This window comes from Kocuria sp. CH-021, from assembly GCF_049716185.1.
GTDB classification, from domain to species: Bacteria; Actinomycetota; Actinomycetes; order Actinomycetales; family Micrococcaceae; genus Kocuria; species Kocuria cellulosilytica.
In genome coordinates this window covers 96,365-152,552 of record NZ_JBNAFK010000011.1, presented here as the reverse complement: position 1 = coordinate 152,552, position 56,188 = coordinate 96,365, and the positions used below count along the sequence as shown (strand labels likewise).

Annotated in this window: 50 protein-coding genes and 2 pseudogenes (2 of these 52 cut by a window edge); 31 read left to right on the top strand and 21 right to left on the bottom strand. The window is 75.1% G+C overall.

All coding sequences use genetic code 11. From position 1 onward, the window contains the following. Positions 1-199 carry the start of a cation:proton antiporter gene (locus ACPYN7_RS10635; RefSeq protein WP_424347612.1) on the bottom strand. It extends 1,385 nt beyond the left edge of the window, so the window shows 199 of its 1,584 coding nt (coding positions 1-199); its start codon is at positions 197-199; the stop codon falls past the left edge of the window. Between the two features lie 164 nt (positions 200-363). On the opposite strand from ACPYN7_RS10635, the gene ACPYN7_RS10630 reads away from it, so the two are divergent. The 6 genes from ACPYN7_RS10630 to ACPYN7_RS10605 all read left to right on the top strand — a co-directional run bounded on the left by ACPYN7_RS10630 (position 364) and on the right by ACPYN7_RS10605 (position 7,597). After that, positions 364-1,755 (top strand): MFS transporter, encoded by a 1,392-nt coding sequence (locus tag ACPYN7_RS10630; protein ID WP_197412608.1) that lies wholly within the window; start codon positions 364-366, stop codon positions 1,753-1,755. Next, complete coding sequence (locus ACPYN7_RS10625) at positions 1,752-2,873, top strand: winged helix DNA-binding domain-containing protein (protein WP_424347611.1); 1,122 nt, start codon at positions 1,752-1,754, stop codon at positions 2,871-2,873. The genes ACPYN7_RS10630 and ACPYN7_RS10625 overlap by 4 nt, the downstream gene beginning before the upstream one ends. Before the next feature lie 75 nt (positions 2,874-2,948). Beyond that, positions 2,949-3,647, top strand: a complete 699-nt coding sequence (locus ACPYN7_RS10620; RefSeq protein WP_058872609.1) for a maleylpyruvate isomerase family mycothiol-dependent enzyme — start codon at positions 2,949-2,951, stop codon at positions 3,645-3,647. Continuing rightward, the gene (locus tag ACPYN7_RS10615; protein ID WP_058872610.1) at positions 3,644-4,066 is read left to right on the top strand and encodes a glutaredoxin domain-containing protein; all 423 of its coding nucleotides are present in this window, start codon (positions 3,644-3,646) and stop codon (positions 4,064-4,066) included. The genes ACPYN7_RS10620 and ACPYN7_RS10615 overlap by 4 nt, the downstream gene beginning before the upstream one ends. A 221-nt stretch (positions 4,067-4,287) precedes the next feature. Beyond that, positions 4,288-6,201 carry a translational GTPase TypA gene (typA, locus tag ACPYN7_RS10610; RefSeq protein WP_058872611.1) on the top strand — a complete coding sequence of 638 codons (1,914 nt, stop codon included), beginning with the start codon at positions 4,288-4,290 and terminating at the stop codon, positions 6,199-6,201. Between the two features lie 37 nt (positions 6,202-6,238). Beyond that, positions 6,239-7,597, top strand: a complete 1,359-nt coding sequence (locus ACPYN7_RS10605; protein WP_231738236.1) for a PIG-L family deacetylase — start codon at positions 6,239-6,241, stop codon at positions 7,595-7,597. 13 nt (positions 7,598-7,610) lie between these two features. Here ACPYN7_RS10605 and ACPYN7_RS10600 read toward each other — a convergent pair whose 3' ends face one another. Beyond that, a complete protein-coding gene (locus ACPYN7_RS10600; protein WP_231738237.1) occupies positions 7,611-7,901 on the bottom strand; it encodes a hypothetical protein in 291 nt (96 codons plus the stop codon). 70 nt (positions 7,902-7,971) lie between these two features. Here ACPYN7_RS10600 and fdxA point away from each other — a divergent pair, with 70 nt between their 5' ends. The 4 genes from fdxA (at position 7,972) to ACPYN7_RS10580 (ending at position 11,371) form a co-directional block, all read left to right on the top strand. Then, the gene (fdxA, locus tag ACPYN7_RS10595; RefSeq protein ID WP_058872613.1) at positions 7,972-8,304 is read left to right on the top strand and encodes a ferredoxin; all 333 of its coding nucleotides are present in this window, start codon (positions 7,972-7,974) and stop codon (positions 8,302-8,304) included. Beyond that, entirely contained in the window at positions 8,301-9,446 is a 1,146-nt protein-coding gene (gene dapC, locus ACPYN7_RS10590) for a succinyldiaminopimelate transaminase (RefSeq protein WP_082696883.1), read from the top strand. Before fdxA ends, dapC begins: the two co-directional genes overlap by 4 nt. A 164-nt stretch (positions 9,447-9,610) precedes the next feature. After that, positions 9,611-10,909, top strand: a complete 1,299-nt coding sequence (locus tag ACPYN7_RS10585) for a citrate synthase (RefSeq protein ID WP_058872614.1) — start codon at positions 9,611-9,613, stop codon at positions 10,907-10,909. A gap of 96 nt (positions 10,910-11,005) precedes the next feature. Further along, on the top strand, positions 11,006-11,371 hold the full coding sequence (locus ACPYN7_RS10580) for an A1S_2505 family phage non-structural protein (protein ID WP_058872615.1): 366 nt from the start codon (positions 11,006-11,008) through the stop codon (positions 11,369-11,371). A gap of 25 nt (positions 11,372-11,396) precedes the next feature. Here ACPYN7_RS10580 and galE read toward each other — a convergent pair whose 3' ends face one another. The 3 genes from galE to dapD form a co-directional block, all read right to left on the bottom strand. Continuing rightward, positions 11,397-12,419 (bottom strand): UDP-glucose 4-epimerase GalE, encoded by a 1,023-nt coding sequence (gene galE / locus ACPYN7_RS10575; RefSeq protein ID WP_058872616.1) that lies wholly within the window; start codon positions 12,417-12,419, stop codon positions 11,397-11,399. 35 nt (positions 12,420-12,454) lie between these two features. Next, positions 12,455-13,378, bottom strand: coding sequence for a hypothetical protein (locus tag ACPYN7_RS10570; protein WP_058872617.1), 924 nt, complete (start codon positions 13,376-13,378; stop codon positions 12,455-12,457). A 111-nt stretch (positions 13,379-13,489) separates the two neighbouring features. Beyond that, positions 13,490-14,455 (bottom strand): 2,3,4,5-tetrahydropyridine-2,6-dicarboxylate N-succinyltransferase, encoded by a 966-nt coding sequence (gene dapD, locus ACPYN7_RS10565; RefSeq protein ID WP_058874568.1) that lies wholly within the window; start codon positions 14,453-14,455, stop codon positions 13,490-13,492. Between the two features lie 51 nt (positions 14,456-14,506). Between dapD and dapE the strand changes: the two genes are divergently transcribed. After that, positions 14,507-15,616 (top strand): succinyl-diaminopimelate desuccinylase, encoded by a 1,110-nt coding sequence (dapE, locus tag ACPYN7_RS10560; RefSeq protein WP_424347610.1) that lies wholly within the window; start codon positions 14,507-14,509, stop codon positions 15,614-15,616. 6 nt (positions 15,617-15,622) lie between these two features. Here dapE and ACPYN7_RS10555 read toward each other — a convergent pair whose 3' ends face one another. The 4 genes from ACPYN7_RS10555 to ACPYN7_RS10540 all read right to left on the bottom strand — a co-directional run bounded on the left by ACPYN7_RS10555 (position 15,623) and on the right by ACPYN7_RS10540 (position 18,945). Continuing rightward, positions 15,623-16,495 (bottom strand): amino acid ABC transporter permease, encoded by an 873-nt coding sequence (locus ACPYN7_RS10555; protein ID WP_058874570.1) that lies wholly within the window; start codon positions 16,493-16,495, stop codon positions 15,623-15,625. Beyond that, positions 16,495-17,181, bottom strand: coding sequence for an amino acid ABC transporter permease (locus ACPYN7_RS10550; protein WP_058874571.1), 687 nt, complete (start codon positions 17,179-17,181; stop codon positions 16,495-16,497). The genes ACPYN7_RS10555 and ACPYN7_RS10550 overlap by 1 nt, the downstream gene beginning before the upstream one ends. A 134-nt stretch (positions 17,182-17,315) precedes the next feature. Next, complete coding sequence (locus tag ACPYN7_RS10545; RefSeq protein WP_424347609.1) at positions 17,316-18,170, bottom strand: glutamate ABC transporter substrate-binding protein; 855 nt, start codon at positions 18,168-18,170, stop codon at positions 17,316-17,318. Positions 18,171-18,225: 55 nt separating this feature from the next. Further along, positions 18,226-18,945 (bottom strand): amino acid ABC transporter ATP-binding protein, encoded by a 720-nt coding sequence (locus ACPYN7_RS10540; protein ID WP_157571409.1) that lies wholly within the window; start codon positions 18,943-18,945, stop codon positions 18,226-18,228. Between the two features lie 218 nt (positions 18,946-19,163). Between ACPYN7_RS10540 and ACPYN7_RS10535 the strand changes: the two genes are divergently transcribed. The 3 genes from ACPYN7_RS10535 (at position 19,164) to ACPYN7_RS10525 (ending at position 20,929) form a co-directional block, all read left to right on the top strand. Next, entirely contained in the window at positions 19,164-19,469 is a 306-nt protein-coding gene (locus ACPYN7_RS10535) for a DivIVA domain-containing protein (RefSeq protein ID WP_082697124.1), read from the top strand. Further along, the gene (locus tag ACPYN7_RS10530; protein ID WP_424347608.1) at positions 19,466-20,650 is read left to right on the top strand and encodes a hypothetical protein; all 1,185 of its coding nucleotides are present in this window, start codon (positions 19,466-19,468) and stop codon (positions 20,648-20,650) included. Before ACPYN7_RS10535 ends, ACPYN7_RS10530 begins: the two co-directional genes overlap by 4 nt. A 111-nt stretch (positions 20,651-20,761) precedes the next feature. Then, positions 20,762-20,929 (top strand): DUF3117 domain-containing protein, encoded by a 168-nt coding sequence (locus ACPYN7_RS10525; protein WP_075872508.1) that lies wholly within the window; start codon positions 20,762-20,764, stop codon positions 20,927-20,929. 11 nt (positions 20,930-20,940) lie between these two features. On the opposite strand, the pseudogene ACPYN7_RS10520 reads toward ACPYN7_RS10525, so the two are convergent. Then, positions 20,941-21,564: pseudogene (locus ACPYN7_RS10520) on the bottom strand (O-methyltransferase); the annotation flags it as partial. Positions 21,565-21,789: 225 nt separating this feature from the next. On the opposite strand from ACPYN7_RS10520, the gene ACPYN7_RS10515 reads away from it, so the two are divergent. Next, the gene (locus ACPYN7_RS10515) at positions 21,790-22,461 is read left to right on the top strand and encodes a hypothetical protein (RefSeq protein ID WP_424347607.1); all 672 of its coding nucleotides are present in this window, start codon (positions 21,790-21,792) and stop codon (positions 22,459-22,461) included. A 37-nt stretch (positions 22,462-22,498) separates the two neighbouring features. Further along, positions 22,499-22,852: a Sec-independent protein translocase TatB gene (locus ACPYN7_RS10510; RefSeq protein ID WP_368825633.1), complete on the top strand. Its 354-nt coding sequence runs from the start codon at positions 22,499-22,501 to the stop codon at positions 22,850-22,852. A 91-nt stretch (positions 22,853-22,943) separates the two neighbouring features. Here ACPYN7_RS10510 and ACPYN7_RS10505 read toward each other — a convergent pair whose 3' ends face one another. Genes ACPYN7_RS10505 through ACPYN7_RS10495 form a run of 3 tightly spaced genes read right to left on the bottom strand, consistent with a single transcriptional unit; the run spans position 22,944 to position 26,059 of the window. Then, positions 22,944-24,131 (bottom strand): Mrp/NBP35 family ATP-binding protein, encoded by a 1,188-nt coding sequence (locus tag ACPYN7_RS10505; RefSeq protein WP_058874817.1) that lies wholly within the window; start codon positions 24,129-24,131, stop codon positions 22,944-22,946. Further along, positions 24,124-24,765 carry a DUF1003 domain-containing protein gene (locus tag ACPYN7_RS10500; protein WP_424347606.1) on the bottom strand — a complete coding sequence of 214 codons (642 nt, stop codon included), beginning with the start codon at positions 24,763-24,765 and terminating at the stop codon, positions 24,124-24,126. Before ACPYN7_RS10500 ends, ACPYN7_RS10505 begins: the two co-directional genes overlap by 8 nt. Next, entirely contained in the window at positions 24,758-26,059 is a 1,302-nt protein-coding gene (locus tag ACPYN7_RS10495; RefSeq protein ID WP_058874815.1) for a magnesium transporter MgtE N-terminal domain-containing protein, read from the bottom strand. Before ACPYN7_RS10495 ends, ACPYN7_RS10500 begins: the two co-directional genes overlap by 8 nt. A 111-nt stretch (positions 26,060-26,170) precedes the next feature. Here ACPYN7_RS10495 and ACPYN7_RS10490 point away from each other — a divergent pair, with 111 nt between their 5' ends. After that, positions 26,171-27,160, top strand: coding sequence for a general stress protein (locus tag ACPYN7_RS10490; RefSeq protein WP_424347605.1), 990 nt, complete (start codon positions 26,171-26,173; stop codon positions 27,158-27,160). A gap of 18 nt (positions 27,161-27,178) precedes the next feature. Here the strand turns inward: ACPYN7_RS10490 and ACPYN7_RS10485 are convergent, their stop codons facing one another. Then, positions 27,179-28,753: an aminopeptidase P family protein gene (locus tag ACPYN7_RS10485; protein WP_424347604.1), complete on the bottom strand. Its 1,575-nt coding sequence runs from the start codon at positions 28,751-28,753 to the stop codon at positions 27,179-27,181. Between the two features lie 82 nt (positions 28,754-28,835). Between ACPYN7_RS10485 and ACPYN7_RS10480 the strand changes: the two genes are divergently transcribed. From ACPYN7_RS10480 to ACPYN7_RS10470, 3 genes are all read left to right on the top strand, one after another. Beyond that, entirely contained in the window at positions 28,836-29,687 is an 852-nt protein-coding gene (locus ACPYN7_RS10480) for a PHP domain-containing protein (RefSeq protein WP_058874812.1), read from the top strand. Positions 29,688-29,991: 304 nt separating this feature from the next. Continuing rightward, positions 29,992-31,695, top strand: coding sequence for a sodium:solute symporter family protein (locus ACPYN7_RS10475; protein ID WP_424347603.1), 1,704 nt, complete (start codon positions 29,992-29,994; stop codon positions 31,693-31,695). 27 nt (positions 31,696-31,722) lie between these two features. After that, complete coding sequence (locus ACPYN7_RS10470) at positions 31,723-31,854, top strand: putative transporter small subunit (RefSeq protein WP_231738415.1); 132 nt, start codon at positions 31,723-31,725, stop codon at positions 31,852-31,854. A gap of 82 nt (positions 31,855-31,936) precedes the next feature. Here ACPYN7_RS10470 and ACPYN7_RS10465 read toward each other — a convergent pair whose 3' ends face one another. From ACPYN7_RS10465 to ACPYN7_RS10445, 5 genes are all read right to left on the bottom strand, one after another. Beyond that, the gene (locus ACPYN7_RS10465; RefSeq protein ID WP_424347602.1) at positions 31,937-32,794 is read right to left on the bottom strand and encodes a DNA-methyltransferase; all 858 of its coding nucleotides are present in this window, start codon (positions 32,792-32,794) and stop codon (positions 31,937-31,939) included. Next, complete coding sequence (locus tag ACPYN7_RS10460; RefSeq protein WP_424347601.1) at positions 32,791-34,482, bottom strand: DEAD/DEAH box helicase; 1,692 nt, start codon at positions 34,480-34,482, stop codon at positions 32,791-32,793. Before ACPYN7_RS10460 ends, ACPYN7_RS10465 begins: the two co-directional genes overlap by 4 nt. A gap of 344 nt (positions 34,483-34,826) precedes the next feature. Continuing rightward, positions 34,827-35,063, bottom strand: coding sequence for a DUF3107 domain-containing protein (locus tag ACPYN7_RS10455; RefSeq protein ID WP_058874809.1), 237 nt, complete (start codon positions 35,061-35,063; stop codon positions 34,827-34,829). A 52-nt stretch (positions 35,064-35,115) separates the two neighbouring features. After that, positions 35,116-35,733, bottom strand: a complete 618-nt coding sequence (locus ACPYN7_RS10450) for a TetR/AcrR family transcriptional regulator (protein ID WP_058874808.1) — start codon at positions 35,731-35,733, stop codon at positions 35,116-35,118. 50 nt (positions 35,734-35,783) lie between these two features. Continuing rightward, the gene (locus ACPYN7_RS10445) at positions 35,784-37,109 is read right to left on the bottom strand and encodes a glutamyl-tRNA reductase (RefSeq protein WP_058874807.1); all 1,326 of its coding nucleotides are present in this window, start codon (positions 37,107-37,109) and stop codon (positions 35,784-35,786) included. Between the two features lie 147 nt (positions 37,110-37,256). On the opposite strand from ACPYN7_RS10445, the gene hemE reads away from it, so the two are divergent. The 8 genes and pseudogenes from hemE to hemL all read left to right on the top strand — a co-directional run bounded on the left by hemE (position 37,257) and on the right by hemL (position 46,314). Beyond that, positions 37,257-38,462 carry a uroporphyrinogen decarboxylase gene (gene hemE / locus ACPYN7_RS10440; RefSeq protein ID WP_082697155.1) on the top strand — a complete coding sequence of 402 codons (1,206 nt, stop codon included), beginning with the start codon at positions 37,257-37,259 and terminating at the stop codon, positions 38,460-38,462. Beyond that, on the top strand, positions 38,459-39,997 hold the full coding sequence (hemG, locus tag ACPYN7_RS10435; protein WP_424347600.1) for a protoporphyrinogen oxidase: 1,539 nt from the start codon (positions 38,459-38,461) through the stop codon (positions 39,995-39,997). Before hemE ends, hemG begins: the two co-directional genes overlap by 4 nt. A gap of 3 nt (positions 39,998-40,000) precedes the next feature. Next, positions 40,001-40,753: a hydrogen peroxide-dependent heme synthase gene (hemQ, locus tag ACPYN7_RS10430; protein ID WP_058874806.1), complete on the top strand. Its 753-nt coding sequence runs from the start codon at positions 40,001-40,003 to the stop codon at positions 40,751-40,753. Then, positions 40,750-41,958 carry a ferrochelatase gene (locus ACPYN7_RS10425; RefSeq protein WP_058874805.1) on the top strand — a complete coding sequence of 403 codons (1,209 nt, stop codon included), beginning with the start codon at positions 40,750-40,752 and terminating at the stop codon, positions 41,956-41,958. Before hemQ ends, ACPYN7_RS10425 begins: the two co-directional genes overlap by 4 nt. Continuing rightward, positions 41,955-42,908 carry a hydroxymethylbilane synthase gene (gene hemC / locus ACPYN7_RS10420; protein WP_424347599.1) on the top strand — a complete coding sequence of 318 codons (954 nt, stop codon included), beginning with the start codon at positions 41,955-41,957 and terminating at the stop codon, positions 42,906-42,908. The genes ACPYN7_RS10425 and hemC overlap by 4 nt, the downstream gene beginning before the upstream one ends. A gap of 5 nt (positions 42,909-42,913) precedes the next feature. After that, positions 42,914-43,747, top strand: a pseudogene (locus ACPYN7_RS10415) (uroporphyrinogen-III synthase); the annotation flags it as partial. 186 nt (positions 43,748-43,933) lie between these two features. After that, a complete protein-coding gene (gene hemB, locus ACPYN7_RS10410; protein ID WP_058874843.1) occupies positions 43,934-44,944 on the top strand; it encodes a porphobilinogen synthase in 1,011 nt (336 codons plus the stop codon). Between the two features lie 53 nt (positions 44,945-44,997). Beyond that, positions 44,998-46,314 carry a glutamate-1-semialdehyde 2,1-aminomutase gene (gene hemL, locus ACPYN7_RS10405; protein WP_424347598.1) on the top strand — a complete coding sequence of 439 codons (1,317 nt, stop codon included), beginning with the start codon at positions 44,998-45,000 and terminating at the stop codon, positions 46,312-46,314. A gap of 50 nt (positions 46,315-46,364) precedes the next feature. On the opposite strand, the gene ACPYN7_RS10400 is transcribed toward hemL, so the two are convergent. Then, on the bottom strand, positions 46,365-47,219 hold the full coding sequence (locus tag ACPYN7_RS10400) for a 3'-5' exonuclease (RefSeq protein WP_082697153.1): 855 nt from the start codon (positions 47,217-47,219) through the stop codon (positions 46,365-46,367). 142 nt (positions 47,220-47,361) lie between these two features. On the opposite strand from ACPYN7_RS10400, the gene ACPYN7_RS10395 reads away from it, so the two are divergent. Together ACPYN7_RS10395 and ACPYN7_RS10390 are read left to right on the top strand one after the other, a co-directional pair. Beyond that, positions 47,362-50,823, top strand: coding sequence for an ATP-dependent helicase (locus ACPYN7_RS10395; protein WP_424347597.1), 3,462 nt, complete (start codon positions 47,362-47,364; stop codon positions 50,821-50,823). Between the two features lie 50 nt (positions 50,824-50,873). Beyond that, a complete protein-coding gene (locus ACPYN7_RS10390) occupies positions 50,874-54,362 on the top strand; it encodes an ATP-dependent helicase (protein ID WP_424347596.1) in 3,489 nt (1,162 codons plus the stop codon). Here ACPYN7_RS10390 and ACPYN7_RS10385 read toward each other — a convergent pair. Further along, positions 54,338-55,624, bottom strand: coding sequence for a phosphotransferase (locus ACPYN7_RS10385; RefSeq protein ID WP_424347595.1), 1,287 nt, complete (start codon positions 55,622-55,624; stop codon positions 54,338-54,340). The genes ACPYN7_RS10390 and ACPYN7_RS10385 overlap by 25 nt on opposite strands. A 105-nt stretch (positions 55,625-55,729) precedes the next feature. Here ACPYN7_RS10385 and nudC point away from each other — a divergent pair, with 105 nt between their 5' ends. Further along, positions 55,730-56,188, top strand: partial view of an NAD(+) diphosphatase gene (nudC, locus tag ACPYN7_RS10380; protein WP_231738413.1) — the 5' end (the start) only. It continues 627 nt past the right edge of the window; only the first 459 of its 1,086 coding nucleotides appear in the window; the start codon lies at positions 55,730-55,732; the stop codon falls past the right edge of the window.

The window sequence follows — 56,188 nt, the reverse complement described above, 5'->3', positions numbered from 1 at the left end:
CGAGCTTGAGGCCGATGCCGAACAGCATCAGGGTCACCCCGACGTCGGCCAGCTGGTCGAGCTCGGGGAGCCGCTCCACGCCCAGGCCGTTGAGCACGAAGCCCGCGGCCAGGAAGCCCACCAGGGGCGGCAGCCGGAGCAGGACCGCGAGGGCGCCGGCGCCGAAGGCGACGACCAGGTACACGGCGACCGTTGTCACAGCAGGCTCCCTCGCCGGGCCGGTGGGTGGGGACCCCTCCAGTCTAGGGGCGCGGCGGAGCCCGGGCGGGGCCGGGACGGCATGCGCCGGTCCGCCCGGCGGCGCCCGGTCCGCCGAGCGCCTACAGTGGTCGCAGCACGGGGCGGCGAGGGAAGGACCGGAGCATGCAGGAGAGCGAGCGGCCCGGCGGCGCCGGGTCCGTGCTGACGCGGTCCCAGCGGCTGGACCGGCTGCCCTTCACCACCGAGCACCGGAAGCTGCTCGTGGGCTCCGGCGTCGGCTGGGCCCTGGACGCCATGGACGTGGGCCTCATCTCGTTCGTGATGGCCGCGCTCGCCCAGGAGTGGGGCCTGGGCTCCGGGGAGCTGTCCCTGCTCGCCTCGATCGGCTTCGTGGGCATGGCCGTGGGCGCCAGCCTCGGCGGGCTCCTGGCCGACCGGCTCGGCCGGCGCCAGGTCTTCGCCCTGACCCTGCTGGTCTACGGCCTGGCCACCGGCGCGTCCGCGCTCGCCGGCTCCCTCGCCGCGCTCGTGGTCCTGCGCTTCGTGGTGGGCCTCGGCCTCGGCGCCGAGCTGCCCGTGGCCTCGACCCTCGTCTCCGAGTACGCCCCCCGCCGGATCCGCGGGCGCGTGGTGGTGGTCCTCGAGTCCTTCTGGGCCGTCGGCTGGGTCCTCGCCGCGCTCGTGGGCTACTTCGTGGTGCCCTCCTCCCCGGACGGCTGGCGCTGGGCGCTGGTCGTGGGTCTCGTCCCGGCCCTCTACGCCGTGGTGGTGCGCCGGGCCCTGCCGGAGTCCGTGCGCTTCCTCGAGCACCGGGGCCGGACGGACGAGGCGGAGGCCGCGGTGCGCGCGTTCGAGGGCGCCCGGCCCCTGGGCCGCTCCCGGGCCGAGACCACGGAGCAGGCCCGGGCCGCCGAGCAGTCCCCGCCGGTCCGCGTCACGGGGCGGGCCGGGATCTGGAGCCGGGCGCTGCGGAGGCGCACGGCGGCGCTGTGGACCGTCTGGTTCTGCATCAACTTCGCCTACTACGGGGCGTTCACCTGGTTGCCCACGCTCCTGCTCCAGCAGGGCCTCACCTTGACGACGTCCTTCGGCTACGTCCTGGTCATCACCCTCGCCCAGCTCCCCGGCTACGCCGCGGCCGCCTGGCTCATCGAGGTCTGGGGCCGGCGGATCACCCTGGCCGTGTTCCTCGGGGGCTCCGCGCTGAGCGCCGTGCTGTTCGGGATCGTGTCGATGGGCAGCATCGTGCTCCCGTGGCAGGTGATCGGCTCCGGCATGGCTCTGTCCTTCTTCAACCTGGGCGCGTGGGGCGCGCTCTACGCGATCGGCCCGGAGCTCTATCCCACCGCGCTGCGCGGGACCGGGACCGGGGCGGCGGCCGCCTTCGGCCGGATCGCCTCGATCCTGGCGCCCCTCGCCGTGCCGGTGCTGCTCGCGCTCGGCGGGGAGGACTACGACGTGGTGACCGTCTTCGCCGTGTTCGGCGCGGCCTTCCTCGTGGCGGCGCTCTCCGCGTTCGCGCTGCCCGAGCAGCGGGGACGGGCCCTGCAGTGACCGCCCCGGCCGTCCTGACCGACCGCGAGATCGGTCTCGCGCGGCTCGTCGCCCACGGGCTCGTGCGGCCCGAGGACGTGGCGCCCGAGGACGTGGTGCGCGCTCTCGGGGCCGTCCAGGCGCAGGACCTGCCCGGCGCCCTGGTCTCGGTCGGCCTGCGGCGGGCCGGCGGGTCCGCCGGCCTGCGGCAGGCCTTCGACGACGGCCGGATCGTGCGCACCTGGCCGATGCGCGGGACCCTGCACCTGGTGCCCGCCGAGGAGCTGCGGGACTGGCTGGCGGTGCTGGGTCCCCGCACCGTCGCCTCGACGGCGGCCCGCCGCCGCGCTCTGGGCATCGACGAGCGGCTGGACGCGGCGCGGGAGGCCGCGCTCGCCGCGCTGCGCCACGGCCCGCAGCCCCGCGAGCGCCTGCACGCCGCGTGGGAGGAGGCCGGGCTGCTGGGGGAGCCGGGCCGGGGCTACCACCTGATGCTCGCCCTGCACCTGGACGCGACCCTGTGCATGGGCCCGCTGAGCGCGGACGCGCGGGACCAGCTCGTGGTCCCCGTGGCGGACTGGATCCCGGCGGCGGGGGAGGGAGCGGCCGGGGAGGGGGCGGCCGGGCCCGGGGCGGGCGCCGGCGGCGCCCCGCCCGTCGTCGCGCGCTGGGTCCGCCGGTACCTGCGCGGCCACGGCCCGGCCTCCGTGGCGGACGCCGCCCGGTGGGCGGCCCTGCCGCGCTCCGCGGTGCGCGAGGCCCTGGCCGGCCTGGACGGTGTCGTGGCCGTGCACGACCGCGCCGGGCGCGAGCTGTGGTGCGCCCCCGAGGTGCTGGACGGCCCCGCCCCCGGCGACCGGCGGGCCGCCGGGGTCTTCCTGCTGCCGCCCTTCGACGAGTTCGTCCTGGGCTACGGGGACCGGTCCCACGTGCTGGCCCCGGAGCGGGCGAGCAGCATCGTCCCCGGCGGCAACGGCGTCTTCAAGCCCACCGTCGTGGCCGGCGGGCGGATCGTGGGGACCTGGGGGCGCGCCCGCCGCGCCGGGGGGCCCGCGCTCGTGCTCGACCCGTTCGAGGAGCTCTCGCCCGCGCGCCGCCGGGCCGCCGAACGGGCCTTCGCGCGGCTGCCGGCGCTCTGAGCCGAGACGAACCCGGTATGGGTCCGGAGGCCCGGGAGGTGGTCCGGCTCACCCGGCCCTCGGTAGGGTGAGGCCATGATCAATCCCGCCCGCCTGCACTCGGACCTCTCCCGCCTCGGCCGCGAGACCGAGATGTTCCTGGCCACCGCCGCGTCCCTGTCCGACGACGAGCTGGCCGCCCCCTCGCTGTGCGACGGGTGGCGCCGCGCCGACGTCGTCGCCCACCTCGCGTCCAACGGGCGCGCGCTCGTCAACCTCATCGACTGGGCCGTCACCGGAGAGGAGCAGGCCCCCTACGCGTCCCCCGAGGCCCGCAACCAGGAGATCGCCGAGCTGGCGGACCTGCCCCGGGAGGAGCTGCTCGAGCGGGCGCGCGAGTCCGCGGCCTACTTCGCCGAGCAGTCCCAGCGGCTGGCGGGGGAGCTCGCGGTCGAGGAGGTGCACCTGCACGGCAAGCAGATCCCCGCGACCTCCATCGTGGCGCTGCGCATCGCCGAGGTCGTCGTCCACCACCACGACCTCGACACCGCCTGGACCATCGAGGAGGCCGATCCCGACTCGCTGCTCAACGCCCTCGAGGCGGCCGTGCGCACCATGCGGGCCAAGGGGGCCCCCGGCATGACGCTGGTGACCGAGGAGCGCGACGAGTGGGTGATCGGCGACGGCGCCCTGCGCGTGGAGTCCGACCGGGAGGGCCTGCTCGGGTGGCTGGCCCGCGGCGACGACGAGAACGTCGAGGCCGACGGCCCGCTGCCGGTGCTGCCCTCCTGGTGAGCCGGGGCTCCGTGCGCAGCTGGTGGCTCGCGGTGCTGGTCCTGCTCGTAACCGGCGCCGCCGTGGCCGTCCGGCTCGGGCGCGGAGAGCCGGGCGAGGCGGGGATCGTCCTGCTCGCCGGGGCCGCGGGCGTGGCGGTGTGCTCCCCGCTGGTGTTCCCGCGCCGGGGTGCGGCCCCGGACGCCGTGACCGTGTACTACCGTCCCGGCTGCGGGTACTGCCTGCGCCTGCGGGCCTCCCTCGGCTCCCTCGCCCGGCGCGCGCGCTGGGTCGACATCTGGGCGGACCCGGAGGCCGCCGCCTACGTCCGCTCCGTCAACGGGGGCGACGCCACCGTGCCGACCGTCGTGCTCGACGGCGTCCCGCACACCAATCCGCCCCCCGCGACGGTCCGGGCGGCGCTGGAGCACCGGGCCTGAGCGCGCCGCCGGGCGCCGCACCGCGCCCGGGGACGGCGGGTCGGCGGGGTCACAGCCGTCCGGGGTGCCGTCCGGGCGGTCCCGCGGGGTAGAATGGTCGACGGCCCGCTGTGCGGGCGCTCCCGCCCGGGTCCCTCCGGGTGCGCGGCGGCGCCCCGGCCGCACCCATCGGGAGGGCTGCACCTCCCCCCGCATCTCCACCCGAAGAGAGACCCACGCGTATGCCTGTCACCTCCACCACCGCCCAGCGCGCCGACCTCCGCAACGTGGCCATCGTGGCCCACGTCGACCACGGCAAGACCACCATCGTGGACGCGATGCTCCAGCAGACGCACGCGTTCTCCTCCCACGGTGAGGTCGAGGAGCGCGTGATGGACTCCGGTGACCTGGAGCGCGAGAAGGGGATCACGATCCTCGCCAAGAACACCACGGTGTTCTACGACGGTCCCTCCGCCGAGGGGGAGACCATCACCATCAACGTCATCGACACCCCCGGCCACGCCGACTTCGGCGGCGAGGTCGAGCGCGGGCTGTCCATGGTCGACGGCGTCGTGCTGCTCGTGGACGCCTCCGAGGGCCCGCTGCCGCAGACCCGCTTCGTGCTGCGCAAGGCCCTCGAGGCCAAGCTGCCCGTGATCCTCGTGGTCAACAAGGTCGACCGCCCGGACGCCCGGATCGAGGAGGTCGTGCACGAGTCCATGGACCTGCTGCTGGGCCTGGCCTCGGACATCTCCGAGGACGAGCCGGACCTCGACCTGGACGCCGTCCTGGACGTGCCCGTGGTCTACGCCGCGGGCCGTGACGGCCGGGCCTCCCTCACGCAGCCCGAGAACGGCGGCCTGCCGGACAACGAGGACCTCGAGCCGCTGTTCGCGACGATCATCAAGCACGTCCCCGCGCCCTCCTACGACCCCGAGGGCGTGCTCCAGGCGCACGTCACCAACCTGGACGCCTCCCCGTTCCTGGGCCGCCTCGCCCTGCTGCGCATCTTCAACGGCACCCTCAGGAAGGGCCAGACCGTGGCCTGGGCGCGGGCGAACGGCGAGCTCAAGAACGTGCGGATCTCCGAGCTGCTGGCCACCAAGGGCCTGGACCGCGTCCCCGCCGAGTCCGCCGGCCCCGGTGAGATCGTGGCCGTGGCCGGGATCGAGGAGATCACCATCGGCGAGACCCTCACCGACCCGGAGAACCCGCAGCCCCTGCCCCTGATCACCGTGGACGACCCGGCGATCTCCATGACCATCGGGATCAACACCTCCCCGCTGGCCGGCCGCGCCAAGGGCACCAAGGTCACCGCCCGCCAGGTCAAGGACCGCCTCGACAAGGAGCTCGTCGGCAACGTCTCGCTCAAGGTGCTCCCCACCCAGCGCCCCGACGCCTGGGAGGTGCAGGGCCGCGGCGAGCTGGCCCTGGCCATCCTCGTGGAGCAGATGCGCCGCGAGGGCTTCGAGCTGACCGCCGGCAAGCCCCAGGTCGTGACGAAGACCGTCGACGGCAAGGTGCACGAGCCCTACGAGCACATGACCATCGACGTGCCGGACGAGTTCCTCGGCGCCGTGACCCAGCTGATGGCCGGGCGCAAGGGCCGCATGGAGGCCATGGCCAACCACGGCACCGGCTGGGTGCGGATGGAGTTCAAGGTCCCCGCCCGCGGCCTCATCGGCTTCCGCACCAAGTTCCTCACCGAGACCCGCGGCGCCGGCATCGCGTCCTCCTACGCCGACGGCTACGAGCCGTGGGCCGGGGACATCGAGTACCGCACCAACGGCTCGATGATCGCCGACCGCTCCGGCGTGGTCACCCCGTTCGCCATGATCAACCTGCAGGAGCGCGGCTCCTTCTTCGTGGAGCCCACCTCCGAGGTCTACGAGGGCATGATCGTGGGCGAGAACTCCCGCGCCGACGACATGGACGTGAACATCACGAAGGAGAAGAAGCTCACCAACATGCGGGCGGCCTCCTCCGACACCTTCGAGAACCTCACGCCCCCGCGCAAGCTGACCCTCGAGGAGTCCCTCGAGTTCGCCCGCGAGGACGAGTGCGTGGAGGTCACCCCGGACGCGATCCGCATCCGCAAGGTGATCCTCGACGCCAACGAGCGGATGAAGGCCAACCGGGCCCGGGCCCGCGCCTGATCCCGGCCCGCAGCAGCACCGTGCAGCAGGCCCGGCCGTGACCCAGCAGCCCGTCCCGTACTACCCCGAGCAGGGCGCCCTCGTGCGCGAGGACGCCCTGCCGGGGCTGCTGCCCCCGGGCCTGCGCCCGGAGGACGCCCGGCTGCTGTTCGTGCACGCCCACCCCGACGACGAGTCCATCGCCACCGGGGCCACCATGGGCCGGTACGCGCAGCTGGGCGCGCAGGTCGTGCTGCTCACCATGACCCGCGGCGAGCGCGGCGAGGTCATCCCCGAGCCGCTGCACGCGCTCGAGGTGGGCCGCGCCGGATGCTCCGACGACGGCACGGCCCTGGGCCGCTACCGCGTCGGCGAGCTCCACGACGCCGCGGCCCGCCTGGGCGTGGCCGACCGCTTCTTCGCGGGGGAGCCCCCCGCCCTCGACCCGGCCGTGGGCTTCGCCGGCGGCACCGGCCACTACCACGACTCGGGCATGTCCTGGGGCGCCGACGGGCGGGCCGCCCCCGCCGAGGACTCCTCGCCGCACAGCCTCACCGCGGCCGCCGCCGACGAGGCCGCCGCGCACGTCGCGGCCGCGGTCCGGGCCGTGCGCCCGCACGTGCTCGTGACCTACGACGACGACGGCGGCTACGGCCACCCCGACCACGTCCGGACCTCCGCCGTCGCCCGGCGCGGCGCCGAGCTCGCCGCCCGCCCGGGGACGGACGCCGACGGGGCGGCCGCCGAGCCCTGGGGCACCCCCCTCGTGTGGGCGGTCGAGGGCGAGGCCCGCCCCGGCGACCCCCGGCCGCAGGCCGCGGTGCACGGCTCCGCCGAGCGCAAGCGGTCGGCCATGGCCGCCCACGCCACCCAGCTGGTGCTGGCGGAGGACGGTGCGCGCTTCGCCCTCTCCAACGGGGTGTGGCAGCCCTTCAGCGCCCTGGAGACCTACCGGCTGCTCGCCGGGGACCCGGACGCGGTCGTCCCGGAGGACGAGGAGGCGCCCGGGCACGCCCCGGCCTCCGTGCTCTCGGCCCTCGTGACGTCCGTGGCGGCGGGAGCGGTGGCCGCGTCCGTGGCCACCGTGCTGCACAGCGCCGTCTGGTCCTCGGGCGCCGGGTGGTGGCTGCCCTGGGGCCTGCTCTTCGCGACCGCCCTGCTGCTCAGCGTGTCCCTGTGGGTCGGCACCGCCACCCGCCGCGTGTGGGCCGCCGCCGTGCCGGGGCTGATCGGCTACCTCGTCTCCTGGCTCTTCGCCTACGGCGGGGACGGCTCTGTGATCGTGGTGACGGACCCCGGCACGCCCGTGGGCCTGCTCGGCCTCGCGTGGTTCGTCCTGGTGTTCGCGGTGACCCTGCTCTCCGTGCTGGTCACGGCCCGCTGGCTGCGCACCCGGCGGCCGGCCCGCGCCGTCTGAGCCCCGGTGCTGCTCAGTCCCGCCGCGGCCGGCGCCGCGGCGGGGCCGGCGGGACCACCCGGGCGGCGCGCACCGCGCCGGCGCCGATCAGCACGTCCCCGCGGCGGGTCCGCACCGTGACGGACTCCTCGTCCGCCGCCAGCAGCTCGCCCAGGGCGTCGGTGAGCGGCAGCCCGGAGGCGTCGTCGGCCGGCAGCGCGTAGCGCACGCTCACCCGCGCACCGGGAGCCAGGCCGGCGAGCAGGGCCAGCGCCGAGGACGACGTCCCGGCCGGTGATGTTGAGCCGGATGTCGGATGCTCCATGGCTGTCATCCTAGCCAGGACGCCGTGGCTAGACTGGTCGGAGCAACCCAGGAGAAAGGTTCGAACCGCCGTGACCTACGTCATCGCCCAGCCCTGTGTCGACGTGAAGGACAAGGCCTGCGTCGAGGAGTGCCCCGTCGACTGCATCTACGAGGGGGAGCGCTCGCTCTACATCCACCCCGACGAGTGCGTGGACTGCGGCGCGTGCGAGCCCGTGTGCCCCGTCGAGGCCATCTACTACGAGGACGACACCCCCGACGAGTGGGCCGACTACTACAAGGCGAACGTCGAGTTCTTCGACGATCTCGGCTCGCCCGGCGGCGCCGCGAAGCTCGGCAACACGCACACCGACCACCCCATGATCGCGGCCCTGCCCCCGCAGAACCAGGACGTCGCCCTGTGACGCAGGCGGACCGGTCCTTCGGCCTCGCCCTGCCCGACTACCCGTGGGACACGATGGCGCCGTACCGGGCCGTCGCCGCGGAGCACCCGGACGGGGTCGTGGACCTGTCCATCGGCACGCCCGTGGACCCCACGCCGCTGGTCGTCCAGGACGCGCTGGCCGCGGCCGCCGACGCCCACGGCTATCCGACCACCCACGGCACCCCCGCCCTGCGCGAGGCCGTCGTCGCGTGGTACGCCCGACGGCGCGGCGTGCCCGGCCTGGACCCCGCCGCGGTCATGCCCACGGTCGGCTCCAAGGAGCTGGTCGCCTGGCTCCCGCTGCTGCTGGGCCTGCGCGCCGGTGACGTCCTCGTGCGCCCCACGGTGGCCTATCCCACCTACGACATCGGCGCGGAGCTGGCGGGCGCCGAGGCCGTGGCGGCGGACGACCTCGACGAGCTCGACGACGACGTGCGCTCCCGCGTGCGCATGGTGTGGCTGAACTCGCCCGCCAACCCCACCGGCATCGTCCGGGACGCGGAGTCGCTGCGCCGCGCGGTCGACCAGGCGCGTGCCCTCGGGGCCGTGGTCGCCTCCGACGAGTGCTACGCCGAGCTCGGCTGGGGGACCTGGGACGTGCAGCAGGGGGGCACCCCGGTGCCCTCGGTGCTCGATCCCCGGGTCAGCGGCGGGGACCACTCCCTGCTGCTGTCCGCGTACTCGCTGTCGAAGCAGTCGAACGCGGCCGGCTACCGGGCCGCGTTCCTCGCCGGCGACGCCCGGCTCATGGCGAGCCTGGTCAACTCCCGCAAGCACGCCGGGATGATCGTGCCCGCCCCGATCCAGGAGGCCATGCGCGTCGCCCTGGGGGACGACGCCCACGTCACCGCCCAGAAGGCGCTCTACCGGTCCCGCCGGGAGCGGCTCGTGCCCGCGGCCGAGGCCTTCGGGCTGCGCGTCGAGCACTCGGAGGCGGGGCTCTACCTGTGGTGCACGGCCGGGGAGGACACCTGGACCACGGTGCAGCGCTTCGCCGAGCGGGGCGTCGTGGTGGGTCCCGGGGTCTTCTACGGGACGGCCGGCGAGGGCTACGTGCGCCTCGCCCTCACCGCCGACGACGAGCGCATCGACGCCGCCGTGGCGCGGCTCGGCGCCGCCTGACACGGTTCCCGGCGGCTCCGGGATTGGTCCCGGTGCGGACGGAGCAGGTAGGTTGGACCCTGACGATCGCTGTGTCCGACGACACGGCCGTGCTGCGCCACCGGCGGCGCCCGGCACGGCGACCACGGGCACCGGACACCGACATCCACTCGCGGAGGACGAACATGACTGAGTCTGCACAGAAGACCGGGACGGCCCGGCTCGACTACGGGAACGGCAGCCCGCTCGAGCTGCCCATCCAGGAGGCCACCGAGGGCAACCGCGGGTACGCGATCACGAACATGCTCAAGGAGACGGGCAACGTCGCCTTCGACCCCGGGTTCATGAACACCGCCAACGCCCGCTCCGCCATCACCTACATCGACGGCAACAACGGCATCCTCCGGTACCGGGGCTATCCGATCGAGGAGCTGGCCCAGCACTCGAGCTTCATCGAGACCGCCTACCTCCTGGTCTACGGCGAGCTCCCCTCGCCGGCGGAGCTCGCCGAGTTCGACACCCGGATCCGCCGCCACACCATGGTCCACGAGGACCTCAAGAGCTTCTTCAACGGCTTCCCGCGCAACGCCCACCCCATGCCCGTGCTGTCCTCGGCGGTCTCGGCGCTGTCCACGTTCTACGCGGACTCCCTGGACCCCTTCGACCAGGAGCAGGTGGAGATCTCCACCATCCGGCTGCTCGCGAAGGTGCCCACGCTGGCCGCCTACGCCTTCAAGAAGTCCAAGGGCGAGCCCATGCTCTACCCGCAGAACGACCTCAACTACACGGAGAACTTCCTCCGCATGTGCTTCGGCGTGCCGGCCGAGGACTACGAGATCGACCCGACGATGGCGAAGGCCCTCGACGTGCTGCTCATGCTGCACGCCGACCACGAGCAGAACTGCTCCACCTCGACCGTCCGGCTCGTGGGCTCCTCCCACGCCAACATGTTCGCCTCGGTCTCCGCCGGCATCAACGCGCTCTACGGCCCGCTGCACGGCGGGGCCAACGAGGCCGTGCTCGCGATGCTGAACCGGATCCAGAAGGAGGGCGTCAAGCCCGAGGACTTCATGGAGCAGGTCAAGAACAAGGAGTCCGGCGCTCGGCTCATGGGCTTCGGCCACCGGGTCTACAAGAACTACGACCCGCGGGCCCGGATCGTGAAGGACTACGCCCACGACATCCTCGAGAAGCTCGGCGGCAACGACCAGCAGCTCGAGATCGCCATGCGGCTCGAGGAGAAGGCCCTCGCCGACGACTACTTCGTGGAGCGCAAGCTCTACCCCAACGTCGACTTCTACACGGGCCTCATCTACAAGGCGATGGGCTTCCCGGAGAAGATGTTCACCGTGCTGTTCGCGATCGGCCGGCTCCCCGGCTGGATCGCCCAGTGGCGGGAGATGATCGAGGACCCGGAGACCAAGATCGGCCGCCCGCGCCAGCTCTACGTGGGCGAGGGCGAGCGGCACTACCCGCAGCGCTGAGCCGACCGCTCCCGGCACGGACGCCGGGCCCGTCCCCTTTCGGGGCACGGGCCCGGCGTCCGTCGTTCCGGGGCCCGCACCGGTAGCGTGGGGGCCATGGACGAGCAGCGGCACACCCCCGACCGGATCACCGAGCTCGGCCCGGACGACGTCTTCGTCTTCGGCTCCAACGCCCGCGGCGCCCACGGCGCGGGGGCGGCGCGCACGGCCGTCGAGCGCTTCGGCGCCGTCATGGGGCAGGGGCACGGCCTGCAGGGCCGCTCGTACGCGATCGACAGCATGAGCGGGTTCGCCGAGCTCGAGCGGGAGGCCGCGGCGTTCGTGGCCTTCGCCCGGGAGCACCCGGAGCTGACGTTCTGGCTCACTCGGGTGGGCACGGGCATTGCCGGCCACGACGAGCGGCGCGTGGCCGCCCTGTTCGCCGGCGCCCCGGCCAACGTGGTCCGGCCCCGGGGCTGGTGAACCCCGGCACCCAGGACCCCGGGGCTCAGGCGCCCGCGGCGTAGCCCTCGGGATTGCTCCGCTGCCAGTTCCAGTGGTCCCGGCACATCGTGTCGAGGTCCCGGTCGGCGGACCAGCCCAGCTCGGCCAGGGCCGTGGACGGATCGGCGTAGGACACCGCGGCGTCGCCGGGGCGCCGGGCCACGACCTCGTAGGGGACGCTGCGCCCGGAGGCCCGCTCGAAGGCGGCGTGCACCTCGAGCACCGAGTAGCCCCGGCCCGTGCCCAGGTTCCACGTGTGCACCCCGCCGTGCCGGGCGAGGTGGTCGAGGGCCCTGAGGTGCCCGTCGGCGAGGTCCACCACGTGGATGTAGTCGCGCACGCCCGTCCCGTCCGCGGTCGGGTAGTCCGCGCCGAAGACCCGGAGCTTCTCGCGCCGGCCCACGGCCACCTGCGCGATGAACGGCAGCAGGTTGTTCGGCACGCCCGTGGGGTCCTCGCCGATCCGGCCGGACTCGTGGGCGCCGACCGGGTTGAAGTAGCGCAGCAGGGCCACGCTCCAGGACGGGTCCGCCGCGGCGAGGTCCACGAGCATGTCCTCGATGTGCTCCTTGGTCCGCCCGTACGGGTTCTGCGCGTCCATGGGCTGCTTCTCGGTCAGCGGCATCTCCTCGGGGGCGCCGTAGACCGTGGCCGACGAGGAGAACACGATGGACCGGCAGCCGTGGGCCTCCATGGCGTCCAGCAGGTTGAGGGTGCCGGCCACGTTGGTGCGGTAGTACCAGAGGGGCTTCTCCGCCGACTCGCCGACGGCCTTGAGCCCCGCGAAGTGGATCACGGCCTCCGGGCGGTGCTCCGCGAACAGCGCGCCGAGTCCCGCGGGGTCCAGGAGGTCCACCTCGGCGAACGCCTCCACGGACCGTCCGGCGAGGTCCTCGACGCGCTCCAGCGAGGTCCGCGAGGAGTTCGCGAGGTTGTCCATCACGACGACGTCGTGCCCCGCCTCCAGCAGGGCGAGGACGGTGTGCGAGCCGATGTAGCCGGTTCCCCCGGTCACGAGAATCTTCATGCTCCAAGCGTATCGGCCGGGCGGCGGAGGGCCCGTCAGCGGCTCGCGAGGACCAGCACGACGTCACCGGCGGGGGGAGCGCCCTCGGGGTGCGCCTCCTCGGCGGCCACCCAGCCCGGGGCGGGCGCGAAGCGGGTGGTGCGCTGGTCCGCCCGCACCCAGCTGCGCCCGTCGAAGGACACCTCCGCGACGCCCAGCGCGTCCGCCTGCGCGACCGCCCAGTGCGCCACCGCCCAGCCGGCCGGCTTCCCGGGCGCGGGCACGACCACCCGGTCCCCGTCCGTCCGGGGTGCCGGGGCCGCCGCCCCGAACGCGTCGCCGAGCGCGGCGGCCGCCCGGCGCGGGTCCCCAGGCTCCTCGGGGTCGCCGAGCACGCAGTTGAGGGAGCCCTCGGTGGCCCCGGTCAGGCTGTCGGCGAAGGCCCGGGCCAGGCCCTCGTGCCGGGCGTACGCCTCCGGGTGCGCGGAGCGCTGGACCGCCTGGGCGGCGTCGGTGACGGACATCGTCGTGTAGTCGAGCTCGGCGAGGCCGTCGTAGAAGGCGGCCGTGGCGTAGGCCGGGTCCATGATCTGCTCGACCGTTCCCCAGCCCTGGGAGGGGCGCTGCTGGAAGAGCCCCACGGAGTCCCGGTCCCCGTAGTCGATGTTGACCAGCTGCGATTCCTGCATCGCGGTGGCCAGGGCCACGACCGCCGCGTACGGGTCGGTGCCGCGCGCCACGGCCTCCGCGCTGACCAGCGCGGCGTTGGCCGACTGCTCCGCGGAGAGGGTGTGCCGCTGCCGCTGCCCGTATCCGTCCGTGCTCGAGACCACGCACCGCGGCTCCCCGGCGGAGGGCCGGCCGGCGCGCAGCTCGACGGCCACGAGGATCCCCGCGGCGAGCAGGGCGCCGACGATCAGGAGGACGAACAGCGGCAGCCGGAGCGAGCCGCTGCGGCGGCCGGGGGCGGGGGAGGACACGGGCGCTCCTGGGCGGAGGGGGAGGCGGACGGGGAGACGGGCGGGGGCGGGACGGCGGAGGAGGAGGGGGGGCGGCGTCGGGGTCCGGCGGCGGGTCGGGACCCGCGGCGCTCAGTTGGCGTGCAGCGCCGCGTTGAGCTCCACGGTCCCGCCGGCCCGCGGCAGCACCTCGACCGCGCCGGTGAGGGAGTTGCGGCGGAACAGCAGGTTGGGCACGCCGGAGAGCTCGGAGGCCTTGGCCGTGGACCGCTCGCCGTCGGCGTGCACGCTCACGCGGGTGCCGGCGGTGACGTAGAGACCGGCCTCGACCACGCAGTCGTCGCCGAGGGAGATGCCCACACCGGAGTTGGCGCCGAGCAGCACGCGCTCGCCCACGGTGATCCGCTCCTTGCCGCCGCCGGAGAGCGTGCCCATGATGGAGGCGCCGCCGCCGAGGTCCGTGGCGTCGCCCACGACCACCCCGGCGCTGATCCGGCCCTCGACCATGGACTGGCCGAGGGTCCCGGCGTTGAAGTTGACGAAGCCCTCGTGCATCACCGTGGTGCCCTCGGCGAGGTGGGCGCCGAGCCGGATCCGGTTGGCGTCGCCGATCCGCACGCCCGTGGGCACCACGTAGTCGACCATCCGCGGGAACTTGTCCACGCTGTGCACGGTCACGTGCCCGCCCGAGGCCTTCATCCGGAGCAGCGCGTGGGTCAGCTCCTCGGCGAGCACGGGGCCGCGGTCCGTCCAGGCGACGTTGGCGAGCAGGCCGAACACGCCGTCGAGGTTCAGGGTGTTGGGGCGCGCGAGGCGGTGGGAGAGCAGGTGCAGGCGCAGGTACGCGTCCGCGGCGTCGGCGGGGGCGGTGTCGAGGTCGATCACGGTCTCGACGATCTCGCTGCGGACGTTGCGGTCGGGGTCGGCGGTGGCCGCGAGCCGCAGGTCCGCGTCGAGGGAGGTGTCGACCGCGTCGGAGAGGGACGGGGCGGGGTACCAGACGTCGAGGACGGTGCCCTCCTTGGGGCCCGAGGCCACGACGGTGGCCAGGCCGAGGCCGGAGGCGGGACGAGAGGTGGATGCAGTCATGGCCTCCATCCTACGGGGGACGCCGGTCCCGGGCCGACCGGCGGCGACGGCCGCCCCGTTATGCTGGCAGCCATGATCGCACCGGAGCTCGACCTCGCCGCGGACCCCGCCGACCTCACGGCCGACCTCATCGACATCGCCTCCGTCTCGGGCTCGGAGGGTCCCCTCGCCGACGCGGTGGAGGCCGCGCTGCGGCGCCTGCCGCACCTCACGGTGCACCGGGACGGGGACGCCGTGGTGGCGCGCACCGACCTGGGCCGCGCCGAGCGGGTGGTGCTCGCCGGCCACCTCGACACCGTGCCCCTGCCGACCGTGCCCGGTGCCCGGGGGACCGTCCCGTCCACGTGGACGGGGACCGGCCGCACGCGGGTGCTCCACGGCCGGGGCGCGACCGACATGAAGGGCGGGGTCGCCGTCCAGCTCTGCCTGGCCGCGGCCCTGACGGCCCCGAACCGGGACGTCAGCTACGTGTTCTACGACCACGAGGAGGTCGAGGCCGCCGCCAGCGGGCTGGGCCGGCTCCAGCGCCACGCCCCCGGGCTGCTCGAGGCGGACTTCGCGGTGCTCCTCGAGCCCACCGACGGCACCGTGGAGGGCGGGTGCAACGGCACGATGCGCTTCCGCATCACCACCACGGGCCGTGCCGCCCACTCGGGCCGGTCCTGGATCGGGGAGAACGCGATCCACAAGCAGGCCGACGTCCTCGCCCGCCTGGCGGCCTACGAGCCGCGGACCGTGGCGGTGGAGGGGCTCGAGTACCGGGAGGGGCTCAACGCGATCCGGATCGGCGGGGGCGTGGCCGGCAACGTGGTCCCGGACACCGCGCACGTGGAGATCAACTACCGCTTCGCCCCGGACAAGAGCCCCGAGGACGCCGTGGCGCACGTGCAGGAGGTCTTCGCCGGCTACGAGCTCGAGCTCACGGACCTCTCCCCGGCGGCGCGGCCGGGCCTGGACCGTCCCGCGGCGGCCGCGTTCGTGGCCGCCGTGGGCCAGGAGCCCAAGCCCAAGTACGGCTGGACCGACGTGGCGCGCTTCTCGCAGATGGGCGTGCCCGCCGTGAACTTCGGCCCGGGCGACGCCCTGCTGGCCCACACCGACGACGAGCACGTGAGCGCCGATGCCGTCCGGGAGTGCTACCGGGCCCTCGAGGCCTGGCTCACGGCCTGAGCGGGCTCAGACCGTGGCCTCCTCGGCCGCCAGGGGCCCCTCGGCCGCCTTGGTCGCGCCGCCCGTGCGGAAGCTGAGGAACCGGGAGAGCCACGCGGCCAGCACGGTCAGCAGGTAGTTGATGAGCACGAAGACCAGCGCCACCACGAACAGGGTCTGCAGGATGTTGCCGTCGCCGGCGCCCAGCCGCCGGCCGCTCGCGAGCAGCTCCGGGTAGGTGATGATGTAGCCGAGGGCGGTGTCCTTGAGGATCACCACGAACTGGCTGACCATCGAGGGCAGCATCGCCGTCAGGGCCTGCGGGAGCTCGATGATCCGCAGGGACCGGGACGGCGTGAGCCCGATGACGAGGCCGGCCTCCCGCTGGCCCTTGGGCAGCTGGTGGACGCCGGAGCGGATGAGCTCGGCGATCACGGCGCCGTTGTAGAACATCAGCCCGAGGACCACGGCCCAGAACGGCACGTTGGACGGCTCCACCAGACCGGCCCGGCCGATCCCCAGGTAGAAGAAGATCATCATCACCAGCACGGGCACGGCCCGGAAGAACTCGACCACCACGGTGCAGACGAGGCGCACGGGGGCCAGGTGCGAGAGCCGGCCGAGGCCGAAGACCAGGCCGAAGGCGATCGAGAGCACCACCGCCAGCAGCGCGGCCCGCAGGGTGTCCCACAGGCCCGGGAGCAGGAAGTTCTCCCACGTGCGCGCCGAGAGCAGGGGCGTCCACTTCGCGGCGTCGAGCTGGCCCTGCTCCGCGAGCTCGCCGAGCACCACCCAGGCCAGGGCGGCCGCGAGAAGCACGCCCACCACGTTGAGCGCCGCGCTGACCCGCCGGCCGCGGGGTCCTTGGACGTCGAAGAGGACGTTCTGGGTCTTGGCCATCAGCGCTTCACCGCCAGTTTCCGGGAGGCCCAGGTGGTGAGCAGGCCCACCGGGACGACGATGAGCACGAAGCCGAGGGCCACCACCAGGAAGATCGCGATGATCACGTCCGGGCGGAACTCGATCATCGTCTTCATGAGGGAGGAGATCTCGGTCACGGACGCCGCGGCGGCCACCGTGGTGTTCTTGGTCAGGGCGATCAGGGTGTTGCCGAGCGGGGTGATCGCCCCGCGCAGCGCCTGCGGGAAGATGATCAGCCGCGCCGCCGGCAGGAAGCTCAGCCCGATGGCCCGGGCGGCCTCCGCCTGGCCGGCCGGCACGGTGTTGACCCCGGAGCGGATGGCCTCGCAGACGAACGCCGCGTGGTACAGGCTCAGGCCCAGGACCGCCCAGTTGAAGAAGTTCTGGTCGAAGTCCGACGAGAGGCTGATCCCCAGCTGGCTCCACACGCCCAGGACCAGGAACACGAGGATGATCGTCAGCGGGGTGTTGCGGAACAGGTTCACGTAGCCCGTGCCCAGCAGCCGCAGCGAGGCGATGGGGGAGATGCGCATCAGGGCGATGAGCGCGCCCAGGGCCGCCGAGCCCAGCGCGGCGAAGAAGGTCAGCCGGAGGTTGACCCAGAAGGCCGCGAGGACGTCGTACTGCTCGAAGAGGCTGACGAAGTCGGTCAGGTAGTCGGACACGGGAGCTCCCGGGGCTGGGGCTGGTGCTGGGTCACGCGGCTGCCCTTCGTCGTGGATCGGTCGTGCGCTCTGCTGCCGGGCCGGGACCCGCGGCCGGCCGGGCGCCGGCCGGCCGCGGGGTCACACGGGCCTCGTCACTCGCCGCAGGGCTCGGGCTCCGGCGGGTTGAGCTCCTCGTTGTACGAGTAGTCGGCGCCCTCGGTGTTGGCGTTGACCGCCTCCTCCCAGGCCCCTTCCTCGATCATCTTGGTGATGGCCTCGTTGACGGCCTCGCACTGGTCGGAGCCCTGGGGCAGGCCCACGCCGTAGCGCTCCTCCGAGAAGGTGTTGCCCACCACCTTGAACTTGCCCTGGTTGGCGTCCGTCGAGGCGAGGCCCGCGAGGATGATGTCGTCGGTGGTCACCGCGTCCACCTGGCCGGACTCGAGGAAGGTCACGCACTCGGCGTAGCCGCCCTGCTCCACGAGGTTCACGCCGGGGACCTCCTCCTGGACGTTGACCGCGGAGGTCGAGCCCGTCACCGAGCACAGGTTCTTGCCGTCGAGGTCGGCGGGTCCCTGGATGCTGTCGTCGTCGGCCCGGACCAGCAGGTCCTGGCCGGCCACGAAGTAGGGGCCGGCGAAGTCCACGGTCTGGTCGCGCTCGTCGGTGATCGAGTACGTCGCGAAGATCATGTCCACCTGGTCGTTCGCGAGCATGTTCTCGCGGTTGGCGGACGGGGACTCGACCCACTCGATCTGGTCCTCGGCGTAGCCGAGCTCGCCGGCGACGTACTTCGCGACGTCGACGTCGAAGCCCGTGTACTCGCTGCCGTCGCGGAAGCCGAGCCCCGGCTGGTCGTACTTGATGCCGATCCGCACGGACTCGCCCGAGCCGCCGCCCTCGCCGCCCGAGCCGGACCCGCCCTCGTCGCCACCTCCGCACGCGGTGAGGGTCAGGGCCGCGGTCGCGGCCATCGCGGCCAGTCCGAGGGGCTTGCTGCTGCGCATGGTGTGCTCCTTGCTGTGGGAGTGGTGGCGTCGGGTCGGAGGGACGGGTGGACGGTCAGTGGCCCAGGATCTTGCCGAGGAAGTCCTGGGCGCGCTCGGAGCGCGGGTTCGTGAAGAACTCCTCCGGGGTGTTCTCCTCGACGATCATGCCGTCGGCCATGAACACCACGCGGTCGGCGGCCTTCCGGGCGAAGCCCATCTCGTGGGTCACCACGATCATCGTCATGCCCTGCTTGGCGAGGGCGACCATGGTGTCGAGGACCTCGTTGATCATCTCGGGGTCGAGGGCGGAGGTGGGCTCGTCGAAGAGCATGACCTTCGGCTCCATGGCCAGGGCACGGGCGATGGCGACGCGCTGCTGCTGGCCGCCGGAGAGCTGGGCCGGCAGCTTCTCGGCCTGGTTGGCGACGCCCACGCGGGTCAGCAGCTCCATGGCCTGCTTCTTCGCCTCGGCGGCCGACTTGCCGCGGACCTTGACGGGGCCCAGGGTCACGTTCTGCAGGACCGACTTGTGCGCGAACAGGTTGAAGGACTGGAACACCATGCCGACGTCGGCGCGCAGCTTCGCGAGGGCCTTGCCCTCCTCGGGCAGCTGCTTGCCGTCGATGAGGATCTCGCCGTCGTCGATGCTCTCGAGCCGGTTGATGGCCCGGCACAGGGTCGACTTCCCGGAGCCCGAGGGGCCGATCACGACCACCACCTCGCCGCGCTTCACCTCCAGGTCGATGTCCCGGAGCACGTGCAGCTCCCCGAAGTGCTTGTTCACGCGGGACATGCGGACCAGGACCTCGGCCGTCCCCGCGGAGGAGGAGGCCGGTGCGGCGGCCGGTGGAGTGGCGTGTGACATACCGGAAAGATATCCCAGATCGGGTCCGTGTGATGTCGGACACGTTGCAAACGTGCAAATTGAGTACTCATCCGTAGAAATGTTGCGCCGCCCGCTGCCGCACGGCCCTCCGCACCGGTCCGCCGGCCGGCGCTTAGCCTGGGGGCATGACCGAACTCCTCATGGGGCTGACCGGGCTCGTGCTGCTGCTCACCGTGGTGGGCGTCGTGGTCCTCGGCCGGGACCGGCTCGCCGACCGGGTGGCGCCGGCCCGGGACGGGATCGACGCCGGCCGCGCCCCCGCCGCGCCGCTCGTGCTGCCCGAGCGCCCGACGGCGGAGGACGTCGGGCGGATCGCGTTCACCGTCCGGCGCCGCGGCTACGACCCCGCGGAGGTCCACGCCGTGCTCGCCCACCTCGCGGACCGGCTGCCTGCGGAGGACCCGCCGTCCCGCCCGGTGCCGGAGGCGTGAGCTCCCGCCTCGCCGCGGCCCCCTGGTGGGCGCAGGCCCTGCTGGTCTGGGCGGCCTCCCGGCTCTGGGCCTGGGCCGTGTTCAGCACGGTGGGCCGGCAGCAGGGCCCCGGCCCGTGGGGGGACGGGGCCCTGGGCTACCTCGCGTTCACCGGCACCTGGGACTCGGACTGGTACGAGCGCATCGCCCGGGAGGGCTATCCCGACTCCCTGCCCCGGGACGACGGCGGCCGGGTCCAGGAGAACGCCTGGGCCTTCTACCCGGTCTACCCGCTGCTCGTCCGCACCGTCTCCGCGGTCACCGGCACGGGCTGGGACGCGACCGCCTCGGCCGTGTCCCTGGCGGCGGGCCTCGGCGCCGCCCTGCTCGTCCACCGGCTGTTCCTCCGGTTCGCCCCGCCGGCCACGGCCCTGTGGGGTCTCGCGTTCGTCGCGTTCAACCCGGTGGCCCCGGTGCTGCAGGTCCCGTACGCCGAGTCGCTGCACCTGCTCCTGCTCGCGGGCGCGCTGCTGCTGGTGGGGCGGGGCCGCCACCTCGCGGCCGCCCCCGTGGTGCTCGTCATGTGCCTGACCCGCCCGGCCGGGGTCCCCTTCGCCGCGGCCCTCGGGATCACGTGGCTCGTGCGCTCCGTGCGCCGGCGCCGGGCGGGGGAGCTGCGCCGCGCCGTGGACGCCGTCGACGGCCTCTTCGCGCTCGCGCTCCTCGCGTGCGGCGCGGCCCTCGCCTGGCCGGCGATCGCGTGGGCCGTCACGGGCGAGCCGACCGCGTACACCGACACGGAGACGGCGTGGCGGGGCGGGGGACTGGAGCCCGTCGTGCCGTGGTTCGACGCCGCCGCCGGGCTGTTCGGCCCCGTGCTGGGGCTCGCCGCGCCCCTGCTGCTGGTCGCGGGCGGGACCGCGCTGCTGCGCGCCCGCGTGGTGCGGGAGCGGCTGGACCTGCTCACGCGGGTGTGGCTGGCCGCCTACGCCGTCTACCTGCTCCTGTTCCTGCATCCCCAGACCAGCACCTTCCGGCTGCTGCTGCCGCTGTTCCCGCTCGCCCTGCCGCTGGCGGCGGTCTCGGACTCGCGCGCCTACCGGGTGGCCTGCGTGCTCTCCGGTGCCGTGCTCCAGCTCGTCTGGGTCGGCTGGCTGTGGCACTGGAAGCAGCTGCCCGGCGGCGGGGACTACCCGCCCTGAGCCCGGGCCGGCCGCGCCGACGCGCGCTCCCGGGCGCCGGGGCGGTCCGGGGCCACGGCGGCGGCTCGGATAGGATGGGAGCCACACCAATCGAGGAAGAGGAGTTCCCACATGGCGGCCATGAAGCCGAGAACCGGTGACGGACCGATGGAGGTCACCAAGGAGGGGCGCAGCCTCATCATGCGGGTGCCGCTCGAGGGCGGCGGCCGGCTGGTGGTCGAGCTGAAGCCCGGCGAGGCCGCGGAGCTCAAGGAGTGCCTGGCCGGCGTCACGGAGTGACCCACGGCGGGGACGGCCAGCAGCAGCCCCGAACCGGTCGTCAGCAGGGCCGTGCTGAAGCGCTCGTCCTCCCGGAACAGCCGGTGCACGGCCCGCATCGTCCGGGTGTTCTCCTCCCGGTTGGCCGGCTGGGCCACCTTGTCCTGGGACAGGGCGTCGTTGACCACGAGCATCCCGCCGGGGCGGAGCAGCCGGACCGCCTCCTCCGCGTAGTCCAGGGTCCCCTCGGCGTCGCCGTCGAGGAAGACCAGGTCGTAGGCACCCGCGCTCAGCCGGGGCATCACGAGTGACGCGCGGCCGGGGATGGTGCGGGTCCGGCTCGTCGGGACCCCGGCCTCCCGGAACGTGTCGCGGGCCGCGCGCAGCGCCCGGATGTCGGTGTCGATGGTGGTCAGCACGGACGTCCCGGGCAGCCCGCGCAGCAGTGCGAGGCCGGACACCCCGGCCCCCGTGCCGACCTCGACCACGGTGGCGGGCCGGGCCGCCGCCGCGAGCACGGTCAGGGCCGCGGCCGTTCCCGGGGTGACCGGGGGGATGCGCAGAGCGAGGGAGCGCTCCCGGGCGCGGTAGGCGAGCTCGTCCTCGGCGGCGAACGCCTCGGCGTACGACCAGCTCGTCGTCTTGTCCGCGCCCATGGTCCGCCCTTCGTCGCTGTAGTGGATGCGCGCCATCCTACCGGCTGAGGCCCTCCGCCCGGCCACCGTCCAGTCGGCATCCAGCTTCCCCGCCGATCATGGAGTGGTCCGCGGACCCGTCCGCCGACCCGTCCACCGCACCGGCCGCGGCGCCGGGCCGGGCCACGGAGCCGCCCGGGCCGCGCCGTCCCGGCCGCCGCCCGCACCGCCGCACGAGGAGGACCGATGCCCCGCCCGGAGCGCACCGCGCCGGCCCGCCGCAGCAGCGCGGTCCCCGTGCTCGCGGCCACCCTGAGCGCGGTCCTCACCCTCGTCCTGGGCTCCGGCTACGCCGTCGGGCGCACCGCACTGGCCGAGGCTCCGCACGGCGGCGAGGAGCAGGTCCCGGTCTCGGCGTGGCACGGCACCCACGGGGTGCTCAACGCGGACGAGGTCTCCGCGGACGGCCTGCGCGCGGAGGGGTGGACGCTGCCCACGCTGGCCTCGGACGGGTACCGGGTGGTCTCGATGACCCGGGGCGCGCTGGCCGGGCACCCGCTCGTGGTGATCAGGCTGCACCGCGGGGAGGACGAGGTCGTGGTGGTCGAGCAGCGCGGACGGGTCGACCGGGAGAACCCCATGGACGGGCTGACCGGGCTGCCCGTGAGCGCGGAGGGCCTCGAGCCCGTGGCCGTGGAGGGCGTGCCGCTGTGGGTGGACGCCGGACCGCCGTGGCGGGCGGTGGTCGTGGGGGAAGCGGTCGTCTACACGGTCACCGGGGACTCCGGCCCCTCCGCGATGGCCCGCACCGTCGGCCTCGTCGTGGCCGACGAGCGCGGGCGTGTCGTGGAGCCCGCGGAGGGCAGGCCCGGCGTCCTCGAGACGGTCGCCGCGGGCCTGCGCGAGATCTTCGGCTGAACGGCCACCGGCCCGCCGACTGGTAAAATCTCTTCCTGTGCTCGGCATCAACGGCGGCGAAGCGATCATCCTGGTGCTCCTGGCCCTGTTCATCATCGGGCCGGAGCGGCTGCCGGAGTACGCGGAGAAGCTCAAGGAGCTCGTCAAGGCCGCGAAGCGGTACGCGACCGGTGCCACCGAGGAGCTCAGGGAGACCCTGGGGCCGGAGATCGCCGACGTCGACTGGCGCAAGCTCGACCCCCGCCAGTACGACCCCCGCACCATCGTGCGCCAGGCCCTGCTGGAGGACGACGAGCCGGCGGAGCCCGCCGCGCCGCGGCCCCGCCCCGGACCGGTGCTGACCCGGCTGGCCCCGGGTGAACGGGCGCCCTTCGACACCGAGGCCACCTGAGCCGGACGCCCCGGTCCGCCCGCACGGACCGCGGCCGGCGCGTCAGCGCGGACCGAGGCCCGGCGAGTCCGCGCGGGCGGGTGCCCGCGCGTCAGCGCGGACCGAGGCCCAGCGGGCGCCCGGCGAGCCCGCGCGGGCGGGTGCCCAGCGCGTCGGCGACCGAGCGGAGCGCGACCGCGGCGGGCGATCCCGGTGCCGACCACACGACCGGACGGCCCGCGTCCCCGCCCTCGCGCAGGGCGACGTCGAGGGGCACGGCGCCCAGCAGCGGCACGTCGTACCCCAGCCGGCGGGTCAGGGACTCCGAGATCCGGGTGCCGCCCCCCGCTCCGAAGAGTTCGAGCACGCTGCCGTCCGGCATCGGCATCCCCGCCATGTTCTCGACGACCCCCGCCACCTTCTGACCGGTCTGCACCGCGAGGGCCCCGGAGCGCTCGGCGACCTCGACGGCCGCCTGCTGGGGCGTGGAGACCACGAGCACCTCCGCCGAGGGCAGCAGCTGCGCCACGGAGATCGCGATGTCCCCCGTGCCCGGCGGGAGGTCGAGGAAGAGGTGGTCGAGGTCCCCGAAGTGCACGTCCGTGAGGAACTGCTCGACGGCGCGGTGGAGCATCGGCCCGCGCCAGGCCACGGGCTGGTCCGGGTCCACGAACATCCCGATCGAGATGACCTTGAGCACCCCGGCGCGCCCGGAGTCCTCCCGCGCCGCGCCGGGGACCTCCACGACCGGGGGCAGGATCATGTCCCCGACCTGCGTGGGCGCCCGGTCGATGCCCAGCAGCCCGGGGACGGAGAAGCCGTGCACGTCCGCGTCCACGATGCCCACCGACCGGCCCCGCGCGGCGAGCGCCGCGGCGAGGTTGACGGTGACCGTCGACTTGCCGACCCCGCCCTTGCCGCTGGTCACGGCGTGCACCCGGGTCAGGGAGGAGGGGTCGTTGAAGGGTACGGTCCGGGTGTGGCCCACCCTCTCCTTGAGGGCCGTGCGCTGCTCGGGCGTCATCACCCCGATCTGCACGTCCACGGAGCGCACCCCGTCCACGGTCCCCACGGCGTCCCGGACGTCCTGCTCGATGGTTGAGCGGAGGGGGCAGCCGCTGATCGTCAGCAGCACGTGCACGGCGGCGCGGCCGGCGTCGTCGAGCGCGGCGGAGCGGATCATCCCCAGCTCGGTCACGGGCCGGCGCAGCTCGGGGTCGAGCACCCGGTCCAGCGCCGCGCGCAGCGCGGGGTCGAGGGCCTCGGGGGCGAGGACGTCGTCGGGGCGGGGCTCAGGCACGGGGGATTCCTCGGGTCTCTGGGGCGGTGGGTCGGTCGGGGCCCCCGCCGCGGCGGCGGGCGGGCCGCCGCGGCGGGGTCCCCGTCTCCTCGGCGTCCGGGGCGTCGTCCTGGGACTCGAGGATCTCCTCGAGCACCGAGCGCAGCTCCGAGCGCACGAAGTCGCGGGTGGCGACGTCCCGCAGCGCGATCCGCAGGGAGGCGATCTCCCGGGTCAGGTACTCGGTGTCGGCGAGGTTCTGCTGCGCCCGGCGGCGGTCCTCCTCCTGGGTCACCCGGTCCCGGTCGTCCTGGCGGTTCTGCGCCAGCAGCAGCAGGGGCGCCGCGTAGGAGGCCTGCAGGGAGAGCATGAGCGTGAGCAGCGTGAAGTTCAGGGCTCGGGGGTCGAACTGGGCCGACTCGGGAGCCATGGTGTTCCAGGCGAGCCAGACGACCACGAAGACCGACATCCAGAACAGGAACTGCGGGGTGCCCATGAAGCGGGCGAAGCCCTCGGTCATCCGCCCGAAGGCGTCGGGGTTCGGCCGGTACCGGTCCAGCAGCCCGGGCCGGTGCTCGCGCGGCTGGTCGAGGGCGTTGCCGCGGGCGCCGGCACGGGGGCTGACGCGGGGGCGCCGGGGCTCGCGCTCACTCATACCGCTTGCCCACCTTCCGGATCGGGGTGCCGTCGTCGGCGGTGCGCCAGTCGTCGGGCAGCAGGGCGTCGAGGACGTCGTCGATCGTGATCGCCCCGACCACCCGGTCGTGGTCGTTGACGACCGGGATGATGGTGAGGTCGTAGGTCGCGAGCTCGCGGGCGACGTCCTGCAGGGAGGCGAGGTCGGAGACCGGCTCGAGCGAGCGGTCGATGAGGTTGCCCACGGCCTCCGGCGGGGGATAGCGCAGGAGCTTCTGCGTGTGCACCATGCCCAGGTACTTGCCGGTGGGCGTCTCCAGCGGCGGGCGGGAGACGATCACGGCCGCCGCGACGGCGGGGCTGAGCTCCTCCTGGCGGATGTGCGCGAGCGCCTCGGCGACCGTGGCCTCCGGCGGCAGGATGATCGGCACGGGGGTCATGAGGGAGCCGGCCGTGCCCTCCTCGTACTCCAGCAGGCGCCGGACGTCCTCGGCGTCCTCGGGCTGCATGAGCGCGAGCAGCGCCTCGGCCTGGGTGTCGGGCAGTTCGTTGAGCAGGTCGGCGGCGTCGTCGGGCTCCATCTCCTCGAGCACCGTGGCCGCGCGGTCGGGCTCCATGTTGGTGAGGATGTAGACCTGGTCCTCCTCCGGGAGCTCCTCGAGGACGTCCGCGAGCCGGTCGTCCTGGAGCTCGTGGGCGATCTCGAGCATGCGCTTGGCCGACATGTCGTGCAGCTCGTCGGCGAGGTCGGCGGGCTGCTGCTCCTCGTGGGAGGCGACCCACTGGGTGGCCGGCTGGTGGCCCGCGGCGGAGGGGTCCCCCGCGTCCTCCCAGTCGATGATCAGGGTCTCGTTGCGCCGGCGCATCAGGCCCCCGCCCGTGCCGGTGCGGCGGACGAAGAGCTGGGTGATCAGCCAGTCCCCGGTGTTGCGCCGTCGCTCCATGGCCATGTCCTCGACCGTGGCCGAGCCGGAGCCGTCGCGCAGCACCACGGTGCGGTCGAAGACCTCGCCGACGGCCAGGGTCTCCGCTCCGCGCTGCTCGAAGCGGCGCAGGTTCACGAGCCCCGTGCTGATGATCTTCTCCGCGTCGATGCTGGTCACGCGGGTCATGGGCACGAACACCCGCTTCTTGCCGAGGACCTCCACCACGAGGCCGACCACGAGGGGGCGGCGGGAGGAGCGGCCGTACCGGGAGCTGCCGCGCATGAGCACGACGACGTCGCGCAGCCGGCCCAGACGGTCGCCCAGGGGGTCGAACACGTCGAGGCCGATCAGGCGCGCGATGAAGATCTTGTCGATGTGGCTGCTCACCGTACAAGACTACCCACCGGGTCCACGGGGCCGGGCGCGGGCCCGGGTGCGGGGCGGGGCCCGCGACGGGGCGGGGCGCGGACCGGCGGGCGGATGGGGAAGAATGGGGGCATGAGCTCGCCACGGTCCCTGCCCTCCGCCAGCCCCGCCGCCCGCGGTCTGCCCCGCGGGGAGGTGATCGGGCGCTACGGCACGTACGCCGACGCCCAGAAGGCGGTGGACCACCTCGCGGACGAGCAGTTCGAGGTGGACCGGATCGCGATCGTCGGCAACGACCTGAAGTCCGTGGAGCAGGTCACCGGCCGGCTCAGCTACCCGAAGGTCGCGGGCCAGGGCGCGCTCAACGGCATGGTCTTCGGAGCCTTCCTGGGGATGATCCTCTCGCTGCTGGGCGGGGAGCAGTGGCTGTCCACGCTGCTGGTGTCGGTGCTGATGGGCGGGGCCTTCTGGATGCTGCTGGCCACCATCACCTACGCGATGCAGCGCGGGAAGCGGGACTTCACCTCGACCAACCAGATCGTCGCCACCTCCTACGACGTCGTGGCCGCCCCCGAGGTGGCCCAGCGCGCCCAGCAGGTGCTGCGGGGGCTCCGGGGGCTGCAGGGCCCGCCCCGGCCGGCGACCGGGCCGCGACCCGGTCCGCAGCTGGGCCCGCCCCCGGCCCAGCACCCGGGACCGCCCTCGGCCGGTGCCGGGGCCCCGTGGCAGCGGCCCCCGTACGGCGCCCCCGCGGAACGGGCTCCCGGCCCCGAGGATCCCGGCCCGGCCGGCGGGGGCGAGCAGGCCGCCGCGCCCGGACCCTCCGCGACGTTCTACGACCTGCCCGACGGCCGCCCCCAGTACGGCATCCGGCTCCCCGCCGGGCAGGAGCCCGGAGGACAGGACGCCGGGCGGGGTCCTGCCGCACCGGGTTCCGCCGGGCCGGAGCCCGGTGCGCAGGACGCCGGGCGCGGTGCTCCCGGGCAGGCTCCCGCCGGGCCGCGGTCCGGCGGGCAGGAGACCCGCGGACAGGACGCCGGCGGGCAGGAGTCCCGCGGGCAGGACGCCGGCGGGGGCGAGCCGCCCGCCGGCGGGAGCACGTCCGCCGGCGCCCCGCGCTGACGGGCGCCGGCGGGAGGCTCAGCTCGGGTCCACGCCCTCCCGGGCGTGCCACAGCCCGGTCATCCACGCCTCGACCTCGTCCGGGGTGCGGGGCAGCCCGGAGGAGAGGTTGACGTTGCCGTCCTCGGTGATCAGGACGTCGTCCTCGATCCGCACGCCGATCCCGCGGTACTCCTCCGGCACCGCGAGGTCCTCCGCCTTGAAGTAGAGGCCCGGCTCGATGGTGAACACCATGCCCGGCTCGATGACCCCGTCCACGTAGAGCTCCCGCTTGGCCTGCGCGCAGTCGTGCACGTCGAGGCCCAGGTGGTGGCTCGTGCCGTGCGGCATCCACCGCCGGTGGTGCTGGCCCTCCGCGGAGAGCGAGACCTCGGCGGGCACGGGCAGCAGCCCCCAGCTCTCCAGCCGCCGGGCCAGGACCTCCATGGCCGCGGCGTGCACGTCCCGGAACCGGTTGCCGGGCACCGCGGCGTCGAACGCGGCGTCGGCGGCGTCGAGGACCGCCTGGTAGATCCGCCGCTGGACGTCGCTGTAGCGACCGTTCACGGGCAGGGTGCGGGTGATGTCCGCGGTGTAGAGGGAGTCGGCCTCCACCCCCGCGTCCACGAGGATCAGCTCCCCCGGGATGACGCGGCCGGTGTTGCGGATCCAGTGCAGGACCGTGGCGTTGTTGCCGCACGCCGCGATGGTGTCGTAGCCGAGGTCGTTGCCGTCCGTGCGGGCTCGGGCGAAGAAGGCGCCCTCGACCATGCGCTCGCCGCGGTGGCGGTGGCCCGCGGCCGCGGGCAGCACGTGCACGATGTCGGTGAAGCCGGCGATGGTCGCGTCCACGGCCTCGCGCAGCTGGCCGATCTCGTGCTCGTCCTTGACGAGGCGCAGCTCCGAGAGCGCCTCGGCGAGCTCGCCGTCGAGGGCGTCCGAGGACTCGAGGTCCACCCCGGTGTTGATCCGGGAGGTGTCGACCAGGGCGTCGACGTTCAGGTCCACCTCCCGCACGAGCCGGATCCGCAGGCCGCCCAGCGCGGTGGGCCCGGCGTTCTTGGTGATCGCGTCCTCGAGGCCCCCGAGGTCGCGGGTGCGCAGCCCGCAGGCGGTCCCGAGCTCCTCGAGGGTGGGCCGGGGGCCGACCCAGAACTCGCCGTTCTTGGCGTCGGCGTAGAACTCCTTCGAGTCCCGGCCGGCCATGGGGTGGAAGTACAGGGTGGCCTCGTGGTGGCCGCCGTCGTCCCCCGCGCCCTCCTCGACGGGCTCGAGGACCAGCACGGCGTCGGGCTCGTGGTCCACGCCCAGACCCGTGAGGTGCGCGAACGCGGAGTGCGGGCGGAAGCGGTAGTCGGTGTCGTTGGAGCGGACCTTGAGCGGTCCGGCGGGAAGCACGAGCCGCTCGCCGGGGAAGCGCTCGGAGATCCGCCGCCGCCGCTGCGCGGCGAAGTCCGCGACCGGGGCCCGCTCCACCTCGGCGGGCTCCGCCTCGGCCCACTGGGACGCCATGAACTGCTGGAAGGCGGCGGAGTCGGGGCGCTGGGACCGGTTCTCGACCCGGTCCGAGAGCGGCTGCGCGCCGTCCTGGGGTGTCGTGCTGTGCTCTGTCATGATTCCTTTCCTCGTGTCGTCCGTCTCATCGTGCCACGGGAGGCGGCGGGCCGTCCGGTCCGCGGCCGGTATCGTGGAGCGGGTGAAGATCGACCTGCACACGCACTCGTCCGACTCCGACGGCACGGAGAGCCCGGCGGACGTCGCCCGTGCGGCGCACGCGGCGGGCCTGGACGTGTTCGCCCTCACCGACCACGACTCCACGTCCGGGTGGCGGGCGGCCGGGGACGCCGCCGTGGCCCTGGGGGTCGCCTTCGTCCCGGGCATGGAGATCTCCTGCACCACCGGTGACGGGATCTCGGTGCACCTGCTGAGCTACCTGCACGACCCGGAGGAGCCGGGGCTGCTCGCCGAGGTCGAGTCCTCCCGCTGCTCCCGGCGCACGCGGGCCGAGCGCATGGTCGAGCTGCTGTCCGAGGACTACCCGATCGACTGGGACGTGGTCCTGGAGCACGTGCACGAGGGGGCCACCGTGGGCCGCCCGCACATCGCCGACGCCCTCGTCACCGTGGGCGTCGTGGAGAACCGCACCGCGGCCTTCGCCTCGGTGCTGCACAGCCGCTCCCGCTACTACGTCCCCCACTACGCTCCGGACCCGGTGCACGCGGTCCGCCTCGTGCGGGCTGCGGGCGGCGTCCCGGTGTTCGCCCACCCGCTCGCCGCGGCCCGCGGGCGGGTGGTCGGCCCGGAGGTCTTCGAGGCCATGATCGACGCCGGCCTCGGCGGACTCGAGGTCGCGCACCGGGACAACCCCGACGACGCGCGGGCCCGCCTGGTCCGGATGGCCTCCGAGCACGACCTGGTGGTCACGGGCTCCAGCGACTACCACGGCGCCGGCAAGCCGAACCGGCTGGGCGAGAACCTGACGTCCGTCCAGTCGCTCGTGCGGATCGAGGAGCAGGCCGTCTCCGGCGTGTCCGTGCGCTACCCCTGAGCGTTCCGCCGCCCCTGCTTCTACCACCCGACGGCCGCCGCCACGCCCCGCTCGGACCGCCGACGGCGGTGAGATCGCTCACGTCGGGCCCCGTGCCCCGAGGGCCGTCCTGCCCCGTCACGACGGGCCGGAACGGCCGATCCGGGGCCCGCCGCCGCCCCGGGCCGGCCGTCGGCCGTGTGTTACGTTCGCCCAGGCCGCTCCCGGACGTGCGTCGACGCAGCAACGCCCCCCGCGCGGCACCCTCCTGATCAGCCGGCGGCCGGCGCCCCGCAGTGCCCTCCGCCCCGACGAAAGGACCTGCATGCCGCCCGCCGACATCGAACCGCCCTTCGGGCTCCTCCTGACCCTCGGTCTCCTCGTGCTCTTCTACGGGGGGACCTTTCTCATGTCCGTGCGCATCGGGCACCGGAAGGAGAACGCGGACAGCTACATGACGGCCGGTCACGGGGTCGGCTTCGGCGTCTCCGCGGCGTCCATGACCGCGACCTGGATCTGGGCGTCCTCGATGTACGCCTCGGTCACGTCCGGCTACACCTACGGGATCTCCGGGCCCATCCACTACGGGCTGTGGGGCGCGCTGATGATCCTGTTCATCTACCCGTTCGGCCGCCGGATCCGCAAGGTCGCCCCGCACGCCCACACCCTGGCCGAGGTCATGTACGCCCGGCACGGGCGCTCCAGCCAGCTCATGCTCGCCGGCTCCAACGTGGTGGGCAGCGTCATCAGCCTCATGTCCAACTTCATCGCCGGCGGCGCGCTCATCTCGATGCTCTCGCCGTTCAGCTTCGTGCAGGGCGTCGTCGTCATCGCCGTCGGCGTGCTCCTGTACACGCTGTGGTCCGGGTTCCGGGCCTCGGTGCTCACCGACTTCGCCCAGGTCGTGGCCATGCTCGGCGCGGTCGTGATCATCGTCCCCGCGCTCTTCTTCCTCCTGGGCGGGCCGTCGCTGTTCACCGAGGGCGCCCGGAACCTGACCCCCGAGCAGGGCACCTTCTTCTCCGGCGACGCCTTCCTCAACCAGGGCGCGCCCTACATCGCGGCGGTGCTGGCGTACGCCATCGGCAACCAGACCATCGCCCAGCGGCTCTTCGCCGTGCGCGAGGACCTCATCCGGCCGACCTTCGTCACCGCGACCATCGGCTACGGCGCGACCATCATCGGCATCGGCATGATCGGCGTGCTCGCCCTCTACGCCGGGCTCGAGCCCGTCGGCGGGGACACCAACAACCTGCTGCCGCAGATCGCGGCCGGCTACCTGCCGGGCATCCTGCTGGCGGTGTTCTTCGTCATGGTCATCGGCTCGCTCTCCTCGACCGCCGACTCCGACCTCTCCGCCCTGTCCTCGATCACCATGGCGGACATCTACGGCCAGGGCGTGCGCAGCCGGGGCCGGAAGGCCGACCCGCGGACCATGCTGCTCGTCGGCCGGCTGACCATGCTCGTCGCCACGGCCGTGGCCGTCGTGTTCGCGAGCCTGCAGCTGAACATCCTCGACCTGCTCGTGTTCGTGGGGGCGCTCTGGGGCGCGCTGGTCTTCCCCGTCATCGCGAGCTTCTACTGGGGCAAGGTCACGAACCGGGCGTTCACCGTCTCGGTGCTCGCCGCGCTGGCCGTGTTCCTGCCCGTGCGCTTCGGGGCCGTCCCCGGCACGGGCCTGCTGCCGCTGCTCGTCGAGGTCCTGGCCGTCGTGGGCGTGGGCGTGGTCCTGGGCCTGATGGTCTTCGGGTTCCTCGGCACCCGCCCGGCCCTCGTCGTCGGCCTGCTGGGCTCCCTCGCCTCCGCGCCGTTCGTGCTGGGCTTCCTGCGCGACTACGAGGCCCTCACGGGCTCCCTCGTCGCCTACGCGGTGAGCACGGTGGTGTGCTGGGCGATGTCCGTGCGCCACCGCGACGACTTCGACTTCGCCTCGATCCGGCGGCGCACCGGCGACTTCACCGACGACCCCGCCGACGAGTCCACCGAGAGCCCGGCCGAGCAGGCGCTCACCGCCCGCGGCGCGCTCTGACCTCCCGACGACCCCGAAAGGACGCCCATGTCCCCGCTCGCCCTCACCGTCTACGTCCTCGTCTGGCCCCTCCTGGTGGCCGGCACCCTGGCCGTGATCTGCACCGCCTTCGGCAAGGAGGCGGCCGCGGCCCGGCGCGAGGGGAACGACCTCGTCTGAGCCGTTCCCCGCGCACGACGACGTCGGGCCCGGACCGCCTCGTGCGGTCCGGGCCCGACGCCGTCACCGGGGGTGCCCGTGCTCAGTCCCACACGGTCGCCCCCGGCAGGCGGGCGCGCATGACCTCGATCGCCTCCGGGTTCCGGTCCACGCACACGAACCGCCGTCCCAGCTGCCCGGCGGCCGCGCCGAGCGTTCCGGAGCCGGCGAAGAAGTCCAGCACCCAGTCCCCGCGGGCGGAGCTGGCGGCGACCATCCGCCGCACGAGGCCCACCGGCTTCTGCGTGGGATAGCCGGTCTTCTCCCGGCCGGTGGGGGAGACGATGGTGTGCCACCACACGTCCGTCGGCAGCTTGCCCAGGCGGACCTTCTCGGGGGTCACCAGGCCGGGGGCCATGTACGGCTCCCGGTCCACCTCGGCGCTGTCGAACAGGTACCGCTCGGGGTCCTTCACGTACACCAGGACGTTGTCGTGCTTGGCGGGCCAGCGGCGCCGGGAGCGCCCGCCGTAGTCGTAGGCCCAGATGATCTCGTTCAGGAAGGACTCGCGCCCGAAGATCGCGTCCAGCATGACCTTGGCGTAGTGCACCTCCCGGTAGTCCAGGTGCAGGTACAGCGTCCCGTCGTCCGCGAGCACCCGCCAGGCCTCCCGCAGGCGGGGCTCCAGGAACCCCCAGTAGTCGGCGAACGCGTCGTCGTAGCTGCGCAGGGCCCCCAGCACGGTCGTGTAGGAGCGGCCGGCGAAGCCGGTGCGGTCTCCCGCGCCGGCGGAGGCCGGGGTCACGGTGGACTCCCGCCGGCGCTGGGTGCGGCCCGTGTTGAAGGGCGGGTCCACGTAGATCATGCGGAAGGCCCCGCCGGGCAGCCGCCGCAGGAGATCCAGGTTCTCCGCGGCGACCACCGCGTCGGGGCCCTCGGCGTCGAAGACGAAGGGGCTCACTCGGCGGCGGTGCCGTTCGGCTCCTGCCGGGCCCCGCCGCCACCGCGGCGGCGCCGGCGGCGGCGGGTGGTGCCGTCCGGGGTGCGCTCCACCGAGGTCTCCCGGGGCACCTCGCGGGTCCGCTCCCGGGTCGTCTCCCGAGGGGCGGCGGGCGAGGCGGCGTCGTCCCGGCGGCCGCGGCCCGCACCGCGGCCCTCGCCGCGGCCGGCACCGCGGTTCTCGCCGCGGCCCTCACCGCGCCGGGCGCCGCCGCGCTCGCGCGAGCGGCCGTCCCGGCCGTCGCCGCGCGGGCCGCTCTTGCGCCCGCCGGGCTCGCCGAGGTCCTCGAGCACCTCGGCGCCGAGCCCCTCGTGGGTGCGCTTGGACCGGGGGAGCCGGCCCTTGGTGCCCTTCGGGATGCTCAGCTCCTCGTACAGGTGCTCGGACGAGGAGTAGGTCTCGCGGGGCTCGGGGATGCCGAGCTCCAGGGCCTTGTCGATCAGCCGCCAGCGCGGGACGTCGTCCCAGTCCACGAACGTCACGGCCGTGCCCTTGTTGCCGGCGCGGCCGGTGCGCCCGGTCCGGTGCAGGTACGTCTTCTCGTCCTCGGGGCACTGGAAGTTGATGACGTGGGTGACGTCCTCGACGTCGATGCCGCGCGCGGCGACGTCCGTGGCCACGAGCACGTCGACCTTGTTGTTGCGGAACGCGCGCAGCGCCTGCTCGCGCGCGCCCTGGCCCAGGTCCCCGTGCAGCGGGGCGGCGGCGAAGCCTCGGCCGATCAGCTCGTCCGCGAGCTTGGCCGCGGCCCGCTTGGTCTTGGTGAACACGATGGTGCGGCCCCGGCCCTCGGCCTGCAGGATCCGCGCCACGACCTCGTCCTTGTCGAGGTGGTGCGCCCGGTAGACCACCTGGCGGATGTCCTTCTTGGTGGCGCCCTCGTCGGGCGCGGCGGCCCGGATGTGCATGGGCTTGGTCATGTAGCGGCGGGCCATGGCCACCACGGGCCCGGGCATCGTCGCGGAGAAGAGCATGGTCTGGCGGACCTCGGGTACGGCCGAGAGCAGCTTCTCGACGTCGGGCAGGAAGCCGAGGTCGAGCATCTCGTCGGCCTCGTCCAGCACCACGGCCCGCACGGCGGAGAGGTCGAGGTGGCGCTGCCGGTTGAGGTCGATGAGCCGGCCGGGGGTGCCGACCACGACCTCGACGCCCGCCTGGAGCTCCTCGATCTGGGGCTCGTAGGCGCGGCCGCCGTAGATGGTCGCCACCCGGGCGTTGCGGGTCCGCGCGGCGGTCGCCAGGTCGTGGCCGACCTGGACGGCGAGCTCGCGCGTGGGCACCACGATGAGCGCCTGCGGGGCGCCGGGCTTCTTCAGCTGGTCCCACCCCGCGTCGCCGCGGCCCACGACGCGCTGGACCACGGGGATGCCGAAGCCGAGGGTCTTGCCCGTGCCGGTCTTGGCCTGGCCGATGATGTCCTGGCCGGACAGCGCCACCGGCAGGGTCATGGCCTGGATGGGGAAGGGGTGGACGATGCCCTCGGCGGCGAGGGAGTCCACGATGTCCTGGCGCACGCCGAACTCGGCGAAGTCCTGGGGCAGCGGCTCGGGGTGCTCGGTGGTCTCGACGACCACCTCGGGGGTGCCCTCGAGGGCGGCGTCGTCGTCGGGCGCGGCGGCCGGTGCGGTGTCGGTGATGTGGTCGGTCACGGTCGGGTTCCTTCGTTCGGGCACGCCCGGCCGGGGGAGGGGACCGGGGTCCGGGCCTCCGGGCCGCCGTGCTGGCGGCCGCCGGGGGCGTGCGTTGGGTGGAAGCCGATCGTGAGCGTGCGCCGCCTCGACCGGGCAAGCCACGGGTTCGTGGCGCCCGGATCCGGTCCTGCGCGGGGCCGCCGTCGGGGGCCTGTCCGCGGGGAGCGGGGGCGATGAGGTGTCTGTCGTTCGTGGGATCGCGGGTACGACCGGTCATCCAGTGCGCTTAACAGTGTAGCCCGACGACCGCGCACCCTCCGTGCGGTCGTCGGGCCGGGCCGCCGTGGCCGGCGGACGGGGTCTCAGTCGTCCTTCGTGAAGGGCATGAAGCCCACGGGCCGCTTCTGCTCGGCACCGACGGCGGCGTAGCCGATGGCGCCGCCGGGGACGACCGTCACGTTGCCCTTCGTGTCGGTCAGGGTCAGCGGGGACCCGGCGGAGACGGCGGCGGTGATCAGCTCCACGGCCTCCGGCGCCTCGAGGGCGGACTCGACGACGATCTCCCGGGCGACGTGCTGAACACCGATCTTGATTTCCATGGTTCCTCCTGGGCGGGGCTGCGGGATGCGTCCCGGTCAGTCTAGGAGGGCGCTACTGCCAGTCCTCGTCGATGATCGAGATTCCGCCCCAAGCTAAACGGAAGATCTGGCGCTGGGCCTCCGCCCGCCCGCCGGTGCCGGGGTTGCGGATCCAGTGCACCGCAGCGGTCTGCGCCATGCCGGTGAGGGAGCGCGAGACGAGCACCGCGTGCGGGTGGCTCAGCCCCGCGTTGGGCCCGAGGACCCCGGCGATCGAGTCGGCCACGGCCAGGTGGAAGTTCTCGAAGCGCTCCGCGACCTCGGGGTCCGCCAGCAGGTCCGACTCGAAGATCAGCCGGTGGGCCTCCGGGTTGGCCTCCACGAAGCCGAAGTAGACGTCCAGCATGGACTCCACCCGCTCGCGGTTCACGTCGCTGGCCTGCAGCGCCGAGACGAGGCCGAGGGAGAGCTCCTGGAGGTAGTGGTCCACGAGGGCGAGGTAGAGCTCGCGCTTGCCGGGGAAGTGCTGGTAGAGCACGGGCTTGCTCACCCGGGCGGCGTCGGCGATGTCGTCCATGGACGAGCCGTGGTAGCCGTTCGAGGAGAACACGGTCAGCGCCGTCTCGAGCAGCTGCCGCCGGCGGGCCTCGCGCGGAAGGCGCGCGGGGCGGCCTCTCCTGGTCTCAGTCATGAACCGTTCCTCCTCAACCGGCCGGCGGCGCCGGCCGAACGACTGCCGGCCTACCCCGCGGCGCGGGGACGGCGGGTGGCCTCCGGCGGCGCCGCGGCGGCCGGGGCCTCGGCCCGCTCCGCGGCGGGCGCGGGGACCTCGATCCCGTAGAGCGCCTCGAGGCCGGTGATGTACTCGTCCTGCCGGCCCTGCGCGGCGAGCTCGCGCGCGCGGACGGTGGGGGTGTGCAGGAGGGAGCGCACCATGCGGCGCATCGCGAGCTCGATCTGCTCCTGCGCGGCCGTGCACCCGTGGTGGGCGGTGACCTTCTCCAGCTCGGCGTCCAGGACGGCCATGGTGTGCTTGCGCAGGGCGACGATCGCGGCGTCCATGTCGCGGGCGTCCTGGCTCGCGGCGAACTCCTGGGCGGCGCGCTCGACGATCCCGCTCGCGGCCTCGACGGACTCCCGGGTCTCCTCCGGGGCGGCCACGCGCACCGACTCCAGGGTGATGAGCTCGACGCCGGGCAGGTCCGCCACGGCGGGGTCGAAGTCCCGGGTGAGGGCGAGGTCGACCACGGTGCGGGACCCGGCCGGGAACGCGGCGGCGCCCATGGGGGCGGAGCCGCCGCTGCAGCCGATGACGACGTCGGCGCGCTCCAGGGCGGCGTCCAGCTCCTCGGTCCCCACCGGCGTGCCGCCGCGGTTCTCCGTGAACTGCCCGGCCCGTCCGGACGCCGAGTACACCTCGATGTCGGCGCAGCCACGGTCGCGGAGGGCGGCCATGGTCGCCCCCGCGTAGGCGCCCGTGCCGAAGACGAGGGCCCGCCGCGACGTCCAGGTGCCGGCCGTGACGTCGTCGGCGAGGTCCAGGGCCACGGAGACGATGGAGCGGCCGCGCTCGCCGAGGGCGGTCTGCGTGCCCACCTTGCGGGCGGTGCGGGCGGCCGCCTCGAACAGCCGCAGGAGCTTGCCGGAGACCGTCCCGGCCTGCTGGGCGTCGTTGAGGGCGCGGCGGACCTGCCCGGTGATCTCGCGCTCGCCCACCACGGCGGACTCCAGGCCGGAGACCACCGTGAAGAGGTGGCGCGCGGCGCCGGAGTCGGTGAAGGCCCGCAGGGAGCCGGCCACGAACTCGGGGTCGAGCCCGGCGCGGGAGCCGATCTGCTCGGCGAGATCGGCCAGCACCCGGTCCAGCGCCGCCCCGGAGGAGGTGCCCGGCACGTCCTCGAGCTCGCCGTAGATCTCGAGCCGGTTGCACGTCGAGAGGGTCACGGAGCCCCGGAGGGCCCCGCCGCTGACCATCTCCTCGGACAGCCCGAGCGCACCGGTGCTGAGACGCGCAACGGTGTTCAGATCGACGTTCTGGTGGGAGGCGACGAGTGCGAAGAGGACCACAGTGCATTCATACTAGACGGTCACCGCGGATTCGCGCCTCGGTGACGTCCGAGAGAACGCTCACGTCCGCCCCGCCCGCCCGTCCCGGCCCCCGGTGACGCTGCGTCGGTAAACGACGTCGGTGTTCCTTGGCACAATGGGAGCACTATGCCTACCACCCCTGAGACGGCGAGCACGCCGGACACGTCGACCGCAGCCGATCCCGGGCACCCCACGGGCGGCATCCACCCCTCGACGGCGTTCCGGCGCCTCACCGGATCCCTCGGGGCGCTGCCGCAGGGCCATCCGCTGCGCTCCGCCGGCACGCTGGACGCCCCGCTGCTGCAGGCCCTCACGGGGCGCGCGCCCGACCGCCGCCCGGTGTGGTTCATGCGGCAGGCGGGCCGGTCGCTGCCGGAGTACCGGTCCCTGCGCCAGGGCACCGCGATGCTCGACGCCTGCCTGGACCCCGCGATGGCCGCGGAGATCACGCTCCAGCCGGTGCGCCGGCACGACGTCGACGCCGCCATCTTCTTCTCCGACATCGTCGTGCCCATGCGCGTGGCCGGCGTGGACGTCGAGATCGTCCCGGGCCGCGGGCCCGTGCTGGAGCGCCCCGTGCGCACGGCCGCCGACGTCGCGGCCCTGCCCGAGCTCGCCGAGGGGGCCCTCGACCCGATCCGCGAGGCCGTCGCCCGCACCGTCGCGGAGCTCGGCACGACCCCGCTCATCGGCTTCGCCGGGGCGCCGTTCACCGTGGCCGCCTACATGGTCGAGGGCGGGCCCTCCCGCGACCACCTGCTGCCGCGCACCATGATGCACGCCGACCCTGCGGCCTGGCGGGCGCTCGCGGAGTGGGCGGCCCGGACCTCCGGGGCGTTCCTGCGCGCCCAGGTCGAGGCCGGCGCCTCGGCCGTGCAGCTCTTCGACTCGTGGGCGGGGTCCCTGTCCCTGGCCGACTACACCGCGCACGTCCTGGAGCACTCGGCGGCCGCGCTGCGCGCCGTCGAGGACCTCGCCGTGCCCCGCGTCCACTTCGGCACGGGCACGGGCGAGCTCCTCGTCGCGATGCGGGACGCCGGCGCGGACGCGGTGGGCGTGGACTACCGGATCCCCCTGGCGGAGGCCAACCGGCGGCTCGGCGGGACCACGGTGCTGCAGGGCAACATCGACCCGGCCCTGCTCGCCGCGCCCTGGCCCGTGCTGGCCGAGCACGTGCGCGAGGTGCTGCGCGGCGGGGCCTCCGCGCCGGGGCACGTCGTCAACCTGGGCCACGGCGTCCCGCCGGGGACCGACCCGCAGGTGCTGACCGACCTCGTCTCCTTCGTCCACGACCAGCCGCTGGAGCAGTCCCCGGGCGGTGGCCGGCCGTGAGCGCGGAGCCGGACGGCACGCCCGCCCGACGGACCCCGCCCCGCTCCGCCCTCGTGGTCGGCGGCGGCGTCTCCGGGCTCGTGGCCGCACGCGACCTCGCCGCCCGCGGGCTGCGCGTCACGCTGGTGGAGGCCGAGGACCACCTCGGCGGGGCCGTGGGCGCCCACCAGGTCGCGGGCCTCGTGCTGGACTCCGGCGCCGAGTCCTTCGCGACCCGCTCCCGGGCGGTGCCCGACCTGCTGGAGGAGCTGGGGCTCGGCGAGCGCGTGGTGCACCCCAACCGCTCCGGCTCGTGGCTGTTCCTGCCGGAGGGCGCCGTGCCCGCGCCCGACTCCGGGATCCTGGGCATCCCGGCCGACCCCACGGCCCCCCGGCTGCGGGCGGCGCTCGGCCGGGCCGGCATGCTGCGCGCCGGCCTCGACCGCAGGCTGCCCGCGTTCGTCGGCATGACCGAGCGCTCCCTCGGCGGTCTCGTCCGGGCCCGGATGGGGGAGCGGGTGGTCGACCGGCTCGTCGCGCCCTTCGCCACGGGCGTGCACTCCGCCCATCCCGACGACCTCGACGTCGACGCCGTGGCCCCCGGCCTGCGCCGGGCCCTGCGCGAGCACGGCTCCCTCGGCGCCGCGGCCGGGGCCCTGCGCCGCGCCGCGCCCGCGGGGGCCAACGTGGCCGGGCTGCGCGGCGGCATGAACGCCCTCTCCGAGACGCTCGTGCACGACCTCGAGCGGGCGGGCGTGAAGCTCGTCACCGGCTACGACGTCATCGCCCTGGACCGCGACCCCCGGCGCGAGGGCTGGATGGTCATCCAGCGCCAGCCGCGCCACGGGCACAAGACCGCCGTGGCACGCGGCGAGCTGCTCGTGCTGGCCACCGACGGCACGACCGCCGTCCGGCTCCTCGCCGGCCACGAGGAGGACCTCCAGCGCTTCGCCCCCGAGCCGGGACCCCAGGTGGCCCTGGCCACGCTCGTGGTCGACGAGCCGCGCCTCGACGGCGCCCCCCGGGGCACCGGCCTGCTCGTGAGCGAGGACGCCCGCGGCGTGCGCGCCAAGGCCCTCACCCACGCGAGCGCCAAGTGGGACTGGGTCCGGGAGGCCGCCGGTCCCGGCCGGCACGTGCTGCGGCTCTCCTACGGCCGCGCCCAGACCGACGCCACCGCCGTGCCCCCGGAGGTGGCCCTGCCCGACGACCAGCTCATCCGGCTGGCCCTCTCCGACGCCTCGACCCTCCTGGGAATGCCCCTGCGGCCGGGCCAGCTCGCCGGCGCGGACATCGTGCGCTGGCGCTCCGCGCTGCCCCGCGCCGGCGTCGGGCACGCCCGGCGCGTCGCCGAGTTCCGGCGGGCGCTCGAGGTGCTGCCCGACGCCGTCGCGGTCGGCGGATGGCTCGCGGGCACGGGCCTCGCCTCCGTCGTCGCCGACACCCGATCCCAGGTCCGCGCCCTGCTCGCCGAGGCGGGCGTCCCGGACACCGCCGCGCCGGCCGCCTCCGAGCCGGCCCGGACCCCACCGACCAGCACCCGACGAAAGGACTGAGCCTTGTCCCACGACACCAGCTCCCACGAGAACGGCGACCGTCCGGCCGCCCGGCCCGAGCCGACGCAGGACGGGGGCGCGGAGCAGCTGCACTGGGCCGTCTGGTCCGTGTTCGCCCGTCCCGCCGGCGGCGCCGGGGCCCGGACGGCCGGCGACGACGCCTCGGCGGCCGCCGAGTTCGACGGCGTGGTCGAGCAGCTGGCGGACGAGGGCGTGACGCTGCGCGGCGCCTACGACGTCTCGGGGATGCGCGAGGACGCCGACGTCCTGACGTGGCTGCACGGCGACGACCCCCAGGTGCTCCAGTCCGCGGTCCGCCGGCTCCGCCGCACGGAGCTGCTGGCCGGCACCGCGCAGGCCTGGAACGCGATGGGCGTCCACCGGGACGCCGAGTTCACCCGGAACCACTCGCCGTCCTTCGCCCGCGGCCTCGCCCCCGAGGACTGGGTCTGCGTCTACCCGTTCGTGCGCTCCTACGAGTGGTACTACATGAACGCCCAGCGCCGCGCCGAGATGCTGCGCAACCACGGCATGGCGGCGCGCGACTACCCGCAGGTGCTCGCGAACACCATCGCGTGCTTCGGGCTCAACGACTACGAGTGGCTGCTCGCGCTCGAGGCCCCCGAGCTGGTGGACCTCGTCGACGTCATGCGGGCCTTCCGCAACACGGAGGCACGGCTGCACGTGCGCGAGGAGACGCCGTTCTACACGGGGCGCCGGGTCCGCTCCGAGGAGCTCGCGGAGGTGCTCCGTTGAGCGCCGAGAACGCCCTGTCACGGGCCCGGGCGCACGCGCCCGAGCAGTACGACGCCGTGGTCCTGTCGTCCTTCGGCGGCCCGGAGGGGCAGGACGACGTCCTGCCGTTCCTGCGCAACGTCACGCGGGGCCGCGGCATCCCCGACGAACGGCTCGAGGAGGTCGCCACCCACTACCGGGCCAACGGCGGCGTGAGCCCCATCAACGCCCAGAACCGCGCGCTGCGCGCCGCCCTCGAGGCCGAGCTGCTCGGCCGGGGCCTGAGCGTGCCCGTGCTGTGGGCCAACCGCAACTGGGCGCCCTACGTGGCGGACGTCGTGCGGGAGTGCCACGCCCGCGGGATGCGCCGGCTCCTGGTGCTCGCCACCAGCGCCTACTCCAGCTACTCCGGCTGCCGCCAGTACCGCGAGGACTACGGGGTGGCGCTCGAGGAGCTCGGCCTCACGGAGGAGATGCAGGTGGACAAGGTCCACCAGTACTACGACTCGGAGGGCTTCGTGCAGCCCTTCGTCGAGGGCCTCCGGGAGGGCCTCGCGCAGGTCCGCGGGCAGCTGGGCGCCGAGGGCGGCAGGATCGCGGTCCTGTTCTGCACGCACTCCATCCCGACCACCGACGCCGAGGCGTCCGGGCCGGCGCGGATGGACTTCGAGGAGAACTCCGCCTACGTGGCCCAGCACCTGGCCGTCGCCCGGACCGTGCTCGAGCGCGTGGGACCGGAGGAGCTGGGGGACCACACCTGGGACCTCGTCTACCAGTCCCGCTCCGGGCCCCCGCAGGTGCCGTGGCTCGAGCCGGACGTCAACGACGCGCTCGAGGAGGTCGCCGGGCGCGGGGTCGCCGGCGTGGTGCTCGTGCCGCTGGGCTTCGTCTCCGACCACATGGAGGTCAAGTGGGACCTCGACACCGAGGCCCTGGAGACCTGCGAGCGGCTCGGCCTGCCGGCGGTGCGCACCCCCACCGCGGGCACCCACCCGGCGTTCGTGGCCGGGCTCGCGGACCTCGTGGAGCAGCGCGTTGCCGGACGCGCCTCCCCGCCGCGGGTCTCCGCCTGCGCCTCGGGCACGTGGTTCGACGACTGCGCCCCGGACTGCTGCGTCAAGGTGCTGCGCGGCGCCGCCGGACCTCGCCCGACCATCGCCCAGCGCCCCCACGGAGAGCCCCTCCCGGTCGACCTCGACGAGGCCGGGGAGGTGAGGTGGGCATGACGGCCGCGGCACAGGAGCTTCCGTCGTTCCGGGTCGGGACCCGCGGCTCCCGGCTCGCGCTCACGCAGACCGGCACGGCGGCCCGCGCCGTCGCGGCGGCCGGCGGGCTGGAGCCGGAGCTCGTCACCATCCGCACCGAGGGCGACGTCCTCACCGGACCCCTGTCCCAGATGGGCGGCACCGGGGTCTTCGCCACGGCCCTGCGGGCCGCGCTGCTCGCCGGCTCCGTGGACCTGGCCGTGCACTCCCTCAAGGACCTGCCCACCGCGCCCGTGCCCGGCCTCGAGGTCGCCGCGGTGCCGGAGCGGGAGGACCCCCGGGACGCCCTGTGCGCCCGCGACGGGCTGACCCTGACCGGCCTGCCCGCCGGGGCCGCGGTCGGCACCGGCTCCCCGCGCCGCGCGGCGCAGCTGCGCGCGGCGCGCCCGGACCTCGAGATCGTCGACATCCGCGGCAACGTGGGCACCCGGCTGGGGCGGGTGGCCCCGGGCGACCTCGACGCCGTGGTGCTCGCCGCCTCCGGGCTGCGGCGGCTCGGGCTGGAGGACGCGATCACCGAGCTGATCGACCCGTCCGTCATGCTCCCCGCTCCCGGGCAGGGGGCCCTCGCCCTGGAGTGCCGCACCGAGGACGCCTCGGGGGACGCTCCGCTCGCCGCCGCCCTCGCCGCGGTGGACCACCTGGAGACCCGCCTCGCCGTGACCGCGGAACGGGCGCTGCTGACCCGGCTCGAGGCCGGCTGCGCGGCCCCCGTGGGCACTCTCGGGCGGATCGAGGACGGCGTGCTCGTGCTCGACGTCGTCGTGGCCGATCCGGACGGCAGCCGGGTCATGCGCCGCAGCGGCCGCACCGCGGAGCGCGGCGTGGACGCCGCCCGGGCGCTCGGCTTCCGGCTGGGCGACGAGCTGCTCGCCGACGGCGCCGGCCGGCTGGCCCGGTTGACGCTCTGAGCCCCGTGCCGCGCCCCGGCCCCGCCGACCGCTCCGCCGACCCCGCCGCCCTGCGCGGGGCCAGGGTCGTCGTGACCCGCTCCGCGGACCGGGCCCGGGAGCTCGTGGACCTGCTGCGCGGGCACGGGGCCCGGGTCCGGCTCGCCCCGCTGCTCGAGGCCACCCTGCCCCGGGACACCCGCCCCGTGACCGCCCTCCTCGACCGGGCGGCGGACCCGGGGCCCGCCGCCCGGACTTGGCTGGCGGTGACCTCCGTGACCACGGTCCGGGCGCTGCGCGCGGTCGCCGGCGACCCGGCCGGTGCGGGGCTCGGCGACCGGATCGCGGCGGCACGGCGGGCCGGTCTGCGCGTCGCCGCGGTGGGGGACGCCACGGCCGCGGCGCTCACCGCGTCCGGGCTGCCGCCGGACCTGGTGCCCGGCACCGCCCACTCGGCCGCCGGGCTGCTCGCCGACTGGCCGCCGGAGCCCGACCCCGGCACGGTCCTGCTGCCGCTCTCCGCCCGGGCGCGGCCCGTGCTCGAGACCGGCCTGACCGGGCGGGGGTACCGGGTCCTGACGGCCACGGCGTACGAGACCGTGCCCTGGCCGGCCGCCGCGCCCCTCGTGCGGCCGGCCCCGGACGAGGACGTCGAGGAGCTGCACCGGTCGGACCTGCTGGCGGCCCTGGCCGCGGGCGAGGCCGACGCCGTGGTGCTCACGGCGCCGTCCCACCTGGCCGAGCTCGTCGGCGACGACCCCGGCGTCCTGGCGGGCCCCGTCCTCGTGGCCATCGGCGAGCCCACGCGCCGCGCCGCCGCCGACCTCGGCCTGCCCTCCGTGGCCGCCGCCCTGCCCACCCCCGAGGGGATCCGCGACGCCCTCGCCCGGGCCCTCGCGGACCGGGCACCTGCCGCCCGCCCCGCCCCGCGGACCGCCCGCACCGCTCCACCGGCCCCGCACCCGGCCGCGCCGGCACCCGCCGCGCCGGACTCCGCGGCGCCGCCGACACCGACACCGATCCCGACGACCGAGGAGACGAACTCCGTGACCCACCGAACCCCGCGCTACGACCTGGTCTCCCGCCCCCGCCGCCTGCGCACCACCCCCGCCGTCCGGCGGCTCGCCGCGCAGACCAGGGTCCACCCGTCCGACCTGATCCTGCCCGTGTTCGTCCGGGAGGGCCTCTCCGAGCCCGCCCCGCTCGGCTCCATGCCGGGGGTCGTCCAGCACTCCCTGGACTCGCTCCGGCGCGCCGCCGCGGAGGCGGCGGCCAAGGGTCTCGGCGGGTTCATGGTCTTCGGCGTGCCCGCCGAGCGGGACCCCGAGGGCAGCGCCGGGTGCGACCCCGAGGGGATCCTGAACCGGGCGCTGCGGGCCGTCCGCGCCGAGGTCGGCGACGACCTCGTGGTCATGGCCGACCTGTGCCTGGACGAGTTCACCGACCACGGCCACTGCGGCGTCCTCGCCGAGGACGGGACCGTGGACAACGACGCGACCCTGGAGATCTACGGCCGGATGGCCGTGGCCCAGGCCGAAGCGGGTGCCCACGTGCTCGGCCCCTCCGGCATGATGGACGGCCAGGTCGGCGTGATCCGCTCGGCCCTCGACGAGGCCGGGCACCCCGACGTCGCCGTCCTGGCCTACTCCGCGAAGTACTCCTCCGCGTTCTACGGCCCGTTCCGCGAGGCCGTCGACTCCCAGCTCCAGGGCGACCGCCGCACCTACCAGATGGATCCCGCGAACCGCCGGGAGGCGCTGCACGAGCTGCAGCTGGACCTGGACGAGGGCGCCGACATGGTCATGGTCAAACCGGCCATGAGCTACCTCGACATCCTCCGCGACGTGGCCGAGGTCTCCCCGGTGCCCGTGGCCGCGTACCAGATCTCCGGCGAGTACGCCATGATCGAGGCCGCCGCCGCCAACGGCTGGATCGACCGGAGGGCGGCGATCCAGGAGTCCGTGCTGTCCATCCGCCGTGCGGGCGCCGACTCCGTGCTCACCTACTTCGCCGTCGAGCTCGCGGACTGGTTCCGCGACGAGAACGGCCTCTCCTGACCCCCACCGTCCCCCGAGCCGGCAGCCCCGGCGAAAGGAAGCAGACAGAACCCATGAGCGTTTCCCAGGAACTCTTCGACCGCGCGCGCAAGGTCATGCCCGGCGGGGTCAACTCCCCGGTGCGGGCCTTCGCGTCCGTGGGCGGGACCCCGCCCTTCATCACCGCGGCCAAGGGCCCGTACCTCACCGACGCCGACGGCCGCGAGTACGTCGACCTCGTCAGCTCGTGGGGGCCCGCCCTCGTCGGGCACTCCCACCCGGCCGTCATCGAGGCCGTGCACGAGGCCGTGGAGCGCGGCCTGTCCTTCGGGGCGACCACGCGCGGCGAGACCGAGCTGGCCGAGCTCGTGGTCGAGCGGGTCGGCGCGATCGACGAGCTGCGCATGGTCTCGACCGGCACCGAGGCGGCCATGACCGCGATCCGCCTGGCGCGCGGCGTGACCGGCCGGGACCTCGTCGTGAAGTTCGCCGGGTGCTACCACGGGCACGTGGACTCCCTGCTGTCCGAGGCGGGATCCGGCGTCGCGACCCTCGCCCTGCCGGGCTCCGCCGGGGTCACCGCGGCCACCGCGGCCGAGACCCTGGTGCTGCCCTACAACGACCTCGCCGCCGTGGAGGAGGCCTTCGCCGCGCACCAGGGCCGGATCGCCGCCGTCATCACCGAGGGCGCGCCCGCCAACATGGGCGTGGTCACCCCCGGCGAGGGCTTCAACGCGGGGCTGCGCCGGATCACCCGCGAGCACGGGGCCCTGATGATCTTCGACGAGGTCCTGACCGGCTTCCGCGTGCACGAGGCCGGCTACTGGGGCCTCACCGCCGCCGGCGAGGACGGCTGGGAGCCCGACCTGTTCATGTTCGGCAAGGTTATCGGCGGCGGCCTGCCGGTCGCCGGGGTGGGCGGACGGGCCGCGGTCATGAACCACCTGGCGCCCCTGGGCCCCGTCTACCAGGCCGGCACCCTGTCCGGGAACCCGGTGGCGATGGCGGCGGGGGCGGCGACCCTGCGCACCGCGGACCGGATCGCCTACCAGACCGTCGACCGGCGCTCGGCGCAGCTCCAGGACGCGGTGCGCGCCGCGCTGATGGAGGCCGGGGTGGACCACTCGATCCAGTCGGCCGGCAGCCTGTTCTCGGTCGCCTTCGGCACCTCCGCCACCGGCGTGCACGACTACGCGCAGGCCAGGGCGCAGGAGACCTTCCGCTACCCGGCGTTCTTCCACGCGATGCTCGACCAGGGCGTCTACCTGCCGCCGTCGGTGTTCGAGGCGTGGTTCCTCTCCGCCGCGCACGACGACGCCGCGATGGACCGGATCGTCTCCGCCCTGCCGGCCGCGGCCCGCGCGGCCGCCGAGGCCCGGCCCGCCGCCTGACCCGGGGCCGCGCCGCCGTCCCGGGCGCGCTCAGGCGTCCTCGGGAGCGCTCAGGCGTCCTCGGGGCGGCGGAACGGCCAGGCGCCGTCCACCACGGCGTCCGGCCGGGTCCTGCGGAAGTACTCCTGCAGGCTCGCGGCCTGCTCGGCGGCCCACCCGACCTGGTCGGCGTGCAGCGCGGCCGCGGGGCGCACCAGCTCGGGGAAGCGGCGGGCCATCAGCACCGCGAGCCGCTCCGTGGCGAGCGAGTCCGCCGCGGAGGTGTGCGCCGCGGTGAGCTCGACGCCGTACTCCTCGCACAGCGCCCCGAGGGTGCGCTTGCCGCGCCGGTACCGGTGCACCTGCTTGTTGAGCACGTAGGGGTCCAGCACCGGGAAGGGCCGCGGCACCTCGATCCCGTGGCGCCGGCCCTCGTGGGCGAGGACCGTGAAGTCGTACGAGGCGTTGAACACCAGCACGGGCGTGCCCGCGGCGAAGAGGGCGTCCAGGACGCCGGCGATCTCCGCGACCACCTCCGCGGCGGGCCGCCCCTCGGCGCGGGCCCGCTCGGTGCTCACCCCGTGCACGGCCGCGGCCTCCTCGGGGATCTCCACCCCCGGGTCCGCCAGCCACTCCCACTCGTCCGTCACGGCGCCCTCGGCGTCGGTGCGCACCACGGACGCCGTGACGATGCGGGCCGTGTGCGGGTCGCGGCCGGTCGTCTCGAGGTCGAACGAGGCGCGGGGGCCCTCCGTCCACGCGGCGGGCTCCTCCCCGGCGCCCGGGGGCGCCCCGAGGTCGAAGAGCACGTCCTGCTCCGCGGCGTCGTCCGCCGCGGGAGGATCGGCCCGCGGCGCGCGCAGCGGGGCGGCGTCGAACAGGGGGAGCTGGTCGGTGGGGCCGGCGGGGCCTGAGGGCGAGGACATGGCTCCCACCGTACCGGCCCCCTCCGACCCGGGACGCGCCACCGCTGCCGGGCGCCGCGCCGCCGGGGACCGGGGCGGGCCCTCCGGCACGCACGGGAGCGGCGGGCTTAGACCGTCGGAGTCCCGTGATGGGATGGGATCCATGCGGCACACCGAGGACAGCACCCCCGCCACGAGCTCCGCCGTGCCCGGAGCCGTGCGCTGGAACCTGGTGCCCCCGAACGGCTCCGCGCCGGAGCGCACCGCGTGGCGGCCCGGCCCCGAGCAGGAGGAGATCGCCGCGCTGCCGGCCGGGTGCGGCCCCCGGCTCGTGCTGGGCGGTCCCGGGACCGGGCGGACCCGGGTGCTCGTGGAACTGGCGGCGCGCCGGATCGGCCACGGCCTCGACCCGGACCGGCTGCTCGTGCTCACGCCGTCCCGGCTCGCGGCCGCCCGGCTGCGGGACGACCTCACGGCCGCGGTCGCCGCGACCATGAGCTCCCCGCCCGTGCGGGCCTGGCAGTCCTACGCCTTCGACCTCCTCCGGCGGGCGCAGAACGAGGGGCTGCTCCCGGGCGTCGCGCACGGTCCCAAGCTGCTGTCCGGCCCGGAGCAGGACGTGCTCATCGGCGAGCTCATGGCCGGGCACGCCGCCGGCCTCGGGGCCGCCGTCGTGTGGCCCCCCGACCTCCGGGAGGCCCTGGGCACCCGCGGCTTCCGCCAGGAGGTGCGCGAGCTCTTCGACCGGATGTCCGAGTACGACCTCGCCCCCGACGACCTCCGCGCCCTCGCCCGGCGCCTGGAGCGCCCGGACTGGGCGGCGGCCGCCACGGTGCGCGCCGAGTACCTGGCCGTGCGCCGGCTGCGGATGCCGGAGTCCTACGACCCCGCCGTCCTCGTGACCGAGGCCGCACGGGTCCTCGAGGAGCAGCCGGAGTTCCTGCGGGCCGAGCAGGAGCGGCTCGAGCTCGTGCTCGTGGACGACCTGCACGAGGCGACGCCCTCCATCCACCGGCTGCTCGCCGTGCTGTGCCGGGGGCGGGACACCGTCATGACCGTCTGCACGGACACCGTGGTCCAGGGCTTCCGCGGGGCCCGGCCCGACCTCCTGCGCACCCTCGACGACCGCCTCGCCGATCCCGCACGGCCCCTCCGGCGGCACACCCTGGGCACGAGCCGGCGGATGCCCCGGGCCGTCGCGGAGGTCTGGCAGCGCGTGGCCGAGCGGATCCCCGCCGTCGCCGGGGCCCGGCACCCCCGCACCCTCCTGCCCCTCGAGGACACCGCGGACGCCGAGAACACACTGGACGCCGAGGACGCCCCTGCACTCACGGACGCCGCGGGCGCCGCGGCGGAGCACGCCCCGGCCGGCGGCCCGGGGACCGGCGCGGGAGCCGGTGCGCCGCAGGGCGAGGTCACCACGGTGGTGCTCCCGTCGCCGCTGCACGAGGCCCGCTGGATCGCGCACCAGGTCCTCGAGCGCCACCTCGTGCACGGGGTCCCGCTGGCCGACATGGCCGTGGTCGTGCGCAACGGCCGCTACCTGGAGGGCCTCGAGCGCCAGCTCTCCGCCCTCGGCGTGCCCGTCAGCACCTCCGCGGCGGAGATGCCGGTCCGGGACGAGCCGGCGGTGCGCCCCCTGCTGGGCGCCCTGCGCATTGTGACCGAGGCGGCCGGGGCGGCGGGGGACCGCGGGGCGGACGGGCACTTCGGCGCCCTCACCGTCCAGGCGGCCGTCGACCTCCTGACCTCGCGGATCGGCGGCGCCTCCCCGATGGACGTCCGCCGGCTGCGCCAGCGGCTCCGGGCGGAGGAGCTCGTCGGGGGCGGGGTCCGCACCAGCGACGACCTGCTCGTGGAGGCCCTCGTGGCCCCCGGGGCGCTCGACGCCTCCGGGGTGCGCTCCGTGCCGGCCCGCAGGATCGCCCGGATGCTCTCGGCCGGGACCGGCGCCCTCCGGGAGGAGGGCGCCACGGCGGAGACCGTCCTGTGGGCGCTGTGGGAGGCGGCCGGGGTCGCCGAGTCCTGGCGGCGCCGCGCGCTGGAGGGCGGCCCGGCGGGGGAGCGGGCCGACCGCGACCTCGACGCCGTGGTGGGCCTGTTCGAGTCGGCCGAGCGGTACGTCGACCACCTGCCGGGCGCGAGCCCCGCACAGTTCCTGGACTACATCGACAACCAGGACCTGCCCATGGACACCCTGGCCGCCCGCGCCCCGACCGACGAGACGGTGGAGATCATGACCCCGGCCACGGCCGCCGGCCGGCAGTGGCCGGTGGTGTTCGTGGCCGGCGTGCAGGAGGGCGTGTGGCCCAACACCCGTCTCCGCGGGCAGCTGCTGGGCGCGGACCTGCTCACGGACGCGCTCGACCTCGGCGTCGAGCAGGCCGCACGCGTCACCCCGGTGACCCGGATGCGGGAGGTCCGCCACGACGAGCTGCGCTCCTTCTCCGCCGCGGTCTCCCGCAGCTGCGGAACGCTCGTGGTCACGGCGGCCTCGGGCGAGGACGAGCAGCCCTCGGAGTTCCTGGACCTCGTCGACCCGCCGGGATCCCGGGACGGGGACGGCACCCGGGCCGTGGTGGACGCCCCGCGGCCCATGACGCTGCGCGCCCTCGTGGCCGAGCTGCGGCAGTGGGTCCAGCTGCACGAGGAGGACCCGGTGCGCTCCGAGGCCGCGGCCCGGCTGCTCCACCGCATCGCCTCCTCCCCGCGCCCGGTGCCGGGCGCCGACCCCGACACCTGGTGGGGCGCGGGGGAGCTCTCCAGCACGGCGCCCGTCTTCGACGACGGCGTCCCCGTGCCCGTCTCCCCGTCCCGGATCGAGACCATCCACCGGTCCCCGCTCGACTGGTTCGTGGCGGCCTCGCGGGCCGAGGCCGCCACCGACCTCAGCCGCAGCCTCGGCTCGCTCGTGCACGCCATCGCCGAGGAGCTGCCGGAGGCGGCGGGCTCCGAACTCGTCGCCGAGCTCGAGCGCCGGTGGTCCACGCTGGGCCTGCCGGACACCTGGGAGTCCGCGGTCCAGCTCGAGCGGGCCCGGCAGATGCTGCGCAAGTTCGCCCAGTACGTCCTGGACGCCCGCAGCAAGCACGGCCGCCGGCTGGCCTCCGTGGAGGGCGCCTTCAGCGTGCTCGTCCAGGGACGGGCGCGGGACGCCCTGCTCCGGGGCCGCGTGGACCGCCTGGAGCTGGACGAGCAGGGCCGCTACGTCGTCGTCGACCTCAAGACCGGACGGAACCAGCCGGCCGGGGCGAAGATCGCCGAGCACCCGCAGCTGGCGGCCTATCAGGTGGCGCTGACGGCGGGGGCGGGCACGGCCATGGTCGCCGGGGCGGACGAGGCCGTCCTCGAGCTGCCCGGCGGCACCGTGACGGAGCTCTCCGGCGGCGCCCTGCTCGTCCAGCTCGGCACCCGGGCCAAGTCCCCCTCCGTGCAGCAGCAGGACCCCCTCGACCCGGAGGCCACGTGGGCGCGGGAACTGATCACCCGGGCCGCGGAGCTCGTGGCCGGGGAGCGGTTCACCGCCCGCCACGACCAGGCCGAGGGCGCCTTCAACGGGCACGGGTGCAAGCTGCCGCAGATCTGCCCGCTGTGCGCCGAGGGGCGGCAGGTGAGCGAACCGTGAGGACGGACCCCGGACCCCTCCCACCCGGACAGCAGGAGACGACAGCGACCATGACCGACGCCCCCGGCGACCGCACCGCGCCCGGCACGGCCGAGCACCCCTACGGCGGCGTCGAGCCCCGGTACAGCCCCGAGGAGCTCGCCGAGCTGCTCGGCGGCAACCGGCCCACGGCGCAGCAGTCAGCGGTGATCTCCGCCCCGCTCACGCCCCGGCTGGTCGTCGCGGGCGCGGGCTCGGGCAAGACCGCCACCATGGTCGACCGCGTGGTCTGGCTCGTGGCCAACGGCGTGGTCGCCCCGGACCAGGTCCTCGGCGTGACGTTCACCCGCAAGGCCGCCGGCGAACTGGGGGAGCGCATGCGCTCCCGGCTCGCCCGGTTGCGCGCCCAGGGGCTCGTCGCCCCCGTGGGCGCCGAGGAGGACGACCTGCCGGCCGCGCCCCAGGACCCCACCGTCAGCACCTACCACTCCTACGCCAACACGCTCGTGCGCAACTACGGGCTGCGGATCGGGATCGAGCCGGACACCACGCTGCTGGGCCAGGCCCGGACCTGGCAGATCGCCGCGCAGACCGTGGAGGCCTGGACCGGGGAGCTGCTGGAGACCATGCCCGCGAAGTCGACCATGGTCGGCGCCGTCCTCGACCTCGCCTCGGCGTGCGCGGAGCACCTCGTGGACCCGGGGGACGTGGAGCGCTTCGCGTCCCAGCTGCTCGGCGCGCTGGCCACCACGCCCCCGGGGCGCCGGAAGAAGACCCTGGGCGCCCAGCTGAAGAAGGTCGAGGACAACCAGCGCACCGCGTGGGTCCTCGCCGAGCTCGTGGCCGACTTCTCCCGGCGCAAGCACGAGGCCCAGGCCATGGACTTCGGCGACCTGCTCTCCGCGGCGGCCCGGCTCGCGGAGCAGGACCCGGCCGCCCGCCGGACCGAGCGGGAGCGCCACCGGGTGGTGCTGCTCGACGAATTCCAGGACACCTCGCACGCCCAGCTGCGGCTCTTCGCCGCCCTCTTCGGCCAGGGGCACTCCGTGATGGCCGTGGGCGACCCCCAGCAGTCGATCTACGGCTTCCGCGGGGCGTCCTCCGGGCAGCTGTTCGGCTTCTACGACTCCTTCCCGGTCGCCCCCGGTCAGGACGGGGAGCCCAGCTTCCTCACCACGGCGTGGCGCAACGACGCGAGCATCCTCGACGTCGCCAACACCATCGCCGCGCCCCTGCGGACCTTGCCGGCGTGGGCGCGCAGCCGGTCCTCCCTCGCCGTTCCCGAGCTGACCCCGCGGCCCGGTGCGGGCACCGGCCTGGTGCGGATCAGCCAATGGGCGACCGACGTCGAGGAGGCCGTCGCGCTCGCGGAGCGGGTCCGGACCCGCCGGGAGCAGCACCGCGGCGAGCCGGAGGACCAGATGCCCACCATGGCGGTGCTCTGCCGCAAGCGCTCCCAGATCGAGCCCGTGCGTCGGGAGCTCGCCGCCCGGGGCATCCCCTACGAGGTCGTGGGCCTGGGCGGGCTGCTCAGCACGCCGGAGGTCTCCGACGTCGTCGCGACCCTCCGGGTGCTGGACGACCCCGGCCGCTCGGACGCCCTCGTGCGGCTGCTCGCCGGCGCCCGCTGGCGGATCGGCACCCGGGACCTCATGGCCCTCGCCGACTGGGCGTCGCACCTGGAACGACGCCGCACGGAGGCCGCGCGAGCCGGCCGGGCCGAGGACCTCGAGAGCCCGGTGACCGCGGAGGAGGCCCAGGAGGACGCCCTCGTCGAACCCGATCTCTCCGACCACGCGTCGCTGATCGAGGCCCTCGAGACCCTCCCACGGCCCGGCTGGTCCTCCGCGCACGGCCGCAGCCTGTCCGGGACCGCGCGGGAACGCCTGATCAGGCTGCGGGCGGAGCTGGAGCACCTGCGCTCCTTCCTCTCCGACGACCTGCCCAGCCTGCTCCACGAGGTCGAGACGGTCCTCGGCCTCGACGTCGAGGTGGCCGCGCACCCGCACCGCGCCGTCCACCAGGCCCGGCGCAACCTGGACGCCTTCCAGGAGGCGGCACAGTCCTTCACCGCGTTCTCCGCGACGAGCGACGTCTCGGCCTTCCTCGCGTGGCTCGACGTCACGCTCGCGGAGGAGAACGGGCTCGAGCCCGGCCCGGAGAGCACACGGCACGACGCCGTGCAGCTCGTCACGGTGCACGCCTCCAAGGGCCTCGAGTGGGACCACGTCTACGTCCCGGGCCTCAACGCGGGGAACTTCCCGACCGACAAGCCCTCCCGCTGGACCCTCGACACCGGCACCCTGGCCTGGCCGCTGCGCGGTGACGCCCGGTTCCTGCCGCAGTGGGCCGTGGACACGACCGACCTGAAGGCCCTCGAGGAGTCCCACGCGGAGTACCTGGAGCTCGCCGCCCAGCACGCCGAGGACGAGGAGCGCCGGCTCGCCTACGTGGCCGTGACCCGGGCCCGGGAGGTGCTGGAACTGTCCTGCACCGCCTTCCGCGGCACGGCCGCGAAGAGCCAGGGGCCCTCCGCGTTCGTCGCGGAGCTGGCGCCGCTGACCGAGGGCCCCGAGCCGTCCGTCCGCCTCGGCCCCTGGGCCGAGGCGCCCGAGGGGGCGCGCAACCCGGCGGCGGCCACCGTGCTGAGCGCTCCGTGGCCGTACGACCCGCTGGAGGGTCCCGAGGTCACCGAGACCGTGACGGACGAGAGCGGGCACAGCTCCGTGCGCGTGAGCCCGCCCCCGCACCTCGGCCGCCGGGCCGTGCTCGAACGGGCCGCTCGCGCGGTGCGGGAGCGCGGGTTCGAGGACACCGCGGACCTCGACGTCGAGGACCTGCTCGGCGTCGCGGCGCGGGACGGGCTCGCACCCGACCCGCGCCGGTGGTCGGAGGAGGCGAAGATCCTGCTGGCCCGGCACGAGGACGCCAGGACGGAGCGGACCGTTCCCATGCCGTCCCACGTCTCGGCGTCGACCCTCGTGGCGCTCTCGCGCGACCCGCTCGAGGTCGTGTCGGGCCTGCGCCGGCCCATGCCGCGCCGGCCCGGGACCGCGGCGCGGCGGGGCACCACGTTCCACGCCTGGATCGAGCAGTACTACGGCAGCTCGGCGATCTTCGACGCCGGGGAGCTGCCCGGGACCGCCGACGACTACGTCGACGCGGCCTACGACCTCCCCGAGCTCGCCGCGACGTTCCGGTCGAGCCCGTGGGCGGACCGGCAGCCGTACGCGGTGGAGTTCCCCCTCGAGACCCCGGTCGCCGGGATCACGGTGCGGGGCCGGGTGGACGCCGTCTTCCGCAACGGCGACGGCACGTGGGAGCTGGTCGACTGGAAGACGGGGCGGGCACCGGCCGGGCGGGAGCTGCGGGAGCGGTCGGCGCAGCTGGCGGTGTACCGGCTCGCGTGGTCCCGCTTGCGGGGCGTCCCGCTCGAGGAGGTCACCGCCGCCTTCTACTACGTGGCCGAGGACCGGGTGGTCCGCCCGCACGACCTCGCCGGGGCCGAGGAGCTCGAGGCGGTGGTCCGGGAAGCCTACGACGTGGTGCTGCGCCCCTGAGCGGGGCCCTCCGGGCCCTCCCGCGGCGTGCGGCCGGGGAGAGGCCCGGGCGCCCCGGCCGGGGCGGGGCCCTCGGGATCACGCGTCCGGTGGGAGCCCTCGGTGCCGTGCACCGCACGGGGGCTGTCGGGGCCGCTCGCCGGACGGGAACCCTCGGGGCCGCCGGCCGGCTGAGGGCTCTCGGTGCCGCCGGCCGGCCGGGGGCGCTGGTCCCCGTGCGGCACGGAGAGCTCCGCCGGGTGCTCCGGGGACCCGGCACCCCGTGCCGGGTCCGGGAGCCGGGCGACGTCCTGCTCGAGGGTGGCGAGCATCTGCTCCGCGTCGGCCACCAGGTCGTCCGCGCCGCGGTCCACAGCGCGCACCAGCCACTGGGCGAGAGCGAGCTCCGCGTCCAGCCGGGCGCGGTCCAGCAGGTGGGGGTCCGGTTCCCGGTCGGGCGCCTGGAAGGACGTGCGGCGGCAGGCCGTGGCGTAGGCCTCGAGCACGCCCTCGGCGAGACGGGCGTCGCGTGCCGCGAGGAGCCACGCGAAGTCCTCGGCGGGATCGCCCACGTGCAGGTCGGTCCACCCGGTCACCCCGCGCACCCGCCCGCGAGAGATCACGAGGTCGTCCTCCTGCAGGTCGCCGTGGACCACGCGGGGCTCGAACCGCCACACGTCGCGGTCCTCCAGGACCCCTTCCCACCGGTGCAGCAGAGCGGCCGGCACGCGCTGCGTCCCGGCAGCCCGGCGCAGCTCCGCGACCCGGCGCGTCCGGCACTGCTCGGCGGTGTAGCCGGGCAGGTCCGCGTCCAGGACCAGGGCGGGCGGCAGGGCGTGGATCGCGGCCAGCAGCCGCCCGAGCTGCACGGTGAGCGTGGGGGGCGGATCGGCGCTGGGCACGTGCCGGTGGTGCTCCGGGTCCGGCTCCGCGGCCATGCGGGCCAGCGCGTCGATGTCCAGCGGGGCGCCCTCGATGTGGGAGTGCACGAAGGCGTGCAGGTCGCCGTGGGCCACGGAGCCCGCGGCGGTGGGGACCAGGAACGGGAGGCGGGACCGGACGGCCGGGGTGAAGGAGCGGAGCACCAGGTGCTCGGTCTCCAGGCGCACGCTCGCCTCGGGACTCAGCGGGGAGCGCACCCGCCAGCGCCGGCCGGCCGCGTCGACCACCACGGCGGACCGGAAGTCGGCGTCGTCGTCGGGGGAGGGTCCCACGGCCACGGGCGCGAGTCCGGGGACGCCTGCGGCGGCGACGGCGGCCAGGTGCTCGAGGGACGTGCTCACGGCGTCCACCCTACAAGAGGCCCGGCGGGGAGAGCGGCCGCCGTGCCCGTCCCCACCCGCCCGGGCCGGGGACCCGGGGTCCGGGCAGGTCGCTACAGTGGAGACGTGCCCGCCTCCAGCCTCCCCGAGCCCGTCCCCGGCTCCCGCCCCGTGCCCGCCCCCGAGCGTCTCTCGCCGGCCCGCCTGCCGTTCGCGGCGACGGCCTTCGACCGCGACGCCGTCGACCGCGAGCTCCAGGACGTGCGCGTGCTCGCCGCCCAGGACCCCGCCACGCTCGTGCTCGTGCTCGCCGGCGGGCTCGCCCCCGTCGCCGGCGGCGCCCTCGTCCTGGTGCCCGCGGCCGAGCTCCCCGCCGTGCCCCACGACCCGCGCCGCCCGGAGGTCTACCTGGGACGGCTGCCCGGTGCCGACGGCGCCCGCGGCCCCCGGGTGCTGCTGCGGGCCGTCGCGGCCCCCGAGCCCGGGGGCGAGGACGCGGCGGCGGAGCCCTTCGCGGTGCCCGAACCGCTCGTGGCGGCCGTCGCCGAGTTCGCCGCCGCCCGGGGCGCGGGGGAGCTGCGCTGG

Bases quoted from the DNA above. Each gene is read 5' to 3' on its own strand.
- ACPYN7_RS10455 (WP_058874809.1), bottom strand. From the start codon at position 35,063: ATGGAAATCAAGATCGGTGTTCAGCACGTCGCCCGGGAGATCGTCGTC.
- galE (WP_058872616.1), bottom strand. From the start codon at position 12,419: ATGAAGATTCTCGTGACCGGGGGAACCGGCTACATCGGCTCGCACACC.
- ACPYN7_RS10485 (WP_424347604.1), bottom strand. From the start codon at position 28,753: ATGACAGAGCACAGCACGACACCCCAGGACGGCGCGCAGCCGCTCTCG.
- ACPYN7_RS10540 (WP_157571409.1), bottom strand. From the start codon at position 18,945: ATGTCCCGCGTGAACAAGCACTTCGGGGAGCTGCACGTGCTCCGGGAC.
- dapD (WP_058874568.1), bottom strand. From the start codon at position 14,455: ATGGAGGCCATGACTGCATCCACCTCTCGTCCCGCCTCCGGCCTCGGC.
- hemL (WP_424347598.1), top strand. From the start codon at position 44,998: ATGAGCGTTTCCCAGGAACTCTTCGACCGCGCGCGCAAGGTCATGCCC.
- ACPYN7_RS10490 (WP_424347605.1), top strand. From the start codon at position 26,171: ATGAGCTCGCCACGGTCCCTGCCCTCCGCCAGCCCCGCCGCCCGCGGT.
- ACPYN7_RS10630 (WP_197412608.1), top strand. From the start codon at position 364: ATGCAGGAGAGCGAGCGGCCCGGCGGCGCCGGGTCCGTGCTGACGCGG.
- ACPYN7_RS10525 (WP_075872508.1), top strand. From the start codon at position 20,762: ATGGCGGCCATGAAGCCGAGAACCGGTGACGGACCGATGGAGGTCACC.
- ACPYN7_RS10395 (WP_424347597.1), top strand. From the start codon at position 47,362: ATGCGGCACACCGAGGACAGCACCCCCGCCACGAGCTCCGCCGTGCCC.
- ACPYN7_RS10515 (WP_424347607.1), top strand. From the start codon at position 21,790: ATGCCCCGCCCGGAGCGCACCGCGCCGGCCCGCCGCAGCAGCGCGGTC.
- ACPYN7_RS10535 (WP_082697124.1), top strand. From the start codon at position 19,164: ATGACCGAACTCCTCATGGGGCTGACCGGGCTCGTGCTGCTGCTCACC.
- typA (WP_058872611.1), top strand. From the start codon at position 4,288: ATGCCTGTCACCTCCACCACCGCCCAGCGCGCCGACCTCCGCAACGTG.
- ACPYN7_RS10475 (WP_424347603.1), top strand. From the start codon at position 29,992: ATGCCGCCCGCCGACATCGAACCGCCCTTCGGGCTCCTCCTGACCCTC.
- ACPYN7_RS10470 (WP_231738415.1), top strand. From the start codon at position 31,723: ATGTCCCCGCTCGCCCTCACCGTCTACGTCCTCGTCTGGCCCCTCCTG.
- ACPYN7_RS10620 (WP_058872609.1), top strand. From the start codon at position 2,949: ATGATCAATCCCGCCCGCCTGCACTCGGACCTCTCCCGCCTCGGCCGC.
- ACPYN7_RS10555 (WP_058874570.1), bottom strand. From the start codon at position 16,495: ATGGCCAAGACCCAGAACGTCCTCTTCGACGTCCAAGGACCCCGCGGC.
- ACPYN7_RS10585 (WP_058872614.1), top strand. From the start codon at position 9,611: ATGACTGAGTCTGCACAGAAGACCGGGACGGCCCGGCTCGACTACGGG.
- dapE (WP_424347610.1), top strand. From the start codon at position 14,507: ATGCTGGCAGCCATGATCGCACCGGAGCTCGACCTCGCCGCGGACCCC.
- hemE (WP_082697155.1), top strand. From the start codon at position 37,257: ATGCCTACCACCCCTGAGACGGCGAGCACGCCGGACACGTCGACCGCA.
- ACPYN7_RS10450 (WP_058874808.1), bottom strand. From the start codon at position 35,733: ATGACTGAGACCAGGAGAGGCCGCCCCGCGCGCCTTCCGCGCGAGGCC.
- hemC (WP_424347599.1), top strand. From the start codon at position 41,955: ATGACGGCCGCGGCACAGGAGCTTCCGTCGTTCCGGGTCGGGACCCGC.
- ACPYN7_RS10600 (WP_231738237.1), bottom strand. From the start codon at position 7,901: ATGGAGCATCCGACATCCGGCTCAACATCACCGGCCGGGACGTCGTCC.
- ACPYN7_RS10390 (WP_424347596.1), top strand. From the start codon at position 50,874: ATGACCGACGCCCCCGGCGACCGCACCGCGCCCGGCACGGCCGAGCAC.
- ACPYN7_RS10580 (WP_058872615.1), top strand. From the start codon at position 11,006: ATGGACGAGCAGCGGCACACCCCCGACCGGATCACCGAGCTCGGCCCG.
- ACPYN7_RS10500 (WP_424347606.1), bottom strand. From the start codon at position 24,765: ATGAGTGAGCGCGAGCCCCGGCGCCCCCGCGTCAGCCCCCGTGCCGGC.
- ACPYN7_RS10545 (WP_424347609.1), bottom strand. From the start codon at position 18,170: ATGCGCAGCAGCAAGCCCCTCGGACTGGCCGCGATGGCCGCGACCGCG.
- ACPYN7_RS10400 (WP_082697153.1), bottom strand. From the start codon at position 47,219: ATGTCCTCGCCCTCAGGCCCCGCCGGCCCCACCGACCAGCTCCCCCTG.